Source organism: Arcicella lustrica (assembly GCF_034930985.1).
In the GTDB taxonomy this organism is placed as follows: Bacteria; Bacteroidota; Bacteroidia; order Cytophagales; family Spirosomataceae; genus Arcicella; species Arcicella lustrica.
This window is the reverse complement of sequence record NZ_JAYGIM010000008.1, coordinates 57672-115342: the sequence shown is the minus strand read 5'-3', so window position 1 is coordinate 115342 and position 57671 is coordinate 57672. Positions and strand designations below refer to the sequence as shown.

General features: G+C 34.7%; 44 protein-coding genes (1 of these 44 only partly in view). 28 read left to right on the top strand and 16 right to left on the bottom strand.

Annotation, left to right across the window (positions count from 1 at the left end):
* Positions 1-700 precede the first annotated feature (700 nt).
* The 4 genes from VB798_RS11330 to smpB all read left to right on the top strand — a co-directional run bounded on the left by VB798_RS11330 (position 701) and on the right by smpB (position 5013).
* Positions 701-3142, top strand: coding sequence for a penicillin acylase family protein (locus VB798_RS11330; protein ID WP_323258587.1), 2442 nt, complete (start codon positions 701-703; stop codon positions 3140-3142).
* A 34-nt stretch (positions 3143-3176) separates the two neighbouring features.
* Complete coding sequence (locus VB798_RS11325) at positions 3177-3587, top strand: hypothetical protein (protein ID WP_323258586.1); 411 nt, start codon at positions 3177-3179, stop codon at positions 3585-3587.
* A gap of 246 nt (positions 3588-3833) precedes the next feature.
* Entirely contained in the window at positions 3834-4433 is a 600-nt protein-coding gene (locus tag VB798_RS11320) for an OmpH family outer membrane protein (RefSeq protein ID WP_323258585.1), read from the top strand.
* A gap of 124 nt (positions 4434-4557) precedes the next feature.
* Positions 4558-5013: an SsrA-binding protein SmpB gene (gene smpB / locus VB798_RS11315; protein WP_184137047.1), complete on the top strand. Its 456-nt coding sequence runs from the start codon at positions 4558-4560 to the stop codon at positions 5011-5013.
* 45 nt (positions 5014-5058) lie between these two features.
* Here the strand turns inward: smpB and VB798_RS11310 are convergent, their stop codons facing one another.
* The 3 genes from VB798_RS11310 to VB798_RS11300 form a co-directional block, all read right to left on the bottom strand.
* Complete coding sequence (locus VB798_RS11310) at positions 5059-6822, bottom strand: ABC transporter ATP-binding protein (RefSeq protein WP_323258584.1); 1764 nt, start codon at positions 6820-6822, stop codon at positions 5059-5061.
* Positions 6823-6965: 143 nt separating this feature from the next.
* On the bottom strand, positions 6966-8165 hold the full coding sequence (lhgO, locus tag VB798_RS11305) for an L-2-hydroxyglutarate oxidase (RefSeq protein ID WP_323258583.1): 1200 nt from the start codon (positions 8163-8165) through the stop codon (positions 6966-6968).
* Between the two features lie 118 nt (positions 8166-8283).
* Entirely contained in the window at positions 8284-8832 is a 549-nt protein-coding gene (locus VB798_RS11300; protein WP_323258582.1) for a hypothetical protein, read from the bottom strand.
* 267 nt (positions 8833-9099) lie between these two features.
* Here VB798_RS11300 and VB798_RS11295 point away from each other — a divergent pair, with 267 nt between their 5' ends.
* From VB798_RS11295 to rplI, 4 genes are all read left to right on the top strand, one after another.
* Positions 9100-9942 (top strand): OmpA family protein, encoded by an 843-nt coding sequence (locus VB798_RS11295; RefSeq protein ID WP_323258581.1) that lies wholly within the window; start codon positions 9100-9102, stop codon positions 9940-9942.
* A 121-nt stretch (positions 9943-10063) separates the two neighbouring features.
* Positions 10064-10435 carry a 30S ribosomal protein S6 gene (rpsF, locus tag VB798_RS11290; protein WP_323258580.1) on the top strand — a complete coding sequence of 124 codons (372 nt, stop codon included), beginning with the start codon at positions 10064-10066 and terminating at the stop codon, positions 10433-10435.
* 34 nt (positions 10436-10469) lie between these two features.
* Positions 10470-10721 (top strand): 30S ribosomal protein S18, encoded by a 252-nt coding sequence (gene rpsR, locus VB798_RS11285; protein ID WP_184137058.1) that lies wholly within the window; start codon positions 10470-10472, stop codon positions 10719-10721.
* 107 nt (positions 10722-10828) lie between these two features.
* Positions 10829-11272, top strand: coding sequence for a 50S ribosomal protein L9 (gene rplI, locus VB798_RS11280; RefSeq protein WP_323258579.1), 444 nt, complete (start codon positions 10829-10831; stop codon positions 11270-11272).
* 110 nt (positions 11273-11382) lie between these two features.
* Here the strand turns inward: rplI and VB798_RS11275 are convergent, their stop codons facing one another.
* Entirely contained in the window at positions 11383-13185 is a 1803-nt protein-coding gene (locus VB798_RS11275) for a hypothetical protein (RefSeq protein WP_323258578.1), read from the bottom strand.
* Between the two features lie 297 nt (positions 13186-13482).
* On the opposite strand from VB798_RS11275, the gene VB798_RS11270 reads away from it, so the two are divergent.
* From VB798_RS11270 to VB798_RS11260, 3 genes are all read left to right on the top strand, one after another.
* On the top strand, positions 13483-13662 hold the full coding sequence (locus VB798_RS11270) for a hypothetical protein (protein ID WP_323258577.1): 180 nt from the start codon (positions 13483-13485) through the stop codon (positions 13660-13662).
* 185 nt (positions 13663-13847) lie between these two features.
* A complete protein-coding gene (locus tag VB798_RS11265; protein WP_323258576.1) occupies positions 13848-14090 on the top strand; it encodes a hypothetical protein in 243 nt (80 codons plus the stop codon).
* A 295-nt stretch (positions 14091-14385) separates the two neighbouring features.
* Entirely contained in the window at positions 14386-17691 is a 3306-nt protein-coding gene (locus tag VB798_RS11260; protein ID WP_323258575.1) for a T9SS type A sorting domain-containing protein, read from the top strand.
* A 61-nt stretch (positions 17692-17752) separates the two neighbouring features.
* Here the strand turns inward: VB798_RS11260 and VB798_RS11255 are convergent, their stop codons facing one another.
* A complete protein-coding gene (locus VB798_RS11255; RefSeq protein WP_323258574.1) occupies positions 17753-18220 on the bottom strand; it encodes a peroxiredoxin in 468 nt (155 codons plus the stop codon).
* Between the two features lie 29 nt (positions 18221-18249).
* The gene (bioB, locus tag VB798_RS11250; protein ID WP_323258573.1) at positions 18250-19284 is read right to left on the bottom strand and encodes a biotin synthase BioB; all 1035 of its coding nucleotides are present in this window, start codon (positions 19282-19284) and stop codon (positions 18250-18252) included.
* 363 nt (positions 19285-19647) lie between these two features.
* Here bioB and VB798_RS11245 point away from each other — a divergent pair, with 363 nt between their 5' ends.
* Positions 19648-20787, top strand: coding sequence for a 2-isopropylmalate synthase (locus VB798_RS11245; RefSeq protein WP_323258572.1), 1140 nt, complete (start codon positions 19648-19650; stop codon positions 20785-20787).
* A 103-nt stretch (positions 20788-20890) separates the two neighbouring features.
* On the top strand, positions 20891-21778 hold the full coding sequence (locus tag VB798_RS11240) for a carboxypeptidase-like regulatory domain-containing protein (RefSeq protein ID WP_323258571.1): 888 nt from the start codon (positions 20891-20893) through the stop codon (positions 21776-21778).
* Between the two features lie 41 nt (positions 21779-21819).
* On the opposite strand, the gene VB798_RS11235 is transcribed toward VB798_RS11240, so the two are convergent.
* The 4 genes from VB798_RS11235 to VB798_RS11220 all read right to left on the bottom strand — a co-directional run bounded on the left by VB798_RS11235 (position 21820) and on the right by VB798_RS11220 (position 27147).
* Positions 21820-23106 (bottom strand): aminotransferase class V-fold PLP-dependent enzyme, encoded by a 1287-nt coding sequence (locus VB798_RS11235; RefSeq protein ID WP_323258570.1) that lies wholly within the window; start codon positions 23104-23106, stop codon positions 21820-21822.
* Between the two features lie 127 nt (positions 23107-23233).
* Positions 23234-24610: an efflux RND transporter periplasmic adaptor subunit gene (locus tag VB798_RS11230; protein WP_323258569.1), complete on the bottom strand. Its 1377-nt coding sequence runs from the start codon at positions 24608-24610 to the stop codon at positions 23234-23236.
* Positions 24611-24666: 56 nt separating this feature from the next.
* Positions 24667-26121, bottom strand: a complete 1455-nt coding sequence (locus VB798_RS11225) for a TolC family protein (RefSeq protein ID WP_323258568.1) — start codon at positions 26119-26121, stop codon at positions 24667-24669.
* Between the two features lie 291 nt (positions 26122-26412).
* Positions 26413-27147 carry a M15 family metallopeptidase gene (locus VB798_RS11220; RefSeq protein WP_323258567.1) on the bottom strand — a complete coding sequence of 245 codons (735 nt, stop codon included), beginning with the start codon at positions 27145-27147 and terminating at the stop codon, positions 26413-26415.
* Positions 27148-27310: 163 nt separating this feature from the next.
* Between VB798_RS11220 and VB798_RS11215 the strand changes: the two genes are divergently transcribed.
* The 6 genes from VB798_RS11215 (at position 27311) to VB798_RS11190 (ending at position 35108) form a co-directional block, all read left to right on the top strand.
* Complete coding sequence (locus VB798_RS11215) at positions 27311-28546, top strand: nucleoside recognition domain-containing protein (protein ID WP_323258566.1); 1236 nt, start codon at positions 27311-27313, stop codon at positions 28544-28546.
* Between the two features lie 264 nt (positions 28547-28810).
* Complete coding sequence (locus VB798_RS11210) at positions 28811-30421, top strand: alginate lyase family protein (protein ID WP_323258565.1); 1611 nt, start codon at positions 28811-28813, stop codon at positions 30419-30421.
* Positions 30396-31598 (top strand): glycosyltransferase family 4 protein, encoded by a 1203-nt coding sequence (locus VB798_RS11205; RefSeq protein ID WP_323258564.1) that lies wholly within the window; start codon positions 30396-30398, stop codon positions 31596-31598. The genes VB798_RS11210 and VB798_RS11205 overlap by 26 nt, the downstream gene beginning before the upstream one ends.
* An 88-nt stretch (positions 31599-31686) precedes the next feature.
* Positions 31687-32952, top strand: a complete 1266-nt coding sequence (locus VB798_RS11200) for a nucleotide sugar dehydrogenase (RefSeq protein ID WP_323258748.1) — start codon at positions 31687-31689, stop codon at positions 32950-32952.
* Positions 32953-33144: 192 nt separating this feature from the next.
* The gene (locus VB798_RS11195; RefSeq protein ID WP_323258563.1) at positions 33145-34071 is read left to right on the top strand and encodes an NAD-dependent epimerase/dehydratase family protein; all 927 of its coding nucleotides are present in this window, start codon (positions 33145-33147) and stop codon (positions 34069-34071) included.
* An 11-nt stretch (positions 34072-34082) separates the two neighbouring features.
* Positions 34083-35108: a glycosyltransferase family 4 protein gene (locus VB798_RS11190; RefSeq protein ID WP_323258562.1), complete on the top strand. Its 1026-nt coding sequence runs from the start codon at positions 34083-34085 to the stop codon at positions 35106-35108.
* A 136-nt stretch (positions 35109-35244) separates the two neighbouring features.
* On the opposite strand, the gene VB798_RS11185 is transcribed toward VB798_RS11190, so the two are convergent.
* From VB798_RS11185 to aspS, 3 genes are all read right to left on the bottom strand, one after another.
* Positions 35245-37653, bottom strand: coding sequence for a TonB-dependent receptor (locus VB798_RS11185; protein WP_323258561.1), 2409 nt, complete (start codon positions 37651-37653; stop codon positions 35245-35247).
* 11 nt (positions 37654-37664) lie between these two features.
* The gene (locus VB798_RS11180) at positions 37665-38801 is read right to left on the bottom strand and encodes a DUF4249 family protein (protein ID WP_323258560.1); all 1137 of its coding nucleotides are present in this window, start codon (positions 38799-38801) and stop codon (positions 37665-37667) included.
* Positions 38802-39097: 296 nt separating this feature from the next.
* On the bottom strand, positions 39098-40861 hold the full coding sequence (gene aspS, locus VB798_RS11175) for an aspartate--tRNA ligase (protein WP_323258559.1): 1764 nt from the start codon (positions 40859-40861) through the stop codon (positions 39098-39100).
* Positions 40862-41092: 231 nt separating this feature from the next.
* On the opposite strand from aspS, the gene crtD reads away from it, so the two are divergent.
* The 3 genes from crtD to VB798_RS11160 all read left to right on the top strand — a co-directional run bounded on the left by crtD (position 41093) and on the right by VB798_RS11160 (position 44082).
* The gene (gene crtD / locus VB798_RS11170; RefSeq protein WP_323258558.1) at positions 41093-42571 is read left to right on the top strand and encodes a 1-hydroxycarotenoid 3,4-desaturase CrtD; all 1479 of its coding nucleotides are present in this window, start codon (positions 41093-41095) and stop codon (positions 42569-42571) included.
* Between the two features lie 69 nt (positions 42572-42640).
* Positions 42641-43531, top strand: a complete 891-nt coding sequence (locus tag VB798_RS11165; protein WP_323258557.1) for a hypothetical protein — start codon at positions 42641-42643, stop codon at positions 43529-43531.
* Positions 43532-43602: 71 nt separating this feature from the next.
* On the top strand, positions 43603-44082 hold the full coding sequence (locus VB798_RS11160) for a DUF4293 domain-containing protein (protein WP_323258556.1): 480 nt from the start codon (positions 43603-43605) through the stop codon (positions 44080-44082).
* Positions 44083-44190: 108 nt separating this feature from the next.
* Here VB798_RS11160 and VB798_RS11155 read toward each other — a convergent pair whose 3' ends face one another.
* From VB798_RS11155 to VB798_RS11145, 3 genes are all read right to left on the bottom strand, one after another.
* Positions 44191-45330, bottom strand: a complete 1140-nt coding sequence (locus VB798_RS11155) for a hypothetical protein (protein ID WP_323258555.1) — start codon at positions 45328-45330, stop codon at positions 44191-44193.
* A 310-nt stretch (positions 45331-45640) separates the two neighbouring features.
* The gene (locus VB798_RS11150) at positions 45641-48850 is read right to left on the bottom strand and encodes a T9SS type A sorting domain-containing protein (RefSeq protein WP_323258554.1); all 3210 of its coding nucleotides are present in this window, start codon (positions 48848-48850) and stop codon (positions 45641-45643) included.
* Between the two features lie 401 nt (positions 48851-49251).
* Complete coding sequence (locus VB798_RS11145; protein ID WP_323258553.1) at positions 49252-50220, bottom strand: KpsF/GutQ family sugar-phosphate isomerase; 969 nt, start codon at positions 50218-50220, stop codon at positions 49252-49254.
* Positions 50221-50327: 107 nt separating this feature from the next.
* Between VB798_RS11145 and VB798_RS11140 the strand changes: the two genes are divergently transcribed.
* From VB798_RS11140 to VB798_RS11115, 6 genes are all read left to right on the top strand, one after another.
* Entirely contained in the window at positions 50328-52682 is a 2355-nt protein-coding gene (locus tag VB798_RS11140) for a RecQ family ATP-dependent DNA helicase (RefSeq protein WP_323258552.1), read from the top strand.
* 94 nt (positions 52683-52776) lie between these two features.
* Positions 52777-54057 carry a phosphoribosylamine--glycine ligase gene (purD, locus tag VB798_RS11135; protein ID WP_323258551.1) on the top strand — a complete coding sequence of 427 codons (1281 nt, stop codon included), beginning with the start codon at positions 52777-52779 and terminating at the stop codon, positions 54055-54057.
* A gap of 58 nt (positions 54058-54115) precedes the next feature.
* Positions 54116-55690: a regulatory iron-sulfur-containing complex subunit RicT gene (gene ricT, locus VB798_RS11130; protein ID WP_323258550.1), complete on the top strand. Its 1575-nt coding sequence runs from the start codon at positions 54116-54118 to the stop codon at positions 55688-55690.
* A gap of 70 nt (positions 55691-55760) precedes the next feature.
* Positions 55761-56237, top strand: a complete 477-nt coding sequence (locus tag VB798_RS11125; protein WP_456319147.1) for a gliding motility lipoprotein GldH — start codon at positions 55761-55763, stop codon at positions 56235-56237.
* A gap of 39 nt (positions 56238-56276) precedes the next feature.
* Positions 56277-56909, top strand: a complete 633-nt coding sequence (locus VB798_RS11120) for an LON peptidase substrate-binding domain-containing protein (RefSeq protein ID WP_323258548.1) — start codon at positions 56277-56279, stop codon at positions 56907-56909.
* Positions 56910-56959: 50 nt separating this feature from the next.
* Positions 56960-57671: the 5' portion of a glycosyltransferase family 4 protein gene (locus VB798_RS11115; RefSeq protein WP_323258547.1), read on the top strand. 518 nt of this gene lie beyond the right edge of the window; only the first 712 of its 1230 coding nucleotides appear in the window; its start codon is at positions 56960-56962; its stop codon lies off the right edge, out of view.

Sequence of the window (57671 nt, the reverse complement as noted above, 5' to 3'; positions counted from 1 at the left end):
TTTAATAAGATTAGATGTGTTTCATCAATTATCCATTCTGTTTTGCATGATTTATTAACAAGATAATGCCAAAAAGTTAAGTGTCTGATAATTAGTTGTTTGATTGTATTTTTCTTGAAGAAGTGTTCGGAAATGATACACTTTTTGTTCGGAAATGAACAAGGAATAATGCTTGTTTTTTGAGGTGATAGTAATGTTAAGGAAAAGACAGGGAATAGATTAAGCAATTGTATGGATGCCAAATCCAATAGAAGCCTGATTCATGAAAGAGTGTTTTATTTCACTAATCGAATCATCTCAGTTAAAACCGCAATTTCCCGCAAAAAACAAGCAAAATTTCTACTTGAAATAGGAACATTGATACTTGGAATAGCAAAATTGCCACCTAAAACCGCAATTATCCGAAGTTAAATAGGAAATTTGCTACTTAAAACCGCAATTTCCCGCAAAAAAGTAGGAAAATTGATACTTTAAGTACCAATTTTCCTACTAAAAGGATAAAACTTTCCTCTTTTTTTAGGAAAATTGGGGTAAAAAGAGGAAAGTTTTATCCTTTTAGTGCCTCACTTGATTGTTGAAAAATCATCCAAGATTAATTCTCAATCAAGATTCCTTCCTTTATTTCCTTACGGGGCTATGTTTAATATAAAATTTCTCTAAATTAGTGCAATTATCGTCAAACTAACATTCACTGATTTCAATGAAATATTCTAAAGCCATTGCCTCGCTTGCTTTCACCATTGCTTTATGTTATGCACTTAATAGAGGTTGGGGAACAGCTCCTGCCTTTGGGCGTTTTCTGAGTCCTTTTACGGGTTTTTGGGTAAATGCCGAAAAACCTTTGAGCGATAAACCTGTTGAGGGCTCTTTACAATTAGCAGGTTTGCAAGATGAAGTAACCATTGAATACGATGAACTTGGCATTCCGCATATTTTTGCCAATAATGACCATGATTTATACTTAGCGCAAGGATACGTTACGGCGAAAGATAGACTTTGGCAAATGGAATTTCAAACGCATTATGCAGCAGGTAGGCTGACGGAAATTGTGGGTGAAAAAGCCTTGGAATCAGATAAGTACAACCGTAGAATGGGGGCAGTATATGGTGCAGAGAAATCTTTGGCAGGCATGATGGAGGACCCACAGTCGAAAGTAGCTTTAGAAGCTTACTCAGAAGGAGTGAATGCGTACATCGACCAGCTAAAAGTAAGAACATTACCCGTAGAATATAAATTGTTGGGTTATCAACCAGAGCGTTGGACGCCTATTAAAAGTGCTTTGTTCTTGAAAAATATGTCTTTCGTATTAGCTTCTGGCACAGACGATTTACGCATGACGAATATCTTGAGAAAATATGGCAGAGAAGTAGCCGAAGAACTTTTTCCGAATTATCCTTTTGAAGAAAGTCCGATTATTCCAACAGGAACGCCTCAAGATTTTACGCCACTACCTTTGCCAAAAGCTCCAGCCGACTTTGTAGGAACTGGAAGTATGAAAGCAAGTACCGAACGTGATAAAGGCATTGGTTCAAACAACTGGGCAGTTAGCGGAAGTAAATCTGCTTCTGGTTTACCACTTTTAGCAAACGACCCACATCTTACTTTAAGTCTTCCTTCTATTTGGTATCAAATGCAATTGGTTGGTCCAAATGTCAATGTTTATGGTGCTACCATGCCGGGTACTCCGAATGTAATTAGTGGTTTCAATAAGGACATCGCTTGGGGAGTAACCAATGTAGGGGCTGATATTGTTGACTGGTATGAAGTGAAATTTAAAGATGCCAAAATGAATGAATATTGGCACGACGGACAATGGAAAAAGATTACCAAGCGTCCTGAAAGATATATTATGAAAAACGGAGAGGTTGTATTAGATACCGTTTTATTTACACATCATGGACCAATCGTGTATTTAGATAATGAAAAACCATTCAAGAAAAATATTCCGACGGGTCATGCACTAAGATGGATTGCACATGATAAATCACAAGAATTAACGACATTCTATCAGTTAAATCGTGCTAAAAATTATGATGATTATGTAAAAGCTTTGAGCTTCTACGCTGCTCCAGCACAGAATTTTGTCTTTGCAAGTAACCAAGATGACATTGCACTTTGGGTAAATGGTAAATTTCCATTGAAAGCGAAATTACAAGGAAAGTACATTTTAGATGGAACCGATAAAATGGCAGATTGGCAAGGATTTATTCCGCATGCACACAATCCACATGTGAAAAATCCAGCGAGAGGTTTTGTTAGTTCAGCCAATCAATCATCAACAGACCCTAGTTATCCATATTATATCAATTGGGAATTTGCTGCATCAGAACGTGGCAGACGCATCAATCAGCGTTTGGAAGGTATGAGTAAAATTACAGTAGATAGTTTAAGAGCTTTGCAAAACGATAATTATAATCTTAAAGCGGCTGGCATACTGGGCAAATTAATCAGCTTGGTAAAAGCACCAACAGCCAAACAAGCCAAAGCCATTAAAGTATTACAAACTTGGAATAAGCAAAATGATGTAGCTGAAATAGCACCAACGATTTTTGAAACATGGTCGAATTTATTGTACGAATCTATCTGGCAAGATGAATTTGCTTACGATGAAAATATTCCGATGAAGTATCCATCTTTGGATAAAACTATTCAGTTAATCAAGCAAGAACCAACAGCAAAATGGTTTGATAATGTAAATACTAAAAACAAAGTAGAAACATTGGAAGAATTAGCCGGTACTTCCTTAACCGCTACTTTGGATAGTTTAACCAAATGGCAAAAAGCCGATATGGGCTATACTTGGGCTTGGGCAAATTATAAATCTACCGACATCAAACATTTAATTCCCGGTTTGGATGCTTTCAGTAAAATGAACGTGAATATTGGCGGAGGAACAGGGATTGTCAATGCCACAACCGAACGCACAGGACCATCTTGGAGAATGATTATACAATTAGGAAAAAACAATGCTGTGAAAGGTTATGGTGTCATTCCGGGTGGGCAATCGGGCAATCCGGGCAGTCCGCATTATGATGATATGATTGAAACTTGGCGACAAGGAAAACTCAATGAGTTATTATTCCTGCAAAACAAAAATGAGAAATCGGCAAGAATCAAAAAGACAATCAAGCTAACGAAGTAAGGGCATAATTTTAAAATACAAATCAGACATTAAGATGATAAATAATATTTCAACAAGCGATAAAGAAACTACTTTTTTAGGGAAACTAGTTTCAGCATTTTTTAGTCCACTAACCTCAATTATTATTATGTTGGCTTTTGTGAGTCAATACTTTTTCGATTGGTGGGTAATTGCATTGGCGTCTTTTACAGCCTGTTATTTACAGGCAAAATCTAGCGGAGAAGCCTTCCGAAAGGGAGCAGGAGGCATTGCAATGCTTTGGCTTTTGGTAACTTTATATTATCATATTGCTACAGATGGAATACTTTCTACCAAAATTGCAAGCATTTTACCTTTGAATGGAAACGCTGGTCTTTTAATCGCTATTACGGTTTTGATTGGCGGTTTAGTAGGCGGTTTTGCAGGCATGAGCGGTTACTTGGTAAGAAGTTCGCTCAATAAATAATTGGCACGAAGGCTTTGAAAATGAATGAAAGCACTTAAATTGTAACTTCTTAACAATTAAATAACTTATTGGTAAGTGTGCTTTTTGATATTAACTGTTTGATTTTCAGTGTAATGTTGTGCTGAATGCTTCATTTTCAAATTGCCACAAATTTAGTATATTTGTTAAATTTTTATCTTCCAAATACCCCAACCGAAGACAAACATAATTCAAAAATTATCCCTTGGGGCAGGGGCTTTAACTGAAATGAAAAAATTATCCCTAATCTTGTGCAGTGGCTTATTAGCAATTGGATGTTTCTCGTGTGATAAATCTGCCAACAAGGAAACTGCTACTTCTGGCTCTTCTTCATCAGCCGCTAGTGGCGAAAAGAAAACAGTTTATGTCAATACAGATTCATTATTGGCAAACTATCAATTTTACAAGGATGCTCAAAAAGAATTTGAAAATAAGGGCTACCGCTTACAAGTAGATTTAGGTCAACGTGAAAGATCGCTTCAAGGTGAATTACAAGCAATTCAACAAAGAGCGCAAACAATGACACAAGCAGATTTACAAGCTGCCGACATGATGTTGAAGAAAAAAGGTTCTGAATTACAGCAATACAGCCAACAAAAACAAGCAGCTTTAGCCGAAGAACAAGGCAAAAAAATGCAAGAATTGTATGCTAACATTCGTGAATACATCAAAAAACATAATGCTGAAAACAAGTTTGAATTCGTATTAGGTTATACTTTGAGTGGCGGTGGAATTCTTTTTGCTGACGATAGTGCAGACAGAACTAAAGAAATCGTAGAAGGCTTAAACAAAGAATATGCTGAGAAAAAAGGACCAGAAAAGAAATAATTAAGATTATTCTTTAAAGTTTTTATAATTTTGTCAAAGAAAAAGCCGTACAGATTTACTGTATGGCTTTTTTTAGCAAGAATTCTCCCTACACTTTTTCAAAAACAGATTAAACTATATCAAGATGGCAAAGGAAAGCATTGAAAAAAATATAGAAATTAAAAACAGAAGAGCATCGTTCGAGTACTTTTTTATTGAAAAATTCTCGGCTGGTGTGATGTTGATGGGAACAGAAATTAAGTCGATTCGTCAGGGGAAAGTAAATTTGACGGATGCTTATTGTTTGTTCTTGAATGAGGAATTGTACATCCGACAAATGAATATTTCGAAGTACAATGAAGGAACACATTATAACCACGAGCCATTAAGAGACCGTAAGTTATTATTGACCAAAAAAGAAATTAAGAAATTACAGAATAAATTGAAAGACCAAGGTTTAACCATTGTTCCAACAAGAATGTATATTTCTGACAGAGGTTTTGCGAAGATAGATATTGCTTTGGCAAAAGGTAAAAAACTATATGACAAGCGTGATTCTATCAAAGAAAAAGATGTGAAAAGAAGTATGGAACGTGAATAAAATCAGTGATTTAATACGTTCCATATTAAATCACTGATTCGAGTTTTACTCTAGTTCAATAGAATCTTTTTCACCAACTTGTTGTCTCCACATCGCATAATACAAACCTTTGTTGTCGAGTAATTCAGTATGCGAGCCATTTTCTACAATTCTACCTTTTTCCAATACAAAAATCTTATCGGCGTGCATAATCGTTGAAAGTCTGTGGGCAATCACAATGGTAAGATGTGTGTGTCCTTCCGATACTTCACGAATAGTTTCTGAAATTTCTTCTTCCGTTAATGAATCCAAAGAAGAAGTTGCTTCATCAAATACCAATAAATTTGGGTTACGCAATAAAGCTCTGGCGATACTTAAACGTTGTTTTTCACCGCCTGATACTTTTACGCCACCTTCTCCAATAACACTGTCTAGTCCTTTGTCGGCACGTTCTAACAGCGTATTGCAAGCCGCTTTTTTCAGTACATCCAAACATTGTTCATCTGTTGCAGATGGATTCACGAATAATAAATTTTCACGAATAGTACCCGAAAACAGTTGAGTATCTTGGGTTACAAACCCAATGCGTTCACGTAATTGGTCGAAATCAATTTCATTATAGTTATGTCCATTGAAAAGGATTTTACCTTCTTTCGGGCGATATAAACCTACTAATAATTTCACTAAAGTAGATTTCCCTGAACCTGATGGTCCAACAAATGCAATGGTTTCGCCTTTTTTAGCTTCAAAAGAAATTTTGCGAAGAGCATCTTTACTAGCAGATTGATGACGAAATTTAACGTCTTCAAAAGCCAAAGAATCAATGCTGATAACTGGATATGGATTTATAGGTTTTACTTCTACAGGAATTTTAAAAATATCTTCAAAATTCTGTAATGAAACTTCTGCCTCACGATAAGTATTTACCACATTTCCGATTTCTTGTAAAGGTCCAAAAAGGAAGAAAGAGTAAATATTCAATGAATAAAATTCACCAATGGTGATTTTGTTTTCGTAAATCAAATAGATTAAAACCAACACCATCAAAGCACGAATGAAGTTTACACAAGTACCTTGCACAAAAGACATCGAACGAACATAACGTACTTTTTTGAGTTCGAGGGCTAATATTTTTTGCGTGGTAGCATTGAGTTGGGCAATTTCTTGTTTAGCTAAACCCAGTGATTTTACCAATTCAATATTCCGTAAAGATTCAGTGGTAGAACCTGCCAAGCCTGTTGATTCTTTTACAATTTGAATTTGAATGGTTTTAATTTTTTTACTCAAAACCGAGCTAATCCAAGCAATTAGTGGCCCTGTTACTAAGAATAAAGGCAGAATCATCCAATGTACCGAAAAGGCATAAACTGAGATAAATATCAAAGCAATAACCGATTGGAAAAGAATATTGATTCCGACAGAAATTAGTTTTTCGACATCAACTCTTACTTTTTGCAATTTGCCCAAAGTTTCACCTGAACGCTGATCTTCAAAAGATTCATAAGGTAATTCAAGCGAGTGACTAATGCCATCGGCATAAATTTGCGCTCCTACTCGTTGGGTAACAGTACTGATAAAGTAATCTTGAAAGTTTTTAGCCACTCTACTCACAAAAGCTACTCCGATTGAAGCACCAGAAAGTGGTAAAATGGCATAAAGGAATTCTTGAACGGTGTGATTATCGGAACGATAAACGGTGGCTACATCATCAATGATTTTTCGGAAAATGAAAGGGTCAAGTAATGAAAAAATCTGATTGATGGCAGCTAATAACAATGCTCCCAAAACGGTGGTTTGGTACTTTTTTAGGTAACGGTAAAGTATTTTCATGTGGGTAATTTGCTGAATTAAAGACTACTTATTAACCCAAAGCTCAAAAAATAAGTTCTCAAGAATACAATAGGCTTAAAATGAAACAGCCACAAAACTCATTTAAGAGAATTCTGTGGCTGTTTTTGGTATATTATGTTTATTTAAAATCGCTTCAATGCCATTTCAGAAACAGTTTGTCCGATAGATAAAGACGACGTTGCCGCTGGCGAAGGAGCATTTAAAATATTGATTACTTTTTCATCTTCAATGATTGAGAAATCATCAAGTAAACCACCAGTACGGTCGCAAGCTTGCGCTCTTACACCTGCACCACCTTCAATTAAATCTGATTCTTGAATATCTGGAATTAACTCTTGCAAAGCCTTGGTGAAAGCCGCTTTCGAGAAACTTCTGTACATTTCTCCTAAACCAGTTTCCCAATATTTTGCCGCTACTTTCTGGAAACCACCCCAGGTAAGGGTATCCCACAATTCTTTTGGGTCGATGTCTAATTTTTTATAACCTTCTTTTCTAAATGCTAATACTGCATTTGGTCCAGCCTCAATTCCACCACGCATCATTCTAGTAAAATGTACTCCTAAGAATGGGAAATTTGGGTCAGGAACAGGATAAATCAAGTTTTTTACTAAATAATGTTTTTCAGGACGAATCTTAAAGTACTCTCCACGGAAAGGAACAATGCGCACATCAATCGGTCTGTCTTGTGACATCTGCGCTATTTTATCTGAATACAAACCAGCACAATTGATAACCAATTTGGTTTCATAAGTATTTCTTTCAGTTTTGATGATTGATAAAGAATGTCCTTTGGTTACGCCTGTTACTTTTTCATTAAAGAGTAATTCTGCACCAAGTGTTCTTAATTTATCCGCCATTTTTTGCGAAACTACTTTATAGTCAACAATACCAGTTTGTGGCACCCACATTCCTTCTACACAAGTAACATAAGGTTCATATTCTTTTACTTCGGCAGCTGAAATTTTACGTAAACCTTCCAAACCATTTTGTTGACCACGGATATAAAGATTTTCTAATTGTTGGCGTTGTTCGTGTTTGGTTGCCACTACAACTTTCCCCGTCAATTCGTAAGGAATATTTTCTTGATTACAAAAATCAATGAGTTGATGATAGCCTCTAATACAGTTGGTTGCTTTCAAAGAACCGGGTTTATAATAAAGTCCAGAGTGAATAACACCAGAATTATTACCTGTTTGATGAACGGCTACTTCACGTTCTTTTTCAAGAACCAAAATTTTCATTTCTGGTCGTTGTTCCTTGATTTTTAGAGCGGTAGCAAGCCCAACGATTCCTCCACCGATTACGATAATATCGTGCTGCATAATATATTTTAGGGTTTTCTCATGTAATGTTTCTGTAAAAACAGGCTGTAAAGATACAACAAAAAGACCTGTGACGATTTAAAACATCACAGGTCTTTTCAAGAAGTCTTTTTTTCATTTATATCGGCGATAGCTTATAAGTAGTTACAATTTCTGTAACGGAAGCTGGGGATACTCCTAAAAATGCTAAATTCATCGACCAAGTAGCTTCATCAGTGCTATTTTGTTTTAAAACAGCGTGATATTCAATCACATCCTTATTGAAATTAACCATGTCGTAAAGTTCTACAGGATGGTTTTCAATAGCAAGTTCTAGTTGCTTATCGTTATTGAGCAACTTCCATTTTCCTTTTTGTACAACCAAACCTTGTTGAAGGCTTGTTATAGTACCATCGGGCTTGAAATTGATTTGAATTTTTGAAATGGTATTACTCAAGCCAATACTTTGTTGTCTTGAAAATAACATCTTGTTTTTGGTACCAGCCAGCATATTAATCTCGCTGTATTGCCAAAACCCGTTGACCAACGTTTGCTTAACGCTAGAACTAATAGAAGTGTTTTTTACACTTGAAGGAACAACCTTTTCTAGAGGTGTTATGCTTTCATCGCAACTAGTCATCAGCCCGATACACAGTATCGAGATGATAAAGAATAGTGGTTTTCTCATGAAATTTAATGGCGGTTAAATTCATTACAAATATATTAGTAAAAACGACATTGACAAATGCGCAAAGTCATGTTGAAATTTATACTTACATTAAGAAAGATAAATCCGTGTTTTTCGTTATAAATTTACGATAAGCGTAGTAATTACTTTTTTTAAAGCTGAAATTTTTGTTCAATTTTTTGCTCCTATCTTTTATTTTTATCGAAAATCATCAAATCGTGAGCTAAAAGCGTCTGAACGAATGTACTGTTTAAACGAATTAATCAGATGAAAGCGATTTCTTTTTTGCTCTTGTTGATGAGCTTTACTCGTGTTTTTTCACAAGATGTTCAGTCTGCCAGTAAGTCATATTTTCACCTAAAACTGAAAGTATTAGATGCTGAAAATCATAAAAGTTTAGAAGGTACTTTCTTAAAACTATATACGAAAAATAAGCCTCAAAGGGTTGACTCAAGTATCGTTGAAAATGGCTATGCAATTTTTAAGCTTGAAAAAGGAAATGAATATGAACTTTTAGCCCAATTCGACGAGTACCTGACTCAGCGTGCTAGCTTTAATGCCGCTTGTTATCTACAAAATCCCAGCAAAGCATTTTGTGTTTCGGGAATTGATATTGAGCATATCAGTAAACTTTCTAATCAAAGTAGTTTAATAGAGGCTTCGATGAGTATGAAAAAGATTAATTTGAATGATGTCTTTGGCGTTGAACATATTCATTATGATTTTGATAAATGGGAAATTAGAAAAGATGCTTGGGCGGGATTGAATAATTTAATTCAGTTGCTGAAAGATAATCCAAGTATCAAAGTAGAACTTGGTTCTCATACTGATAGCCGTTCAGATGAAGGTTACAACATGGTTTTATCTCAAAAACGTGCTGACGAAGCCGTTAATTTCATTGTAAATAAAGGTAAAATTGCCCAAGAACGAATTATTGCTAAAGGCTATGGCGAAAGCCAATTACTGAATCATTGTAAGGATGGCGTAAATTGTTCAGAGAAAGAACATGCACTTAATAGACGAACGGAAATCAAAGTTTTAGGCTACCAAACCAATAAAAAACCATCAGTATTACAAAGAGGAACAGCCATTTCTGGAGCAAGGAATTGATAAATTCAGAGATAATTCACTCTATCTTGCTGATTATCAAAAACTTTCTTGGTAACATTTTGTAATTACAAACAGAATGTGTAATTTTGCACTCCAATTTTTAAAACAACATTACATACTTATGGAATTACGTAATTATGAAACGGTATTCATCTTAACTCCCGTTTTGTCTGAACAGCAGACAAAGGATGCCGTTGAAAAGTTCAAAAAAATCCTAACGGATAACAATGCTGAAATCGTAAATGAAGAAGCATGGGGAATACGTAAGCTGGCGTATCCTATTCAAAACAAACAAACTGGTTACTATTACATCGTTGAATTCAAAGCAGAAGGAACGTTAGTAGCTAAATTGGAACTTGAATACAAGCGTGACGAAAAAGTGATTCGTTTCTTGACAACTGTTCTTGATAAGCACGCAGTTGCATATAACGAGCGTAAGCAAAAAGGTTTAGTAGGTAAGAAACCAGTTGCTGCAGAAGCTAAAGCAGAATAAGTAAGACATTCACGAAATTCAACATTTTGAAATCATGACATTAGTAAACGAACCAGTTGACAAAAGCGTAATCCGCAAAAAATATTGCCGTTTCAAAAAATCAGGCATTAAATACATCGACTACAAAAACCCTGACTTTTTATTGAAGTTAGTAAACGAACAAGGAAAAATTCTTCCTCGTCGTCTTACTGGTACTTCTTTAAAATTTCAACGTAAAGTAGCTGTAGCTATCAAACGTGCTAGACACTTGGCTTTAATGCCTTACGTGGCTGACGGATTGAAATAGTTATCATAAATAAGGTTTTAGATAATAGGTTTTAGGTAATAAAAGATAGGTTGAGAGTTTAACTGTCGCCTCGAAGTAAAGCCCTAATATCTTAATAAAATAAAAAAATGGAAATCATCTTAAAGACTGACATCGCAGGTCTCGGTTATAAAAATGACGTAGTTACCGTAAAACCAGGATACGGACGTAACTACTTGATTCCACAAGGTTTCGCAGTTCAAGCGACGGGATCAAACAAAAAAATTCTTGCTGAAAACATCAAGCAAGTAGCTCACAAAGCTGAAAAAGTGAAAATGGATGCAGTTGCTTTGGCAGAAGCTATCGGTGATATTACTTTAGCAATTGCTGCGAAAGTAGGTGAAAGCGGTAAAATCTTCGGTCGTGTTACTACTATCCAAATCTCTGAATCTTTGAAAGAAAAAGGTTTTGATGTAGATAGAAAGAAAATTGCTTTGGATTCTGAAGTTAAATTTGTTGGTGATTTCACTGCAACACTTGACTTACACAAAGAAGTAAAACACAAAGTAAAATTCACAGTTGTAGCTGACTAATTGATAGCTATTATTACCGTTTGATAATTTTTCAGATAAAATAAAGAAAGCATCTCATAATTGGGATGCTTTCTTTATTTTATGCCTATGAGTCCGTTCTACTCAACAGTTTAATTGATGGCTGCTGTACTGGTGATATTTAAGTCGTAGTGTGATTTAGCTAAGATTTTTACTTCGTTGTTATAAAAACTAAAGAGGTAAATGTCATAGCTATCATTCGGTAGGGTTGCGTAATGTATTTTTTCTTCAAAATCATTTTGAATTAAACTGCCCTTTTTTAATATATTTCTGATTAAAGGAGCTTTTTTAATTACAGGAAAAAGAATGCTATACTTATTTGACCTAAATATTACAAAAAGGTTTTCGTCAAGACCATGATATGAAAAGCCAGTAGGATTTCTAATTATAAAAAAAGGAAATTCGAATAGGGCTTTTGGAGATTGATTGTTTTTTTCAAGCGAAGTTTTCGCAAGTATATTCTTTATTAAAGAACTAGTTTCTGGAGTAAATCGACATACACCTTCCTTCAAAGATACTGCTACTACATCGTTTACGAACTTCATATCACCTTTTCTAAGACCATGCAATCCACTTGGGAATTTTATTGGAAGCTTTGAAAGTAATACTGGTTTCATTGTTTCATGGTCATCAAATGTTCTGGTAGAATCATTTCTAAAGAAAAAATACCTTTTATTCAAACTAAAATTTGCACTAAAAACTTGCATTTCCATTCTTTTGTTGGCAAATTTTGTAAGAGAAATGGCATAAGTATAAGCCATAAAAACAAATGAAAAAGCTATTGAAATCCCTACAAATGTTTTTATAAGGACTTTGTTTTTTGAAAAAGTATTGATTTTTGAAAAAAGATATAAATAAGTACAAGCCGTTAATAACAAAGGATAAATCATGTACCTTGATTCCTGTTTGCCATTTCTTAAAAAGAAAGTCAACACGATAATCGCCAAACAAATAGACATTACCCCAAAAAGGAATAGGTTTGTTTTTTTTTCTTTTGTAAAGTAAGTCTTTAATACTTCTATCCCGTAAGATATGTAACATGAAAAAATAAGGAATCCAAAGGTATAATTAAGAATGGTATTTATTTTGAGTTGTGAGGAAATAGGTTCAATTAACAAGCTTGGCATTGCTATAATCGCTATTAATTCTTTTGGATGTTTTAGCCTTTCAAGAATTACACTTTTGCTTGGAGTATAATCTGGTTGTGTATAATTAGCATAGTAAAGAAACATAACTATGATAGATACAATTAGCCAATAAAAAGCATTTTTGTTTGCTCGTTGTAATGAAAATAATACAAAACCGACAGGTGCTAAAATCATGCTAGGGGCACTCGTACTAAGCGATAGGGCAAAAAATACAATACTCAGAATTAGTTTATTTTGTGTAATAAAGTAAATAGCAAGTACCATCAATAATACAACCGTATAATTTTGCAAAGATGCCATTGCCCATAGTGCATTCTCGTACGTCAGTGGTGAAAACAGTAAAATGCTTATTGGCACTAAAGCTAAGTACCCCATGTTAGCAAACTGTTTTACAAGTAATCTTAGCAAAACTAATATTGATGATATTCCTATCAACATGAATACTTTATAGTTCAATGTACCCACAATACTATTGTGTAAAAACATTATTAGCTTTGTATAAGCTATTCTGTGTTCATTATACTGTTGAAAAAAGGAAAGTACTTTTTCACTAAAACTAAGTCTTTCGTGAAGAAGAAGAAAGTTATTCAGTACGATGTCATCATAAAATGGGAAATCAGTAGAAAAAGTAAAAAAGCAATAAAAAAATAAAAGTATTGGACATGAAAATAATAGAATACCGATTACTTTAAGTGGACTTAAAACAGAACTATTCTTTACAGGCAAGTTTTCTTTCAATGAATTCATTAGCTACTAGTTTATTTGGGTAGCCAAAATTAAGTATTATTTTTGTATGTACTGTTATGAATACAAAATTTCTATACTCTAAAATTAATGCTAATGATTAAGTTATTTTTATTCTGTGAATTTTCAAACAAAGTAAATAAATCATCTCAGATTATGGGATACCTTCTTTACCTTTGTAGGATTTTTCTGTGATTAGATTTCGATTCTCAATAATAAAAGCAACGCTTTTTCGACTATCATCGTCATATATCTCACAAACAATTTTATCTTTAAATTCAGTGAATATGTTTAAATAAATTGTTACTGATATTTTTGCTCATCAGCATTCCTACATTGTTGCTTGGTCAAATTACAATTACGTCTCCTGTACTCAGACAAGTATTTCAACGTAATTTGAAAAACGAAGCTATCGTTACTGTAGCAGGTACTTATTCGCAACCAATTGATATAATTCAAGATACGAATGGATTCCAGTGAAAAGTGGTCAGGGAGTTGTTATAAACTAGACAGTGTTAAAAGCTAATCCATTTGTGGCTTATTTAAAGGTTCAATTACTGTAAAAGGCGGCTGGTATTCATTAGAAGTAAGAGGGCTTTTAAGCGGTAAAGTGGTTGGTGCTGTTTCAAAGATTGAAAAAATGGGTGTTGGCGAGGTATTTGTAATTGCCAGGCAATCAAATTTTGCGTTCTGAAAACGAAATACCTGCTTCTGACAATAGAGTAAACAGGTCTAATTTCTTGAAGGATTATAGTGTTAATGGTTATAAACAAGAATTTGACCCACAAGATACAAGTTATATTACTTATACAACTTCTAATTTTTCAATTAAGGAAAAAGTAATGATTAATCCATTTGGCTCATATTATTGGAGAAAAGTTGGAGAGAGCGTATGCAGAAGATCCTAATACGGCAGTATTCGACGATTTTCAAGATATTGATGTTCCTCTCGGTATTTACTAGTAGGCTTTCCTTACGAAAACCTGAATGCCGTTTTAAGTTGTTATGGTATCAATCTTGGTGTTAGAGCTATTCTTTTGTTTAAATGCTTATCCTGTAGGAACTTACATCTTATAATTTCTAAGAACTGGGACTGACCAAATTTTATAGAACAATAAAATGCTTTGAGACTTCTGTGAGATGGGAATTCCTATCAATTTTTCTTATTTATATAAAACCTGATACATTAAAACCAATATTCAGATGATCCTATTTAAAAAGATTTTGTTTTTTTTATTTTTCGCCAGTGTTAATTATACTCTTTTTGCTCAAATTAAGATTACATCTCCTCAAAATAGAGCAGTCTATCAGCGAAATCAAGAAGGTTTCTCTGAAATCACTGTTTCAGGTACATACGAAAAACAAATTGATAAAATAGAAGCAAGATTAATCCCTGTTGAAGCTGGACAAGGTGAAGCTGTTGATTGGACTGTCATAAAATTTTTGCCTCTCAATGGAAATTTTAGTGCTGTCATGAAGGTTAAACAAGGATGGTATAGTTTAGAATTAAGAGGTAGCCTTTATGGAACAGCGATAGGAGGTACTACCCGTCTTGAAAGAGTAGGGGTTGGGGAAGTTTTTGTAATAGCTGGGCAATCTAATGCCCAAGGAATGTCCTATATTGCAGGAATTGGTGCTGAGAGCGACCGAGTAAACTGTTTTTCATCTGCTACAAGTCTTGGAAATAATGTGAATAACTATATCTCTTTATCTCCATTTTCAAAATTAGATGCTGGAAGTAGAATTGCTCCAAGAGGGGTAAATGGTTGGTGTTGGGGAAGATTGGGCGATTTATTAGTGAATAAATTGAACGTTCCTGTAATGTTTTTTAATGCAGCTTTTGAAGGTACTTCAAGTAGTACTTGGGCAATTACAGCCAATGGAAATATCGCACCGAATCCATATATTGGAGGTACTTATGAGAATAGACTTCCATATCAAGACCTTTCAGACGCTTTTCATTATTTTGTAGCACAATTAGGAGTACGTTCTGTTTTATGGTGTCAGGGCGAATCAGATAATTTCTATATCAATCAAAAATTAGTGGTGGATAGTGAAAAATATCGTTCAAATCTTCAAACAGTTATTAATAAATCAAGGTCAGATGCTGGAAAAGATATTACTTGGGTCGTTTCTTTGACTTCTGGAGGTTCTTCAACTCCTTGTAATTTTTGTAGTACACCAATCATCACAGATGCTAATGTCATAAAAGGGCAACAGGCTGTTATTAATCAAGCTAACAATAATGTTTTTCAAGGACCCAATACAGATCTTATTCAAGTTACTGGCAGACAAGATGGAGTACATTTTAACGGTGTTGGTTTAGAACAACTTGCTATTGCTTGGAATAATGCACTGGACAATAACTTTTTTAACAATTCAAAGCCTCAATTACCAAATACTATCGCTGATTTAGCTTTTAGTTGTGGCAATAACCAAGTAAATGTAAGCTTGCCTGATGGTTTCTCAAACTATCAATGGTCAAATAATGGTTCTAATTTTGCTAGTGGAGTATTTTCAACGCAACGCAATGCAACACTTGCTGTAGGTACTGATAAAACGTATTATGCACGTTATCGTGATAATGTGGGAAATGTTATTCAAGTTCCATATATTTCTTTTGTAGGAAGTGCTGTTCCTTCTTCATCAATTTCTGCTAGTGGCGATGTTAGTTTTTGTGATGGAAATAGCGTAGTCTTGAATGCCAATGATGCCTCTATCTATGAATGGAGTAATGGGAGTACATCAAAATCAATAACAGTTTCTAATTCTGGAAGTTTTGCAGTTAGAATTGTCAATCAATTTGGCTGTCAGTCTGGATTTTCAGCACCTGTAGTTACTACAAACAAACCTTTACCCGCTAAACCTGTCATTACAGCAGGTGGTCCAACTACTTTTTGTGCAGATACTGATGTTACTTTAACCTCATCAAACTTACAATCGAACAATTATATTTGGAGTACAGGAAGTAACAGTCAAAATATCAAAGTTAATACTTCTGGAACATATAGCGTAACAACGGTAAGTTCACAAGGTTGTGCTTCTCCAATTTCAGATGGAATTAAAATTGTGGTAAATCCTTTGCCGCCAACACCAAGTATCACTGCTAGTGGCCCAACTACATTTTGTGCAGATACAGATGTTACATTAACTTCTTCTACTTTACAGGCCAATAAATATTTATGGAGTACAGGAAGTACTACGCCGAATGTAACAATTATTAATTCGGGTAATTATACTGTTAAAACCATTAGTACAGAAGGATGTTTTTCTCCTACTTCTCCAGTTGTTCAAATCGTTGTTAAGCCATTACCACCAAAGCCAACTATTACGACGAATGGTCCAACTACATTTTGTGCTGATACGAATGTAGTACTTAATTCTTCGAATCTTCAAGCTGTTAATTATTTATGGAGTACTGGAAGTAGTAGCCAGAATATAAAAATTAATCTTTCAGGAAACTACACAATCAGAACAATCAATAATCAAGGTTGTTATTCGCCAAGCTCTGATGGTATTAGAGTTGTAGTAAACCCTTTGCCACCAACACCAAGTATTTTACCTAATGGACCAACTACTTTTTGTGCTGATACAAATGTTGTTTTAACTTCAACATCTCAAAATGCAGTTAAATACTTATGGAGTACTGGTGCTACAAGTAATGCTATTAAAATCAATACGCAAGGGAATTATATCGTAAGAACAATTGATAATAATAACTGCTACTCAATTAATTCTCCTACAATGAGAATTACGGTAAATCAATTACCTACTACTCCAACAATTGTGACGAGTAAAGACAGTGTTTTCTGTGATGGAGATAATACTATTTTGCAAATGAGTTTAGCTTCTGGAAACAAGCCTACTTGGGTAGCTGCTCAGAATGGAACAGTAACAAACTATGGAATTCAAAATTTGACGGTAACTCAGTCTGGGGCATTTCGTGCTTATCAAACAGATTTAAATAACTGTAAATCTGTTATTTCTCCTAATGTTTATGTGGCAGTCAAGCCGAACCCTCCTAAAGTAGATTCAATTGTTCGTTTAAGCCCTTATTCTGTTGCAGTAAATGCTATCAAAGCAGACCAATATGTTTGGCAAGTAAACGGTGTGGTAAATAATACAATTTCAGGAAGTCCTATTAGGTTTACTGAAGAAGCAAATCTGAGTGTAATTGCTAAAAATGTGTATAAAACACTTTTCTATGGAGATAAATTTTGTTTTTCTCCAGCATCTAAAGAATATATTTTTAGATATTATGACGACCGTGGCGTATCAATTTATCCGAATCCAAGTAATGGGATTTTAAAAATTGAAGCAAGATACGATTGGAATAATACAACTTATGAAGTATATGATTTATTAGGAAGAATGGTAAGAAGAGGCACAATCACTTCTTTGGATACCAGCAGAACCTTAGATCTAACGATGTTGCCAGAAGGCGAGTACATATTGAGATTAAATACACAATCTCTTTTAATTGCTAAAAGGATAATTATTAATCGTTAGTTCGATTATATAAAATATAAAAAAGCTCGATTTCAATTTAGAAATCGAGCTTTTTTATATTTTATAATTTTGCTAAAACTTCTTTTACTGCTTCGAAGTTTGGAACATCTCCAGCACTTTCAAGTACTTCTGCATATTGAATGCTTCCGTTTCCATCAATTACAAATGCTGAACGTTTTGAAACACCTTTCATGCCTAAAACAAAGTTTTCATAAATGCTTTCGTAAGCTGTTGATACTTCTTTGTTGAAATCAGACAATAAATCAAAAGGAAGACTTTGTTCTGCTTTGAATTTACCTAAAGTGAAAATTGAGTCAACAGAAATACCGATAATCTCAGCATTTAGCTTTGAATAAGTAGCGATATTATCTCTCATTTCACATAATTCAGCAGTACAAACACTTGTAAATGCTAAAGGGAAAAACAGAATAACAACGTTTTTACCTTTGTAAACTGAAAGACTAATTTCTTTTTTTTCGGTATTGAATAAAGTAAAACTTGGAGCTAAATCACCAATTTGTAAAGCCATTTTATCTATAATTTAGATGTGAATAATGATTATAATACTGTTACTTCTTCAATTCCCAAAGCTTTACCTGCGGTTGGCGTTACTTGAAATTCAACAGCTGATTTTTTGCTATCTTTAAAAGCCTCACGTGGTTTGATACTCAAGATTTGAAATAACTCTTGGTCATTTTTCACCGCTGGATTTGGCGTCGTCAACAATACATCTCCTGAGAAGATTGAGTTAGCACCCGCCATGAAACAAAGTGTTTGTCCTTCGTAAGTCATATCCAAACGTCCAGCAGAAAGTCTTACCATTGATTTTGGCATCAAAATTCTTGCAGTAGCGATTGTTCTAACCATATCCCAAATAGAAGCTGGTTCTTGGTCACCAAGTGGCGTACCTTTGATGGGTACAAGGTTATTGATTGGCACAGAATCTGGATGCTGAGGCATATTTGCCAAGGTTTTCAACATTCCGATGCGGTCACCATCAGATTCTCCTAAACCAATAATTCCTCCCGAACAAACTGAAATTTTCGCTTTACGAACATTATCAATCGTATTCAAACGATCAGCGAAAGTACGAGTAGAAATTACGTCTTCGTAATGCTCTTCACTCGTATCAACGTTATGGTTATATGCGTATAAACCAGCTTCTTTTAATTTTTCAGCTTGCGATTCCGTCAACATTCCTAAAGTACAGCAAACTTCTAAACCCATAGAATTTACGCCCTGTACCATTCCTAATACTTTGTCAAAATCTTTGTTGTCACGTACTTCACGCCAAGCGGCACCCATACAAAAACGTGAACTTCCTGCATCTTTTGCTCTTTGTGCTGCTGATAATACTTCGTCAAGTTCCATCAATTTTTGAACTTTTACATCGGTATGATAGCGAGCAGCCTGTGAACAATAAGAACAATCTTCTGGACAGCCACCTGTTTTGATTGAAAGTAAAGTACTGATTTGTACCTCTTGTGGATCATTGAATTGGCGATGTACAGTGGCTGCACGATACACTAATTCCATGAATGGGAGGTTATAAATTTCTTCGATTTCTTCTCTAGTCCAATTATTTTTTATCATGGTATCATCTTGGCGATTTTTATTCGCTTTATGTTAATTAATCAAAATTAAACATGGATTTCGGGTTTGACAAATTGAGAAGCCTTTTTGTGGTTTGAAATTTATCGAAAAATTGGATTTTTTACGGATTTCGTTTGAAGGTTATCTTTTAGATTATTTTTTTAAAGAAATAATTAATACACTGAAAATGGAAATATTTAGTTTTAAATTCTTTTAATTGTATGTTGTTTAGAATTTAATTCCATAATAGGCTGATTATTTACTTTTTTTAGAATTTAATTCTATAAGGACGAATTTGTAAAATTTGTTTTTTCTACAATCAGGTGTTATTTTTGAATAAGAATCCTTCAAAAAACAAGAATCATGAGTCAGAAAATTTTAATATTCGATACAACCCTTCGTGATGGCGAACAAGTGCCAGGTTGTCAATTAAATACCGAAGAAAAATTGCAAGTTGCTGAACAACTGGAATTACTTGGGGTAGATATTATCGAAGCTGGTTTTCCGATTTCTTCTCCTGGCGATTTTCGTTCAGTTGAAGAGATTGCTAAATTAGTTAAAAACGCTACTGTTTGTGGACTGACTCGTGCCAAAAAAGAAGACATTGATGCGGCTGCCGCAGCATTGAAACACGCAAAATATCCAAGAATTCACACAGGTATTGGTTCATCTGATACGCACATTAAATATAAATTCAACTCTACTCGTGAAGAAATTCTTGAGAAAGGTGTTTGGGCGGTTAAATATGCAAAATCTTATGTAGAAGATGTTGAATTCTTCGCAGAAGATGCTGGTCGTGCAGATTTAGTTTTCTTGGCACAATTAACTGAAGCTGTGATTGATGCTGGTGCAACAGTGGTAAACTTGCCAGATACAACAGGTTATTTGTTACCTCAACAAATGTTCCAACGTATCAACTATTTGTTTGAAAACGTTCCGAATATTCACAAAGCGGTAATTTCAATGCACAACCACAACGATTTAGGTTTGGCAACTGCTAATACCATTGCTGGTATTCAAGCTGGTGCAAGACAAGTTGAAGTAACTATCAACGGAATCGGTGAACGTGCTGGAAATACTTCTTTAGAAGAAGTAGCAATGATTTTGAATACGCACAAAGATTTAGGTTACCACACAGGAATCAATTCTAAACACTTGTATCCATTCTCGCAGTTTGTTTCTAATTTGATGGGAATGCCAGTACAAGCGAATAAAGCAATTGTTGGTGCAAATGCTTTTGCACACTCTTCAGGTATTCACCAAGATGGTTTCTTGAAACATACTCAGAATTATGAAATTATGAATCCAGAAGATGTTGGTGTTCCTTCATCAGCGATTGTATTGACTTCTCGTTCTGGACGTGCTGCCTTGCGTCACCGTTTGCAATTATTAGGTTTTGAATTCGAAAAACCAGATTTAGATAAACTTTATACTCGTTTCTTGTTGATGGCTGATGCTCGTAAACAATTGAATGATGAAGATTTGAAAGAATTGGTTGGATAAATATATTCTTTAATCATGTAAAAAGGCTTCCTTGAATATCAGGGAAGCCTTTTAGTTTAATACCTATTGCTCTATTTCCTAACAATAATATTGATTGTGAAAAATGAAAACATTTGTATTTATTTCCGTATTGTGTATATCCTTTTCCGTTAAAGCATCTTTTGCCCAATATCGTATCAAAGGGATAATTAAAGACTCAATAACGAAAGAGGCTTTAGCTTTTGCTACTGTTCAATTACAGATTGAAAAAAATGGTGTTTATACAGATGAAAAGGGATATTTTGAGATAAGCTCAAAACACAGAATAGATACTTTAATAGTAAGTTATTTGTCTTATCAAGAGAAAAAGATAGCCGTTTCACAACTAAATGAAATAGATGAAAATACAATCTTTCTATCGAATACTGCTACCAATTTGTCGGAAGTAATTGTAACGTCTAAGAAAAGTAAAAAGGGAAATATAATGTTGGGTCATTATGATTTTCCTACAACATTTAACTGGGGTTCTGGACCTGCGGATATTTTTTTGAATTATTATAGGAATCTAACACAAGCATCTCCAATAATAAAAAAATTATATTTTGATTTTGGGAAAACCTTAAAAATAACCCATAAATCATTGATAAGAATTAGAGTTATGCAAAGGGATTCCTCTGCTGGAAAACCCACTAGAGATATTATTCAGGATAATATGGTTGTAGAGGTAAAACCATTTTCTTCAAAATTAATTTACGACATAGAAAAATATCAGATTACATTCCCGAAAAACGGTATTTTCATTGGTTTTGAAGTAATAGGAATTTATCGAAAACATGAATTAATTACGTTTAATCCGGGCAATAATTCTGTGTGGGTTTCCTCTACCGAGGATAAAAATAGAGACAAAATTGGAGAAGCATGGACATACTCTCCTTTCGATAGAAAATGGTTTACAAATTACAAAAGAGGTCATAATAGAATGTTTAAATTTGGGATGGAAATAGCAGATTGAATTTTCTGTTGTCAATGATTAATCAACAACAGAAAATATAATTATTTAGATGCCAAATACTTAATTCCATCCAAAAGCCTATCCAAATCTTGTAAACTTGTATAAACATGTGGAGTAACTCTTACGCCATCTAATTTTTCCCATTTTACAGGCGAAGTATGAATTTTATATTTTGCGAATAATTCTGCTTCAACTTTTCCAGCTTCCATACCTTCGATACTAAAATGTGCTAAAGCACCCGAATATTCAGGTTTGATAGGCGTATTGAGTTTAAATTTTGGTATTTTACTTGCCTCTTTTGCCCAATAACTTTTCAAGAAATGTAAACGTGCTTCTTTTCTGGCATTACCGATGGCTAATTGAAAATTAAGTGCTTGTCCAATGGCTTGTTCAATCATAAATGGACGAGTACCTAGGTTTTCAAATTTTCGAATATTGTCTGAATTTGGTTTATCATTAGGAATCAATGGAAAAACTTTACTGATTTTCTCTTTTTTCACCCAAAGCATTCCTGAACCGATTGGTGCCGAAAGCCATTTGTGTAAACTTGTTCCGAAGTAATCTCCACCCAAATCAGGAATTTTATATTCAAGATGAGCAAATGAATGCGCTCCATCAATTACTACTTCAATCCCACGTTTATGCGCTTCATCAGCGATGCGTTTTGCGGGTAAAATTTGTCCGTTCCAATTAACAATATGTGTTATATGAACAACTTTTGTTCGTGGAGTCATTTGTTCTACATATTTCTGTACAATCAAATCATTATCTTCCAATGGTAAATCTATGTTCACATAATTGATTTTTAATCCTTCTCTAAGCTCTCTTTGTCGCCAAGCGTGAAGCATATTTGGGTAGTCATATTTACTCATGACGATTTCATCGCCACGAGTTAAAGGCAAACCCAGAATCACAGTATCCAATGCCTCTGTAGCATTGCGGTTGATTGCGATTTCTTCGGGAGAAACACCAGAAAATTTAGCTAAGTTTTCACGCAGTGGTTCACGACCTTGGTCAAGAATTCGCCACATAAAATAGCTTGGAGCTTCATTGGCAAATTTTCCGTATCGTTCCACCGCATTTTGAACCACTGTTGGTGCCGGACTAACACCGCCATTATTCAAATTGATGATTTGTGGAGAAACGGTATAAGCCTGTTGAATTTGATACCAATAGTCTTCATCGGAAGCCATTAGTAGTTCAGATTTTTCTGGAGAGAAACTACTAATAGATTGTAAGTCATTGGATGATAAACCTTTAAAAGTTGGAAGTAAGGAGGCGCCAGCAAGCGCAGAAACTTGATTGATGAAATGTCGTCTTGTTGTCATATTTAGTTTGTTTTACATAAATATACAAAAGAATCTTCAACGAAGCGAAACCAAAGTCCACAAAAAAGCCAGTCAAAACATTCCTGACTGGCTTTTTCATAAACCCTAAACCAAACTATTATAATGACTATTTTTTGTCTTTTTTAACTTCTTTTTTGTTGACCAATTCACCGTCTTTTAATTTTTTTGAAACGGTTAAATATGGACCAGAAATAATTGTTTCGCCATCTGTTAAACCTGAAAGGATTTCAATATTTTCAAAATCAGAGATACCTGTTTTTACTTCTTTCATTTTTGCTTTGTTGTCTTTACCCAATACAAAAACTACTTCTTTTACTTTCTCTTTCTTAATAACTTTTTCCTCTTCCTTGTTCTCTTCTGGAGCACCTTCTTTTTTCTCATCTCCTTCTTTAGCATTCGGGTCACGAGTGGTTACAGAAGCCAATGGAACTGATAAAACTCCATTTTTACGGTCGGTGATAATTTCAACAGATGCCGTCATTCCTGGTTTTAATGGATAAGAATGTTTGCCTACAATTAAATCTTCGTAAGATTTACGTAACACTCTAATTTTTACTTCAAATTCTGTTACTGCATCGGTAGAAACTGTCGTAGCCGAAGTACCACCCAAACCATTTGCTGAACTCGCAATTTCATAAACTACTCCTTTGAATTTTCTGCCAGAAGCACTGTATGAGTCAACGTCGATAATAACGGTGTCATTCATTGAAACACGTGTAATATCGTTTTCGTTCACATTTACACGTACTTCCATTTTATTTAAATTGGCAATTCTAAGTAATTCTGTACCAGCCATTTGTGATGTGCCCACTACACGTTCGCCCAATTCAACATTCAACTTTGAAATCGTACCACTTTGTGGCGCATAAATGGTCGTTTTTGTTAAGTTGGCTCTCGCTTCTTTCAAAGCCGCCTCCGAACTTTTTACATTGAAAGATGCTGCCAAAACACTTGCTTTGGTCGATTCTACATCTTGTTTTGCAACCAAGTATTGTGAATTGAATTGGTCAAAATCTGCATCTGAAATCACTTTATCATCGTGTAATTTCTTGTTGCGATCATAATCAATTTTTGCTTTCAACAAACGTGACTCTGCTTGAGATTGCATTGCTTTTGATTGCTCAACTGATGCTTTCGATGAATTTACTTGTGCCTCTGCCCGAGCCAATAAAGATTCATAGTTATCAGGACGAATTTTCAAAAGTAACTGACCAGCTATTACAGAGTCACCTTCGCTTACGTACAATCCTACAATTTCTCCCGAAACATCTGGTGAAAGTTTTACTTCAATTTCAGGCTGAATTTTTCCTGAAGCGGATACTCTTTCGATAATATCTGCTTTTTTAGCTTTGGAGAATTCTACTTCTGTTGATGGTTCTTTGCCAATCAGACCTTGTTGTTTTGCAACAAATAATGCAATGCCTAATGCTACGATGATTCCACCTAATATCCACCAGATTTTATTTGAAGATTTCTTTGCCATAATGTTGGTTAAATTGTGTGACTGTTAGTGAGAGATTAAAATCACTTCATCACAAGTTAAAAGGTAAGTGGTTTATTTTGATAATAATCTAAGATTTTTGTTCTAAAAATAAAGTCATATTTCGCCTGAATTTGGTTTCCACGAGCTTTATCAAGATTGGTTTTTTGTAAACTATAATTCACAAAATCAATAGCACCTGCACCAAATCTGCTTTCGGCTGCTCTGAACGATTCTTCTAAAGCGGTTACTTGTACTGTAAGGGCATCAAAACGTTTGGCGGCATTATTCATATTGGTATAAGCTTGTTCGATATTCTGGCGTAATGTTTGGCGAGCTTGAAGGGCGGTCAAGTCGGCATTACTTTTTTGTATTTTAGCTTGTGCTACTCTGTTTTTATTTAAGAAACGGCTAAAAATTGGAATGGTAGCATTAAAACCAAAACCGTAGTTGGCGGTATTTTTTAGTTGTTGGAAATAAGCTACTGTTCCATCTTCAACAAATCTTGCTTGAGTTACAACTAAAGGATAGTCAACTCCGCTTACATTTACAGTTCCTAAATTAGAACTTGTTGTACCATCTTGGCGGTATAATTTTTGAGCGTTAGACTGATTCGCACCTAAATTTGCTCCTGCAGAAACAGTAGGTAAAAAACCTGCTCTTGCAATTTCAATACCTTTCATTGCTCCTTGTATTCTTAAATCAGCGGCTTTGATAGTTGGCTGATTTTTCTCGGCAATTTCAAATATTTTAGTAGCAGTTGCATCGTATCCTTGCGAAGTAGCAGGAACTGGTAATGAAACTCTTTCTACGGCTACATCAGTAATATTTTTATCATTCAATAATTGAATTAATGAAAGTTTAGCTAAATCTAAAGTACTTTGGTTGTTGATAACCGTTGTTTCTTCTGTTGCTAATTGTGCTTTTAAATCTAACAGATTAGATTGTGGTAAAGAACCTGCCTGAACCAATTTATCAGTACGTTGAATTTGTAAAGCAGTAATTTGAGTTTGACTTTGAGAAATAACAAGAATATCTTGAGCATTCAAGATATTGAGGTAAGCTAAGACTACTTGCAAAGAGACGTTTTCTCTCATAGCTTGTAAATCTAATTCGGTAGCTTTCAACAATAAATCGTTTTGAAGAATTGTATTTCTCAATAGAAAACCATTGAAAATCGTTACGTTAGCATTAACACTCAAACTATTGTAATTGATATTTTTTTCAATATAAGTGTTAGTGAAAGGGTCAAGGCTTCGACCAAAATTGAAAGATTCATTAATTGAACCATTGGCATTCGGCAAGCGATTATCTTTTGATTGTTTCAATTGCAAATTGCTCAACAATAGCTGGTTTTCACTTTGCTTGACTGAAATATTGTTTTTCAAGGCAATATTTACGGCTTCTTGCAACGATAACTTTGTTTCATTCCCGCTTGCTTGAATAGCGTTCTGAGCTTTTCCTTGAAAAGTCAATAAAGTAATGCCTGTTAGGATTAGTAATGAGAATTTCATAATTCTTATAATTTATGGTTCAATGTTACGAATGATTTTTGGGGCTTTAAAAATTTTTAGGATAAACGGCTATGATGCTATGATAAAAGGGAAATTGATAATATTCCATAGAATTTGCATCTCATTAAGCTTATGCCTAAAATGTTCTGTTCTTAAAATCATCAAGTAATATGCCATCGATTATAAATGATTGTTTTACAAGTATTTATAAATGTTTGTAAACTAAAAAAGTGTCCGAAAACGAACACTTTTTGCTAAAATCGAACGGTTGATTGTATTTTTATCAAAGCTTTATTCAATAATCTGGTAAATCTGTTTTGCTTCTCTTCTCGAAACAGCATTAAAATGCCACCATTCGTAGTCAATAGGCATAAAACCAACGGCTTCCATGACGTTTCTCAACAAAATTCTATTGGCTACTTGTTGTTTGGTCAGTTTTTTTTGTGCGAGAAAAAAATCTTCTTTTACTGGATAAGCCAATTCTCCGAAATAATCATATTTTGTTCCCATGTCTAAAGCTTTTCCATCGGCTGTAGCAATGGTTAAATCTACCGCACTTCCATAGTTGTGAATAGAACCTTCGGCTGGATTTGCCACATATTTTGCACGTTCTTTAGGCGGATATTGGCTCAGAGTATTCCAAAGTACTTTTTGAATACTTAATGGACGACCGCCGTCATACACCAAAAGTCTGTAATTGGGATTTTTTTGTTGGAGCAAAGCATTCGCTTTTTTTAGCATTTGCGCTGGACGTTTCTGCATAAAACAATTGGTAATACAGCCATAAACGTCTTTCCCAACAAAATTATCAGTCGTTGAATATTTCAGTTCTACCAAAATAGAAGAATCAATTTCTTTAACATTGACTAATCCTTGTTGAATCATCTTCTTTTCGTATTCACAAGTGGGTACAGATTGTGGCTTTGAAGATTTCTTTTTTTCTTCATTTTCAAAGTTTTCATGTTTGGCTACAAAACTAGAAGTAGCTAGTGAAAAAAGTAAGAGACTAAAAATATGTTTTCTCATATTGTTGATGTTCATTGGAGAATAAAATATAAATTTAAGGGTGAATTTCTTTGAATAATGTAAATAAAGCCATTTTTCGCTTTTAATACTGCTATTTTCTAAATGTTAGAGCAATTCGCCAATCGATTCAAATTTTAAATTGAGATTATCAAACCAATCAAACATGGCCTTAAATTACCTCTGGATTGCCTTTTTTATTGTCGCTTTTGTCGTTGCATTAATCAAACTCATTTTTACGGGTGATACCGAAATTTTTAAATTAATCATTGATGGAATGTTTGATTCTTCCGAAGTAGCGGTGATGAAAATTGCTTTGCCTTTGGCTGGAGTAATGACTTTTTTCATGGGTTTGTTGAATGTTGGTGAACGTGCAGGAGCAATCAATTTTTTGGCTCGTTTGGTAGGTCCTTTTTTCAATCGTTTATTTCCTGAAATTCCTAAAAATCACCCAGCAAATGGACAAATGATTATGAATTTTTCTGCCAATATGTTGGGTTTGGACAATGCGGCAACACCTTTCGGACTGAAAGCGATGCAAAGTTTACAAGAACTGAATCCGAGTAAAGATGTTGCCTCTAATGCACAAATTATGTTTATGGTTTTGCACAGTGCTGGTCCCGTTTTGATTCCTCTTAGTATTATGGCTCAACGTTCGATTTATGGTGCGGCAGATCCTTCTGATATTTTTATTCCTTGTTTAATTGCGACTTATGTGGCTACGGTTACGGGCTTACTTTTTGTAGCGATTCGCCAGAGAATCAATTTGTTTGACAAAGTAATACTTTCTTGGTTAGGTGGCATTTCGCTATTCATCGGTTTGGTACTTTGGTATTTTTCAAGTATTCCGAAAGAACAAATTGAAGTAGTTTCAAAAATAGCTTCAAATGTGATTTTATTTACGTTTATTATTTCATTTTTATTGGGTGCTTTGCGTAAAAAAGTAGATGTTTTTAGTGCTTTTATCGAAGGAGCAAAAGGAGGTTTTGAGACTTCTGTGAAAATTATTCCTTACTTGGTAGCCATGTTGGTGGCGATTGGTGCTTTGCGAAATTCAGGTGCTTTAACTTGGGTTGTTGACGGAATGAAATTTGCTTTTTCTTTAACGGGAATAAACACCGATTTCACGGACGCTTTGCCAACGGCTTTGATGCACCCTTTGAGCGGTGGAGGCTCAAGAGCAATGATGATTGATACTATGAAAACCTTCGGTGCAGATTCTTTTGCGGGACGCTTGTCATGTGTTTTTCAAGGTTCTTCGGATACCATTTTTTATGTTTTAGCCTTGTACTTTGGCTCAGTGAATATCAGAAATACACGCTACACACTTTGGGCAGGTTTAACGGCCGATTTAGTCAGTGTGATTACTGCCATTTGGGTGAGTTATATTTTCTTTCATTAGGCTGTTGTTGGCTTTCAGAAGTCGGCTATCGGATGTTGGATTTGTGTTGCTTTAAGGTTTAGAAACGCCAATTTTGATTGAACAACAAGCGAAAAAATGATAAAACTGATTTTAAAACTAAACGAGTAGCGGCAATCCCTTGCGGTTGCCTCTCTCGAAACGGCAACCGCAAGGGATTGCCGCTACTTCAGTTATTGATTACCAACAGCATCTTGCGTCTAAAATCTTGTATCTTGTTTCTTATGTCCTAAAATCTTCAAATCTATGAAAACAAAACTCTACTTCTACACAATTCTACATTTACGTCCGAAGCAAATATTCTATCAATTGTATTATCAAGTAAAGCGTTTGGGCAGAAAAATACTTCGCTGGCAATATCCCAAAACGATTGAAGTGAAAAGTTTTAGTTTACATTTACAAGCTTCAATTCCTGCTAAAAAGACTTATTTCCCAACCAAAAATCGTTTCGTTTTTCTGAATCAATCCAAGTATTTTAAAGAAGCCATCGACTGGAATGATGAAAAATCTTTCGGAAAATTATGGACATATCAGCTAAATTATTTTGATTTTCTGCATCAAAAAGACCTATCCAAAGAAGAAGGTTTGGCTTGGATAAATACTTTTATCAATACTTCGAACCTCAGTACAGGTTTAGAACCTTATCCAATTTCTTTGAGAGGCATCAATTGGATAAAATTTTTAACTTATCATCAAATTCAAGAACCAGAAATAGATGCCGTTTTGAGGGCTCATTACTGTATTTTAAGCAAGAATCTGGAGTATCACATTTTAGGAAATCATTTATTGGAAAATGCTTTTTCCTTGCTTTTCGCTGCTTATTATTTTAGAGATAAACACTTTCTGAAAATTGCCACCAAGCTTTTGGAAGAAGAATTAAAAGAACAGATTTTAACCGATGGCGGACATTTTGAATTATCGCCCATGTATCACCAAATCGTACTTTTTCGTTTGCTCGACTGTTTGAATTTGGTGAAAAATAATCCTGATTTTGGTGAGTATTCTGTAAAAGAATTGTTGAAGACTTACGCTCAAAAAATGGTAGATTTTCTGAATGAAATTACTTTTGAAAATGGCGATATTCCTTTGGTAAATGATTCCGCTCAAAATTTTGCACCCAATACTGCTGAACTTTTAGCGTATGCCAAAAGTTTGGGCTTATCGCCCAAACCTACTAAAATTAAAGAAAGCGGTTATCGAAAATTTCAGAAAGCTACTTATGAATTGTTTGTCGATGTAGCTGAAATTTCTCCCAAGTATTTATCTGCACACGCTCATTCCGATACTTTTAATTTCATCTTGTACATTCGTGGAAAGCCTTTTATTGTGGATACTGGTACTTCTACTTATCAGTTTGCTGAAAGGCGACAGCAAGAACGTTCAACTTCTGCACATAATACGGTACAAGTTGGAGATTTTGAACAATCGGAAATTTGGAGTATTTTTAGAGTAGCGAGGCGAGCGAAACCAAAGATTTTATCAGAATCAGAAAATCATATTTCGGCTTCGCACAATGGCTATCGGCGTTTGGGAATTGTTCATCAAAGAGATTTTTGGATAGAAGAACAGCAAATTACCATTCATGATACAATACTTGGAAATGAGAATTTTCCAGCAAAAACATTTTTACACTTTTACCCCAACATCGAAATTAAGCTTACTGAAAATATAATTTCAACCGATTTCGCCACTATTACTTTTTCTAAAAACTTTGAAATTACGCTTGCAGATTACTTATTAGCCGAAGAATTTAATTTACTCAAGCCAGCCAAATTAGCGATTATACACTTTCAAAATGAATTAACTACAACAATTAAATTCCATGAAGCTTATGAAAATCCTCGTCCTAAGTTTTAATTTTCAGCCAGATTTATGTGCAGGTTCTTTCCGGAGTACAGCTTTGGTAAAAGCACTTCAAACTAAAATTGCTTCAACAGATTCTATTGAAGTACTCACTACAACGCCAAATCGCTATCACAGTTTCAGCAATCAAGCCCCAGTTTTCGAGCAAAAGGATAATTTAATCATTCGCAGAATTCCTTTGCCACCCCATAAAAACAGTATTTTCGGGCAAATTTTTGCCTTTACATTTTATGCAAAATCGGTACTTAAATATACCCGAAAATATGATTATACTTTGATTTACGCTTCTTCGTCTCGACTTTTCACGGCTTTACTCGGAGCGATAATTGCTCGCCGAAAACCCACTTTACTTTTTCTTGACATCAGAGATATTTTTTCGGAAGCGGTTTTAGAAGCGTTTCAAAATCCTGTTCTCAAGTTTTTAATGAAAATATTTCTTGTGCCAATCTTGAAAATGATTGAAAAATTTAGCGTCAATACCGCTCAACATCTCAATCTTGTTTCAGAAGCTTTTACTGATAATTTTAAGTACTTCAAAGGAAATGTTAGTTATTTTACGAATGGAATTGATGAAGTATTTTTAAAACATAACTTTCAGCTTACTATTCAAAATCAGCCACAAATTATTACTTATGCAGGCAATGTTGGCAATGGACAAGGTTTGGAGAAAATAATTCCAGCAGCAGCGAAAGCTTTAGAAGGGAAGTACATTTTTAATATCATCGGTGATGGCAATACCCAAAAATTGTTGGAAGAAAAATTAAGTCTTCTGAATGTAAATAATGTCAATTTGTTTAAGCCAGTCAGTCAGGAAATGTTGATTAACTTTTATCAGAAAAGCGATTTTTTGTTTTTGCACCTGAACGACGCTAAAGCCTTTGAAAAAGTATTGCCATCAAAGATTTTTGAATACGGAGCAAGTAACAAAACGATTATTGCAGGTGTAAATGGTTTTGCGAAAAATTTTATTGAAAAGAATGTAGCAAACGTGATACTTTTTAAACCTTGCGACGCAGAAAATTTGCTTGAAAAATTAGAAAATCACCATTTGTCAACCATAAATCGAAGTGATTTTATCGAAAAATTTAGCCGAAAAACACTGATGGACGAAATGGCAAAAATCATTTTAGCAATGATTCATTCGCCTAACATTGAAAAAAATGTAGTATAAGCTTACCTTTATGTTTTAATTCAAAAAAATCATTAATTTTTCATTTAGAATTAATGAAACGACGATAGCATTTTTAAAATTGAAGCTCATTTTGGATATACAATCAACAAAAATCGCAATTATTGGCCTTGGTTATGTAGGCTTACCTTTAGCAGTAGAATTTGGGAAAAAGTACCAAGTTTTGGGTTTCGATATTAATCAAACAAGAGTAAACGAGTTAAATGCTGGTCACGACCGCACGCATGAAGTAGCATCTTCGCAATTGAAAGCTTCTGAAAAACTTACTTTTTCGGCTTCACCTGAAATGTTGAGTACTTGCAATGTGTTTATCGTCACGGTGCCAACGCCGATTGATAAATACAAAAAGCCAGACTTAATTCCTTTGCTTTCGGCAAGTAAAACAGTCGGAAAAGTATTGAAGAAAAACGACATCGTGATTTATGAATCAACAGTTTATCCGGGTTGTACAGAAGAAGATTGCGTACCCGTTTTGGAAAGAGAAAGTGGATTAAAATTCAATGAAGATTTCTTCTGTGGTTATTCGCCAGAGCGTATCAATCCAGGCGATAAAATCAATACTTTAACTAAAATCAGAAAAGTAACTTCTGGTTCAACAGAAGAAATAGCTGAGTTTGTTGATCAACTTTATGGTTCAATCATCGAAGCAGGAACTTACAAAGCCTCGTCGTTGAAAGTTGCGGAAGCCAGCAAAGCGATTGAAAATGCTCAACGTGATGTAAATATTTCGTTCGTCAATGAATTGTCATTGATTTTTGACAAAATGGGCATTGATACTTCCGAAGTATTAGAAGCCGCTGGTACAAAATGGAATTTTTTGAAATTTAAACCCGGTTTAGTAGGCGGACACTGTATCGGCGTTGACCCTTATTATTTACTCCATAAATCTGAAAGCTTGGGCTATTATCCACAAGTAATTCTTTCGGGAAGACGAGTAAACGATAATATGGGCATTTTTGTAGGCGGAAAACTCATTAAATTATTGATTAAAAAAGGACATAAAATCGAAGGGAGTAAAGTATTGATTTTAGGAATCACTTTCAAAGAGAATTGCCCTGACATTCGTAATTCAAGAGTAATTGATGTCTATCAAGAATTACAAGAATTTGGAGTACAAATTGACGTACACGACCCGTGGGCTGACAAAAAAGAAGTACATGAAGAGTACGGCATTTCATTGTTGGATTCAATTACCGAAAAATACGATGGGATTTTATTAGCGGTTTCGCACGATGAGTACAAAAACTTAGATTTAGAACAACTGAAAAACCCAGATGCTGTAGTTTATGACATTAAATCTTTATGGCAAAAAGATTTAGTGGATGCAAGGCTATAAAAATTTTTGTTTTTCAGTTTACCGTTCAATTAGGCACAAAAAAAGAGATAAGCAATTTGCTTGTCTCTTTTTTTGTGCCTAATTGTTAGATAGTTATAAAAAAAATATGCCTATTTTTTGAAATCGTTTTTATTTTTTTACTACTTTAGAATATTGATAAACCTACGTTTTACTGCCTAATCTACCCTTAGCATGAGAAAGATTCTTATCACAGGAGGAGCAGGTTTTATACCAAGCTCTTTGGCCGACAGGCTTTTGCAAGATGAGCAAAATTTTATAATTGCTCTCGACAATTTTTCTACTGGGAATGAGCGAAATCTTCCCCAAAAACCGCCTTCCAATTACCAATTTCTGAAATGCGATGTCAATGATTATGGAAGTCTTTCAGAGATAATGAATCAATTTGATTTTGATTATATTTTCCATTATGCCGCCATTGTTGGTGTTCAAAGAACACTTGAAAACCCTTCGAGTGTTTTAGGTGATATTGAAGGAACTAAGAATATTCTGAGTTTAGCGAAAGACAAAAATGTAAAGCGTATTTTTTTCGCTTCTTCTTCGGAAGTATATGGAGAATCTAAAGAGTATCCCCAACATGAAGAATTAACGCCTTTGAATGGGAAATTACCTTATGCGGCAGTCAAGAAAGTTGGAGAAACGATTATTGAGTCTTTCAAATTTACTTTTGATTTAGATTATACCATTTTCAGATTTTTCAATACTTATGGTGCTAAACAGAATCATGATTTTGTGGTTTCAAGGTTTTTGAATTTAGCCTTGAAAAATGAACCGATTACAATTTATGGAGATGGCTCTCAGACCCGAACGTTTTGCTATATCGACGATAATATTGAAGTAACGCATAAAATATTCAACGAAAATCTGGCATTAAATCAAGTAATTAACCTCGGTTCTGAAATTGAAATCAGTATTTTATCCTTGGCAGAAAAGATTATTACGCTTACTGGCTCACATTCATCCATTGTGCATTTGCCTGCGCTGGAAAAAGGCGATATGGCTAGAAGAAAACCTGATAATACTAAAATGAAACAAATTTTAGGAAGAGAATTAATCTCTTTGGAAGAAGGTCTCAAACGTATTATAAATCCATACCTCTAAAATTTATCTCTATGAACACTAGCTACGAACCATTGATTGTATTAGGAGTCTTTTTCCTGATTTTTTCATTAGTATTGAATAATACTTTGTTGAAATATCTTACATTTCAAGCCCCTCAAAAATCAAAACTTCAAATACGCTGGAATATTTCCAAGAAACCAACGCTTGGTGGAATATCATTTTACCTTGTGTTTTTGATTGCATTCTTATACTCAAGCCATCCGACGATTTCACTTTTACTTCCGCTGAGTATTGCCTTTGGTTTTGGATTGATTGATGATTATTTTGTTCTTTCTCCCTTTTTTAAATTACTTGGACAATCTTCTGTGGCTTTATTAATTGGCAATGAACATACTATTCATTTGGTTGAAAGCAATATTGTAAATACTGTTTTTACTTTTTTCTGGATAATTGGTTTGATGAATGCCATTAATATGCTTGATAATATGGATGGTATTTTGGCTTCAACGGTTTTGATAATATTGTGGATTGCTTTAATCATACGACCTGAAGAATCGAGTTTAGAGCTAAATTTTTACATAGCTTGTATCATGGGGGGATTGATTAGTTTTTTATTTTTCAATTGGCAACCTGCTAAAATGTACATGGGCGATTCAGGAAGCCAGTTTTTAGGAGCATTTTTGGCTTGGATTAGTATTCAGTACTTTTGGAATTTTAGAGAAACGGGAGTAGAAGGTTTTCAGGGAAAACAATTTTTAATACCAATTTTGTCTTTTATTATTCCTTTGATTGATACTTCAACTGTTATTTTTTTTAGAATGCAACAAGGCATTTCTCCATTCGTTGGCGGAAAAGACCATCTCACTCACCATTTGGTTTATGCTGGTTTTTCAGAACTACAAACCGTTGTGCTGTTAAGTATGATTTCTTTACTTTCAGGAATGATTATCTTTTTTATTGAAGATATTGTCGGAACGAATCAATGGAGAAATGTGTGTTCGATAATTGTGATAATTTATATCTTGTTGGTTTGGTTACTTTTGCAGATAATGTATGAAAAAGGCAACAAGTCTTGAAAGAAGCTGTTTATTCTTGCTTCACGCTAAAACGTAGATTTTTTCCTTATTAGGAAGTATTATTTGACAATATTTTCAAGGTTTAAATAGCTTTTTTAAGCATCATTACATTTGTTGATTGTTTAATGAAGTACTTCTATATAAATTTAAAATTGTACGTCAATGAAGGAATTGCAGAGCCAAAAATAGTTAATTGATAGGCTCTTAGCCCATTTTCACTCCTTAAATATACAGAGTAAGCATTCGCTCTAGCATAAATATTATAAACCGTAAAAGTCCAAGACCCTTCCCAATATTTTTTGTTTAAAGTTGGATTGTGGATAGTCCATGAAAAGTCTAAGCGATGATAATCTTTGATTCTATCATTATTTCTATCTCTGTAAAAAGGATATTTTACGTCATTGTACATCACAAAACCGTCGGGAACAGTAAAAGGTCGCCCAGTATTATAGACAAAAGTAAATCCAAATTCGTGATGCTTTCCTTGGGCAACACTAATGGTAGCATTAAGGCTATGAGGTCTATCAAAATTTGTTGCATACCACTTTCCATTATTGATTTGCTCTTCAAATCGGTCGCCTACTTTTATTTGATTTAAAGCTCTTGAATAGGTATAATTTATCCAACCAGTAGCTGCTCCCTTTTTCTTACTCAACATCAACTCAATACCGTAAGCATTGCCCTTTCCTTGTAATGTTTGGGTTTCAATATAAGGCTGGAATAAGAAATCAGCCCCAGGTTTAAAATCTATGATATTTTCGGTAGTACGCTGATAAGCCTCTAAAGAAAATTCGTAAACATTATCCTTAGAATTTTTAAAGTAGCCCACAGAGAACAATTGACTTACTTGAGGTTTAATATATTTATTACTGGTTGCCCAGCGTGAAGTAGGCAAGGGTGTTGTTGTATTGGACACTACTTGTAAATATTGTCTCATTAAACTATATCCAAACTTAATAGAACTCACTTCATTAAGTGAATACTTCAAAGCAAGTCGTGGTTCAAAACCTCCGTATTTAGCTGAAGATTGTCCTGATTGGTAAACCGTTGAATCAATTACACTAAAATCAGATTTTGGTAGTGATGGGTCATAATATCTGACGGTAGAAGGTCCCATTGTCCAGTATTGTGAATAGCGAAGCCCGAAAGATAAGTTGAATCGTTTACTCAGTGTATACTCATCTTCTACATAAATACCAGATTCTATACTTTTTTCTGCTGGAGCAGATTTGAAGTTAACACTTTTTGAAGTTCCGGGATTTAAAGTACCTGGATTAATATCGTATAAAATAGTACTGATACCCATTTCTATTTTATGTTCTTCTGTATTGTAACTTAAACTAGATTTTATCTGATTATAGCGAATTCCAGATGCTATAGACACTTTATTATTGCTATTGAGTTCTGGCAATAAAGTTTGAGGTTGGTAATGAGTATAAACCGCAACAGTCTGAAGATTTAGTTTTGAATTGAAAGCATGAAACCATTTAAGGGAAGAATTAACAGTACGGTAATCATATTGTGTTGATGTTGCATTAACGTTGCCAATTGTGCCTAACAAATCGGTTTGAAAAAAATCTTTACTCAAGTATCCTGATAATGATAAAGTATTTTTAGTATTAATTTTATAATAGATTTTTGTAGCAAGGTCATAAAAATTTGCCTTAATGTTCTCCAATCTAGGAGGACCTAATTTAAATAGAAAATCATTGAAGGAGGCTCTTCCCGAAACCATAATGCCCAATTTGTCTTTTATCAAAGGTTGTTCTATCGTCAATCTGTTAGAAACCAGACTAATTCCTCCAGTCATTTTAAATTTTTCTAAAGAGGGATTAATCATATAAATATCAACCACCGATGATGCCCTTCCACCAAATCTGGCAGGAATACCTCCTTTGTATAAATCCAGCCCAGTAATTGCGTCTGGTGGGAAAATCGAGAACAAACCAAAAAGGTGAGTCGGATTGAAAATAGGCGTATCGTCTAGAAGAATAAGATTTTGGTCGGTTGTTCCTCCTCTAATATTAACGCCATTGGCAGCTTCTCCAACAGAAGTAACTCCCGGAAGCATTTGCAAACCACGAAGAACATCAGTTTCTCCCATCATTGCAGGGATTCTCTTAATCATCTTCATACTCAACGGATTTACTCCTAATAATGGTCTGACTACATTACTATTTCCTCCTTGACTATTCACAACTACTTCATCTAATTCCCGTGCTACATTAACTAATTTGACATTCAAGTTGATGTTTTTGTTGTTTACAAATAACTTTAGATTAAAAGTCCTATATCCTAAATGACTTACTGAAAGTGCATAAGTGCCTTTGCGTAGGAATAAAGTGTGTATTCCTGTACTGTCTGAAGAGGAATAGACTTTTTGAAAGTCAACCCTTACAACAGCATCTTTCAAAAGACTATTATCACTTGAGTCTCTCACTATTACTTTAATCGTTACAAAATGCTGTTTGTCAGCTCCTTGTGAAAAGCTGCTGAAGTGTAATAAAAATAGTATTGAGATTAATAGTAAAATGATAGTTTTCATCAATTTGGAGGTTATTGCCAGCCTTCAGGTTTAAAAGGAGTACGTGTTGCACTTTTTTTGCAAGTGGCTAAGGGAGCCATTGGACTTGGATCTCGCACAATTACATGTCCTAAAATATCAGTTCGCTCTCCTGTAGCAGTTGCCCTATCTACCCAATGACGTTTTTTTTCAATATTAACAACGTTAAAAAAACCTATCACTTTTTCATCAGGATTGGTGATATTACTAATATTGCCTACGATTGCTGTAGGAGGAGTATCAGCAAGACCGCCACTGGTTTGTGTCTGCGATTCAAGATTCTTATAAAAACTATAAGCATCAGGAGAAATAGACATCTGTTGGATTTCCACTAAACAGCCATTAGCATAATAATATGGTATTTGTGCTACACGGCGACCAGTTACTAAGCGACCATCTGATGCCAAATCTGATGATACATTTATTTTTTTACCTTTTATAATGGCATAACAAGTGTTTCTACAGTTATAGTCATAATACACTACTCCTGTAGCTGGAACACAGCTTTCTGTATAAAAATTATAAACACCGTAGTTACAGGTAGCACATACTTCAAGTTTTTCAAAGTGGATATAACGCCATAAGTAATAATTTTTTTGGGAAGGAGGGTCTTGAAAATCTATAAAAACATCGTTGGCAGAGACAAACTTTTTGCCGTCTTCTGATAGCTGACTTTGAGGATTAAAACTATCATGAACACTTAGGATTGGTGTGGTAATAGATACTTGCTGTGGAGTTGATTGATAAGTTTGTGACCCTTTTTCAGCATCATATATCGTGAAATTTAGCGTGTATTTTTCAGATGGGTCAATTACGAAATTTATGGGAGGCACAAAAATCCCTGCTCCAGTTTCTGTCAATGCTATCTTTTGTTTGGAATTAAGTAAAAAAAAGTAAACATCAAAAGTAGTGGCATGCTCTGTACGAATGTTTCCGTTCTTATAAATAGAGTGCTTAAATTTGATAGTATCTGGGTTTTCGGTGTCATTGGTAAGCATTCCCTCTACAACCAGTATTTTATTTTCTTGATTAAAAGAAACTGTATATGGATCAATGCAAGCATATAACCCGAATAGCATTACAGAGAAAATAAAGAAATAACCAATTGGTATTAAGAAATTCTTATTCATGTATTTGTCCAGAGAAATAAATTTGAAGAGAATAATTTATAAATGATGGTTAATAGAGCGTATATTTTTTATCAGAGTATGATATACAAAATGGTTATATGAATTTAATCTTATTTTATATATTACGAGTAAAAAATATAATAATTTTTATAAAATAAAGGTAAGTTATTCTGAATCACTGTGAAATGGAAGTTAAGTGTAAAACCATCTGTAAAACAAGGACAAAAAAAACAGTAGCAAACCTGAGCTTACTACTGTTAGGAATAATTTTATAACAACTTGTGGATATGTGAATACTAAACCACAGTACGGATTTTTAATTCATCCATTTGTTTTTGGTCGATTGTTGAAGGTGAATCAATCATGATATCACGTCCCGAATTGTTTTTCGGGAAGGCGATGAAATCACGGATTGAATCTGAACCACCGAATAATGAACAAAGACGGTCGAAACCGAATGCTAAACCACCATGTGGAGGAGCTCCGTATTCAAAAGCATCCATCAAGAAACCAAATTGGTGTTTTGCTTCTTCGTCAGAGAATCCAAGTACTTCAAACATTTTTGCTTGTAGTTCCTTTTGGAAAATACGAATTGAACCACCGCCTACTTCAACACCGTTGATAACTAAGTCGTAAGCGTTTGCACGAATTTTTCCTAATTCTCCTGTTTCCAAATATTTCAAATCTTCTGGTTTCGGACTTGTGAATGGGTGGTGCATCGCAAACCAACGGTTTTCCTCTTCGCCGTACTCCAATAAAGGGAAGTCGATAACCCAGTGTGCAGCATATTTTTTAGGGTCACGCAAACCTAAATGATTACCCATTTCAAGGCGTAATTCGTTCAATTGTTTACGTACTTTATCGCCATTTCCAGAAAGAATCAAGATTAAATCTCCTTTTTCTGCTCCGAAGGCTTCAGCCCATTTCTTCAAATCTTCTTCTGAATAGAATTTATCTACTGAAGATTTTAAAGTACCGTCGGCATAGTAACGAAGGTAAATTAAACCTTTTGCCCCAATTTGTGGACGTTTCACAAAATCAGTTAATTCGTCCACTTGCTTACGAGTATATTCTGCACAACCTTTTGCATTGATACCCACTACGGTATCGGCTGAATCGAAAACTACAAAGTTTTTACCCGAAGTCAAGTCAATTTCTTCGCTTTTCAATTCTACAAACTTCATATCAAAACGAATATCTGGTTTGTCTGAACCATAATATTTCATGGCGTGTGCGTAAGTCATACGTGATACTTCGCCCAATTCCATATTTTTTACGTTCAAGAATAAATGACGAATCAAACCTTCAAACATATTCAATACGTCTTCTTGTTCGATAAACGACATTTCGCAGTCAATCTGCGTAAATTCAGGCTGACGGTCAGCACGTAAATCTTCGTCACGGAAACATTTTACAATTTGATAGTAACGGTCGAAACCCGAAACCATCAATAATTGCTTGAATGTTTGTGGAGATTGTGGTAAAGCGTAAAATTCGCCCGGATTCATTCTTGAAGGCACAACAAAATCTCTTGCTCCTTCTGGTGTCGATTTAATCAACACTGGCGTTTCTACTTCTATAAAATCTTGTCTGTCGAGATAATCTCTTGTAAAGCGAGCTACTTGGTGACGCAACTGTAAGTTGGCTCTTACAGGATTACGACGCAAGTCTAAGTAACGATACTTCATACGAATATCATCGCCACCATCGGTATCGTCTTCAATCAAAAACGGAGGTAATTTGGCTGGGTTCAATACTTCCAAAGAAGTAACTTTTACTTCAACATCTCCAGTAGGAATTTTATCATTTTTAGAAAGACGTTCTACGACTAATCCAGTAGCCGAAATAACAAACTCACGACCGAAAGTACGAGCTAAATCCAACACTTCTTTAGGCGTTTTGCCTTCTTCAAGCATCAACTGCGTAATTCCGTAGCGGTCACGGAGGTCAATCCAAATCATGCCACCTTTGTCACGTGTTTTTTGTACCCATCCGCAGAGGGTAACGGTTTGGTTTACATTAGTGAGGCGGAGTTCGCCATTATTGTGTGTTCTGAGCATAAAGAATTATATCCTGCCACAGGCTTTTGTTGCGAAAATCAATAGGAATTTTCCAATTCCAGAAAGGCAGAAACTTGTGGTAAGTTTTTATTTTTTGCAAAATTACAGAAATTAGACGTTTTGAAAACTATTTGACTGGTTTAAAGATTGCTAATTATATAAAGATTAATAAAACTGATTGAAGAAAATAAATATTTATAAGTACGATTTGGAAAATCGTGGTACTGATTTATGAAAAAAGTAGCAATCATCGGTGCAGGTATCGGAGGAATTTCAACAGCCATTCGCTTGGCTCATAAAGGCTTTGAAGTATCAGTTTTTGAGGCAAATTCCTACGCTGGAGGCAAATTAAGCAGTTTTGACTTGAATGGTTATCGTTTTGATGCTGGGCCTTCGCTGTTTACTTTGCCCAATTTAGTAGTAGAACTTTTTGAATTAGTGGGCAAAAATCCCAAAGAATATTTCGAGTACACAAAGTTGCCAGATATTTGTCATTATTTTTGGGAAGATGCTACAAAACTCACCGCTTGGGCTGAAAATGAACGCTTTGCCAAAGAAGTAGAAGACGTTACGGGCGAGCCAGCTCAGAAAATTCTTGACTTTTTGAAAGACAGTGCTTTTAAATATGAAGTACTCGACGGACTGTTTTTACAAGATTCTTTGCATAAACTTTCTACTTGGACATCCGCCAAAGCCCTAAAAGGATATTTGAATTTACCCAAACTTGGTATTTTCGGAACGATGAACGATGCCAACGAAAAGCTATTTAAAAACCCAAAAATCGTTCAACTCTTCAATCGTTACGCTACTTATAATGGTTCAGACCCTTACCAAACGCCTGCCACTTTGAATATCATTCCGCATTTGGAGTATAATATCGGTGCATTTTTTCCGAAAAAAGGCATGGTTTCTATTACCAATTCTTTGGTGAAATTGGCGGAAGATTTGGGCGTACAGTTTTTCTATGAAAGTAAAGTAGAGGAAATTTTGGTAGAAAAAGACAAAGTTTCGGGGATTCGTTATAGTAATATTTCGGAGAAAAATATCAGCAAAGCTTATGATGTGGTAGTTTCCAACATGGACGTAACACCTACTTATCGGAAATTGATGCCCAATCAAAAACATCCAGACCGTTTGCTGAATCAACCTAAAAGTAGTTCAGGCGTGATTTTTTATTGGGGAATTAAAAAGCAATTTGCTGAACTGGGTTTGCATAATATTTTCTTTAGTGATGATTATCAGCAAGAATTTAACACGATGTTTCAAGAAAAAACCATTTGCCAAGACCCAACAGTGTATATTAACATTACTTCAAAACTAAAACCAGACGATGCACCCGAAGGCTGTGAAAACTGGTTTGTACTCATCAACGCACCAGCGAACGAAGGACAAAATTGGGATAAAATCATTGCGGATACTCGCCAAAATGTGATTCAGAAAGTATCAAGAATTTTAGGTGAAAATATTGGTGATTTGATTGAATGCGAAGAAATCCTCGACCCACGCACGATTGAATCAAAAACTTCGTCGGCACAAGGAGCTTTGTATGGCAATTCGTCGAATAATCGTTACGCCGCCTTTTTGCGTCATGCCAATTTCTCGTCTAAAATTAAAAACTTATACTTCGTAGGCGGAAGCGTACATCCGGGAGGAGGAATCCCTTTGGCGATTTCTTCGGCAAAAATTGCCTGTAAATATATTGAGATTTAAATAATAAGACGAAACCTTAGGGGTTTTTAGGCGATGGCTTGTCTAGCTAAAAAACTAAATATTACAACGATGAAACAACTAATCGCTCTACTGATTTTAGTGAATGTTTGTGGGAAAGTTTCGGCTCAAAATGTATTTACAAAAGTACCGACTTTAGCGCATACGCATGAAGTGGATATTTTCTTCTTGCATGAATTGCCCATCAAAGAACCTTATTTCAAAACACAAATGATTGAAACCGATGGGAATGATTATAACGATGCCATCATTCAAATCAAGCAAAAAGCTCAATTGGTTGGTGCAGATGCAGTGATTATCATGAATTACGACAGAGGACATTTGATAGGAATAGGAGCGAAGTATAAGAAAAATATGGCAACCTTAGATTCTACAGTGGCTTTTTTAAAGACTATCCGCATCATTCCAATCAACAATAATAAAGGCAGTGGCGATGTACAATTTGATATTGATGGTAGCTTAAAACCTAATCAAAGTAGAGAATTAGTTACTTATTTTGAAGACAATATCTTGAATTACGATTTTGATTTTTTGATAAAAGATAAATCATCTCGTTGGCAAGAAAGTCCAGACATTTTTAATCGAATAGAAAGGCGCAAATTAAAGAGTAATGAAGGAGTGACTGTCAAAAAAATACACTTGAATTATGCTTCTGATTCCGATAAAATTCCACAGTTTTTAGAAGTAGATGATATTAATAATAGCTCAGCTTCGTCTTCGATGTGGCATACCGAAAAGCTTTTTCCCATTTATAACAGTACTGGAAAATTGACGGAACTTAAAGTGTATTGGAAAAATGCGTTGGTACGTCGCCAACAATTATTTTACGATGCCAAAAACCGTTTAATCATGTCAGATTGGGTGAAATTTGAAAATCAAAGGCCTGTTCCTTTCCTTAGAGTCGAATATGAATATTATAAAAATGCGGATTTGAAATTGTAATCTTGCGTACTTTCGTAAAGTTTTAGAACTTTGCCTTATTAAATTTAAAATTTTACGAATTACATACAAAGATGCTTCAAAGAATTCAAACCTTATTATTACTTGTTGTTGCAGTGGCAATGGCAGCAGTAACAGCTTCATTACCTATTTGGGAAAAAAGTAGTGCTACTTTAAATGAAAAAGTACGTCTTACAGCTTTTAGTCTTGAGCATTTAAAAGGAGATACTATTGTAAGTAATGACAGTACAGCTGTTATTGGTATTTTAGGAATTATCGTTGTTTGTATTGCAATTTTTTCAATTACACAATACAAAAAAAGAGTTTTACAAATGACCTTGGGCTTAATTAACTCAGTATTGATTGCAATAAGTTTAGGTATTTGTTTTTATCAAGTATTCAAAGTAGGCGTACCCATGTTTGAACCAGAAGTGCAAGGGAATTATGGTGCAGGATTTGCCGCCGCAGTTGTAGCGATGTTAGCCAATATGATTGCAAACCGTTTTATCCGTAGAGATGAAATGCTAGTAAAATCTTCAGACAGAATGAGATAGTGCTATTGACTTTCGAAATTAGGCATTAAAAAAGGCTTACAAAGAAATAAATCTTTTGTAAGCCTTTTTCTTTTCTGCAGTCAGCTTTTTGGTAATATATTTCAATAATTAATATTTTATCTTAAATAAGTCTTTGTATAGTTTTGTGAAAATACGATTGAAGAGTTTTGTGTCATAAAATGGAATGAATTTCCAATAACCTTTATAATTCACAGCCCAACGTAGGAAACCTTTCAGGTCTTTATATTTCATACAACGCCTAATATCTCTGTCAAAAATAGCGATTTCAGTTCTTGCGTTAAGGGGTGTTGTTTCTGAAAAATCACCAATGATTTTCCCACTTATAATTTGCCTTACACCATCTGCTATATCTTTTCCTGTAAATTTAGAATAAGGCATCCAAGAGTTAGAACGTAAATCTGTTTCTATTAAATAAAATAGATTTCTTCCTTTGTGATAAATATACTGAATACTCCCAAAGCCACTTATCCCGAAAGACTCCCCCAGTTTTTTTAATTCTTTTGCTAAAGCAGCATCTTGATAATAAGTTCTACGAGTGGTAAATGAAAACTTTCCACCCATATAAGATAAAATAGTAGCACAATTGTAACTTACTAATTGCCCTTCATAAAAAAGAGCTTCAACACCGATGTCATCGCCTTCAATAAATTCTTGTAGAACAAGATTTTTTTTATTTAATACTTTATCCAAACAAGGTTGGAAATCATTAATATTTGCACAATGCTGAATTCCTAAGCCAGAAAAACTAAAATCTTCCTTTAATAAAATTGGGAAATGAAGGTTTTTAGCAATATCATCCAAGCTAATGTCTTCAGTATAATTGATAAACCTTGGAGTCGTAATGTTATATCTTGAACAAGCTCTAGACATGCCAATTTTTGAAGATAGAACCTCTCTATTTTCAATTTTAGTGATAGGTAAAAGCTTTTCAAAAAGGAATGGGTCGTCTCCAATAAAGTTATTCATCAACTTTAAGGTGAATTCATCAAGGAGCAGAATCCAGTTATATTTATCTGGATTTTTTTTTACATAATCGGCTAATTCATATTTAAAGCTCTCTTCTTCTTCAGAGGCTTGAATCCAATTATCATGAAACTTATTACTTTTGAGCCAAGATTTTTCTGAACAAAAAATATCTACAGTGCAACCAGCTCTTTTGAAAATAGAAGGAATCTCCGCCGTTGAGTCGAAAAAATGTCCAACAGAAACAAGTAGTACTTTATACATAAATAATAAATATAGTTTTGGTTGATTTAAGGTTTATTTATAGTTAATATAATAGTTGTGTAGTTTTTCAGGGTGAATAAATGATTATATATTATATTATTGAAGCTCATAGCAAAAGTATCAGCTATGAGCTTCAATGTTTCTAACCAAATTTCAAGAAAATGATTCTATAATTATCGGTACTCAGTGAGCCTGTTATCAAGCAGGATTTTTGTGATACTAGATAGATTTTAATGTTCCAAATTTGTTGACTCAATTTGTGCTATAATATAATAGGTTTTAAAAGAGTTTTACGGTAAATAAGTTATGATTATTTAATGATTGCTACCTTGTGATTTTCTACTTTTCCATCTTTTAATTTAATAGAAAGTATATAATTTCCAGAAGGAATACTTTTAATGTTAATTCCATTTGTAGTAACAGAATTGGTTTCAAGTATTATGTTACCTCTCATACTTCGCAATTTTACATTACTAATGTTATTCAAATTCTTTGTTAAAATGTATATAAAATCATGCGTTGGATTGGGATAAACTATAGTTGAAGTTTCATTTTCCTCGGTCTTATCTGTATCTGTCACTATACCGTCTTTAGAAGTAGAATCACTATTTTGTACAGTACAAAGTGAGTCGATTTGACTAGTATCAACTACTGTTCGTCCTGGAATAACAAATATTGGCGTTTCTGATACAGCTATCCTAAAAGAACAAGTGCTATCAGTTGTGATAACACTATCCATTTTTTCATTTCCTGCTTTAGGATAGTATATCTTAATATCTAAAATATTTTCCAAGTTTAATGTATAATTTCCTGTTCTACCTACTTCATCAGGAATCATCATGGCATAAGCCGATTTGCCGTTTAGCTCATATCTATCAACTAGTGGGTCTTGTGATATTGTTTCTTTGTAAATATAATCTCCAATTAGATTTTTAGTTTGATATATATAATCAGCAATTGGTCTGCGTTGTATTAATGAATCTAATAAACCAGATGATGAAAATTGCTGAGGATTTGATAGTTTGGAATCATATAGCATATAAAAGAAACTTCTTTCTAACCCTAAACGATTATACATTAGTGCCGAGCGTAAACCCCAATCACCTTGTGTCATTTCAACAGATTTGTTACCAATTGGAATTGCTTTTAACGGACTACCTTGGTTTAAATCGAAACCTAACTCAGTAATCCATACGGGCATGTCGTAAGCTTGATCATGTGCTAATTGTACAAATTCTTTGGCAATATTTAAAGCTGCTGAAACTTCAGGAGCGGCAGCTCTTGAAGAAGAGCCACTTTGTGATGAATTTGCATTATCTGAGTATAAGTGATAATTGATAATATCCCAACATAAATCAACTTTTCCATCAGCCTTAAAACCTCTAAATTCCTTACACCAATCAATCATTCCTCTTACATAGTCTGGGTCAGCTGAAGCCAAACCAGCCATTACAACTTTGATGTTTGGGTCAGCATTTTTGGCACCAATACCAACACCCATTGTATTTTTATGACCATCATAAAATGCAGATAGATTTGCAGCATATTCACGAGCAGTCTGATAGCCTTTTCTACCTTTCCACCATTTATCTCTTTCGTTACCACATTCAATATACTTAACGAGATTCATTCCAATTTTTAATTCATTGGGACTATCCCCTGTCCATCGTGGTTGATCAAAAACACTGAGTAATGTAGTATCAACATTTGCGTTACTTCCATATCTAGCAACATATTGGAAAGCCATCTGAGCTTGGTCTCTGTAGGCATTTGGGTCAGAATAAGCGTATCCATATCTAGCAGGGATAATTTCACTATCGTGATAGGTAGAATCAGGATAAGTATTATAAAACCATTCTGGAACACCCTGTAAACATGGAAGGACTTCTATCCCTGCTATCTTACAGCGTTCATAAATGGCATCATAGTTCCATCCTCCATTAAAACATGGATTATAAGTATAGACGTTTTTAAAGTGCTCTACCTTTTCCCAATCCATATATTGGCGAAAACCAGTAAAAGGTTTAAAAGCTTGAGCTTTATTTTCATCAATCACAGAAGCATCTCTAGTCTTTAAAAAATCCCATTCGAATGAATTGATACCAAAAGCATCTTTCATTTTTATGTTTTTAAGTGGTGGGTTTGTTTGGGCTACTGTACTTGCTGTATAAGTACCATATAATTCCATTTCTCTAGGATATCCATCATAACAATTGATGAGTAAATACCTGAAGTTAGCTGTAGGAGGATTTGAAAGTACAAAATTATTGGCATCTAATGGGTTGGGACCAACCCATTGATTATAAGCTTCTCCTGTAAATGTTGCAATTAAAACTCTTTCCCATTGAGCTGTAATTCCATATAGCTTAAACGGAGTATTTGTCATCTTACCATTACCATCGTAAAATTTAACACTTTGAATATTAATTGTTTCGCCTTCTAGTAATGGATAATATGAATCGTAATTACTTAACATTTTACTCCATCCTGTAAAAACCTCACTTTCTATATTTCCATCAAATAAAGCATCTAATCCATTTTCTACATGGTTTAGTTGGTACCATCTTTTAGGAGTAATTGGAATTTTAGTACCCACTATTGTAGAGCCCGGTGGTGTATTTGGATTTGTTGTTGGGCTTGAAACAATGGCTTTGGCTACTCCGTTAACTGGATTTCCAAAAATATTAATTTTTTGGGGAATATTATTTCCATATTTATGAATAATAATTGCATCAGCTATAATTGGACTTGTTAAATTTAAGTCAACGAATGAATTATATGATGAGCCGTCAAATAAACCTAAATATGTTTTTGTAGTATCATTTAAAGCATAAATTGATACTGGCTTATCAGTAAAAATGCCCGTGTGGTCAAAAAATGAAAGTTTTGATATAATACTTTTAAATTCAAGCGTCAATTTTATATCAACCCATGAATTGTTAGCTCCCGAAGTACTTTCTACCAAAACATCTAAACTATCCGAAAACCATGGAGTATAATCTTGCCCTGTGTTTTCACTAGGCGTAATTGCGAAAAATCTTAGTCTGTTTAAATGATTACTATTGGGAGTTGTATGACCAAATACCTTGATTTTCTGAGGGATGTTATTGCCATATTTTCTCACAACAATCGCATCAGCAATCGTTGGGCTTGCTAAGTTTAAATCAACAAAAGAATTGTAAGATGTACCATTAAATAATCCTAAGAAAGTGAGTGTAGTATCTTTTAAAGCATAAATATAAGCTGGATTATTAGTGAAAATACCTGTGTAGTCATAAAATGAAAGCTTGGAAATGGTACTTCTATGTTCAAATGTTAATCTAACGTCCACCCACCTATCATTATCACCCCAAACACTTTCAACTAGCGTATCTAAATTATCAGTAAGCCAAGGAGAATAGTTTTGTCCAGTACTTTCACTTGGATTAATTGAGATGATTTTGACTCTATTAATGTTTTGTGCTAATCCAGAATAGATAGTACAGATTAATACCAAACAAAGGAATAGAGTTTTTTTCATTTTGATATAATTTTATAAAGCGTAAAAATATAAATTTTTCTATGTTGGTTCAAATATACTGTATTTGTCATTTATCACTTTTATTGTACTTGAGAATTAACATTTATTTATTCGGCAAAATGTTGAGTGCAGAAAAAGGCTAATTATTCTAATTAAATAAGTCAGATTGAAATGATATTTGGAATACTATTTTATCCTTATTGATAGCAGCGAGCTTACCCAACATATAATTTATTTATAGTTGGCTACAATAAATTTGGAAGAGGAATTTGTGAGATTGGTATTGAGATCCAGTATCCTCTAGCCAATACAATTCGAAGTTCGGCTTTAAAGAGGATACAAGATTTAAAAATGATGAGAAAATACTGTTGAAGCTTTTGAATTACTTAATATTTGTTGCTCTAAACCAAGCCCTCTTTCAATAAATCATGAATGTGTACAAAACCTAATGGTTTGCCGTCTTCTACCACAACTAACTGAGTAATGCTTTTTTCTTGCATTAATTGTAATGCTTCTACAGCAAAAGCATCGGGATGTATTGATTTGGGTGAAACCGTCATAATGTCTTTAGCGGTTAGTCCTGTCAAGTTATCATGAACGTTTAGCATCCTTCGTACGTCACCATCAGTGATAATGCCTGTCACTTGGTTATTTTGATTCACTACTGCTGTGGCTCCTAATCGCTTAGAACTGATTTCTAAAAAGGCATCTTTAATACTTGCGTTTTCAAAAACTAGAGGCAATTCGTGATTTGGATAAATATCTGATACTTTTAAATACAATTTTTTCCCTAAAGCTCCACCCGGATGATACTTGGCAAAATCTTGACTATTGAAGCCTCTACATTCTAACAAACACACAGCAAGGGCATCGCCCAATGCCAAAGCGACGGTGGTACTTGTAGTTGGAGCAAGGTTTAGAATATCCGCTTCTTTTTCGGCTAGTGCGTGCAAAATAAAATCCGCATTTTTACCTAGATAAGAACTTGTATTTGAAACCATTGCGATTAATTTTACACCAGTACGCTTAATAAGAGGTACTAAAATCTTAATTTCGGGCGTATCGCCTGATTTTGAAATGCACATTACGGTGTCGTCCGCTTGAATCATTCCTAGGTCGCCGTGGATAGCATCGGCAGCGTGCATGAACAAAGCGGGAGTTCCTGTTGAATTAAGAGTAGCCACAATTTTCTGTGCGATAATTGCAGATTTGCCAATGCCAGTAATCACAAAGCGCCCTTTGGCGTTAAGTAGGTGATTTACACATGATTCAAAGGAAGAATCAATTGTTGATACGATTTTCAGGATTGCATTTGCTTCTTCCTGTAAAACTTTTTTTGCAGTTGATTGGATATTTTTTACTAATTTCAATGTTAGAAACAGTTTTTCAAGACTGATTTTGTGTTAAATTTATTACAAAGATAAAGGATTATTAACCACCATATTAATCAAAAAACCTTTTATAAGTTTCAAAAACAATGAGTGTCACACAAGAAACCACCGACTTTTTAAAAGAGAAACTCAAAGAGACTTTTGGATTTTCCCAGTTCCGTGGTGAACAAGAAGATATTATAAAAAATACTCTCTCTGGCGAGAATACTTTTGTAATCATGCCAACGGGTGCAGGGAAATCATTATGTTATCAAATGCCTGCCATTGCGATGGAAGGTACTGCTATTGTTATTTCGCCTTTGATTGCCCTGATGAAAAATCAGGTTGACCAAATGAACGCTTTTGGAATCAATGCTCAATTCTTGAATTCATCATTGAACCGTGCTGAAATGACGAAAGTTAAAAATGCGGTTATCAGCGGAGAGGTAAAATTATTATATATCGCTCCTGAATCTTTAACTAAAGAAGATAACTTAGCCTTTTTAAAACAAGCAAAAATCTCTTTTGTAGCTATCGACGAAGCGCATTGTATCTCTGAATGGGGGCATGACTTCCGTCCAGAATATCGCCGTATCCGTTCAATCGTTGAGAGTATCAACATTAAATTGCCTATTATTGCCCTTACAGCAACGGCTACTCCAAAAGTTCAACAGGACATCCAGAAGAACTTAAATATGGACGATGCTCGTTTGTTTAAATCTTCTTTCAATCGTAAAAACCTTTATTACGAAATCCGTGCGAAGCGTGATGATGTTGATAAACAAATTATCAAATACATCAAGGCTAATCATGGAAAATCAGGAATTATCTATTGTTTAAGCCGTAAGAAAGTAGAAGAAATCGCTAATTTATTAAATGTAAATGGTGTGAGAGCTTTGCCTTATCATGCTGGGTTAGATGGCGATGTTCGTATGGCTAATCAAGAGGCTTTCTTGAACGAAGAAACAGATGTAATGGTAGCAACTATCGCTTTCGGAATGGGAATCGATAAACCAGATGTTCGTTTTGTGATTCACTATGATGCGCCAAAGTCATTAGAAGGTTATTACCAAGAAACGGGTAGAGCTGGGCGTGATGGTTTGGATGGTACTTGTATCATGTTTTATGCAAAAGAAGATATCAATAAATTAGATAAATTCAATAAAGATAAAACTATTACTGAGCGTGATACTGCCCGTATGCTTTTGCACGAAATGGTGCATTATGCTAATTTGGGTACTTGCCGCCGTCGCCAATTATTAAATTACTTCGGGGAACACGTTGATAAAGACTGTGGTTTCTGTGATAACTGTAACAAACCAACGCCAAAATATAAAGTAGAAGAAGCCGTAGTATTGGCTTTGAAAACTGTTGAGTTAACTGGCGAACGTTTTGATGCACAACATATTGCCGATATTTTGATGGGTTATAAAAGCCAATATGTTGGTAGTTATGAACACAACAAAATTGAAACTTTTGGAAAAGCGAAATCATTGTTCAAACTCAATGCAGATGAGGATGAAGATGATGACGACGAAGATGATGACGAAGTAGAATTTTCTGATGAGGAAGATGAGGATGGCAATCCGATTCCGAAACAAAAGAAAGCTAAACCTGCTGCGAAATCTAAGAGTAGAAAAAATGCAGAACCTGAACCGATTGAACAATGCGTTTCGATGGTACGTCAGATTGCGGTTTTAGGTTTCTTAGAAAAAGACGTCGAGAATTATGGAGTCTTGAAAGTTTCTGAAAAAGGAAAAGAGTACTTGAAAGACCCTTATCCATTAACACTTTCAAAAGACCACGATTACGAAAACGAGAAAATAGAAGAAGACGAAGAAAAAGAAGCCGCTTCAGGTAGCGGGTCTTATGATGTAGCCTTGTTCGAATTGTTGAAAAACCTTCGTAAAAAGCTTGCGAAAGAGAAAAACTTACCACCTTATGTAATCTTCCAAGATCCATCTTTGGAAGAAATGGCAACTACTTATCCAACTACGAAAGATGAGATGGCTCAAATCAACGGTGTTGGTATGGGTAAAGTAGTGAAATTTGGTCGTCAGTTTATAGATTTAATTAAGAAGTACGTTGAAGATAACGAGATTGAAACCGCTACGGAAGTAGTGGTGAAATCGGCAGTAAATAAATCAAAAATCAAAATTCATATCATCCAACAAGTAGATAGAAAAGTAGATTTAGACATTATTGCTGATCAGAAAGAACTTTCGATGGCAGAATTGATTGAAGAAATCGAACATATTTGTTATTCTGGAACAAAACTAAATCTTGATTATTATATTAATCAAGTAGTTGAGCCCGATAAACAAGAAGAAATTTTCGAATACTTCATGGAAGCAGAGTCAGACAATATTGCTCTTGCCATGGACGAATGTAATATTGATGATATTACAGAAGAGGAATTAAGATTAATGAGAATTAAATTTTTAAGTGAAGTAGGCAACTAATGCAAGGAAATTAATCCTTGAAAATTAATAAAATTGCTTAATGAAGTTTTCCAATGATTCACTGAATCATTGGAAAACCAGAAAATAACAATCAATGAATACACTAATTTTAGGCTCTGGCGGACGTGAACACGCTTTTGCTTGGAGAATAACCCAGAGTACACTTTGTGATAAATTGTTTGTAGCACCAGGTAATGCTGGTACTGCTCAGATTGCTACAAACTTACCTATTTCATATAATGATTTTGAGAAAATAGCCGAGGCTGTTTTAGAAAATGATATTGAGTTAGTGATAGTTGGGCCTGAAGAGCCTTTAGTAAAAGGAGTAAGAGATTATTTTCAATCGAGAGAAGAATTGAAACACATTCTAATGGTTGGTCCAGATGCACATGGAGCGATGTTGGAAGGGTCAAAAGATTTCTCGAAAAACTTTATGGTAAAGTACGGAGTTCCAACGGCGAAATCTGAGACTTTTACTAAAGATACGCTTGAAGATGGTTTAAAATATTTAGAAGCTCAGAAGTTACCTATCGTTTTAAAAGCAGATGGACTAGCGGCTGGAAAAGGAGTAATTATTGCACTTTCATTAGACGAAGCTAAAGAATCATTAACAGAAATGTTAGTCGATGCCAAATTTGGCGATGCTAGTAGCAAAGTAGTCATTGAAGAGTTTTTAACAGGAATTGAGCTTTCAGTTTTTGTATTGACCGATGGCGATTCTTACAAAATTTTACCTGAAGCCAAAGATTACAAACGTATTGGCGAAGGCGATACTGGTTTAAATACTGGTGGAATGGGTGCTGTTTCGCCTGTTCCATTTGCTACGGCAAAATTCATGGATGCGGTAGAAAACCAAGTAATCAAACCAACAATGGCTGGTTTGAAAGCCGAAGGAATAAAATACAATGGTTTTATCTTTATTGGTTTGATGAATCACGAAGGAGAACCTTATGTGATTGAATACAATGCTCGTATGGGCGACCCTGAAACAGAAGTAGTTTTACCAAGAATTGAGTCTGATTTCTTAGCCTTGATGATTGCTACGGCTAAAAATAAACTTCATGAAGCCGATTTCACCGTGAGCAAACAACATGCTGTAACAACGGTTGTTGTAGCTGGCGGTTATCCTGGCGACTACAGAAAAGGTGATGTAATTGTAGGCTATGATTCAGTAAAAGATGCTACAATTTTTCATGCAGGAACTAAGCCAGAAAATGGTTTGGTACTTACGAATGGTGGTAGAGTAATGGCATTAACTGGAATGTCGAATACTTTAGAAAAAGCCATTCAAAAATCTCAAAAAGCTGCCCAAGATGTGCTTTTTGATGGAAAATATTATCGAAAAGATATTGGGTTAGATGTGTTGAGGTATTAATTATACTTAGTTAATAAACACATAAAGTAGAATGATTTTTTCATTCTCTCCTTAAATTATGGGATGTAAATCTTGCTCCTCAGGAAGCTGCGGAACTAAAAATAAAAGCGATGGTGCTGTAGGAGGTTGTCAAAACAACGGCGCTTGCGGTACTGGAGGTTGCAATAAAATGAACGTATTCGACTGGCTGTCGAATATGGACATTCCTACTTTTAGTAAATTCAATGTTGTAGAAGTAAAATTTAAAGGTGGTAGAAAAGAATACTTTCGTAATACAAACCAAATTGAACTTTACGCTGGCGATCCTGTAATTGTTGATGTTCCGAGTGGACATCATCTTGGCTTTGTGTCTTTACAAGGCGAATTGGTTCGTTTACAAATGTTGAAAAAAGGGCTGAAAGATAATGAAGAAATAAAAGTTATCTATCGAAAAGCCAATGAAAAAGACCTTGAAAAACATGATCAAGCCGTTGCTCGTGATTATCCGACAATGTACCGTACTCGTGAAATTATCAAGGACTTAAAACTGAACATGAAGCTCTCGGATGTTGAGTTTCAATCAGATAATACGAAAGCCATTTTTTATTACTCTTCGGACGACCGTGTGGATTTTAGAGAGTTAATCAAAATGCTGGCTGGAGAATTTAAAGTAAGGGTTGAAATGAAACAAATTTCTCTTCGCCAAGAAGCTGCCAGAGTAGGCGGAATCGGTGTATGTGGAAGAGAATTATGTTGCTCTACTTGGTTGACCGACTTCAAAAATGTTACTACTTCGGCCGCTCGTTATCAAAATCTTTCCTTAAATCCTGTAAAACTTTCTGGTCAATGTGGGCGATTAAAATGTTGCTTGAACTATGAATTAGAAACTTATATGGATGCTTTGAAGGATATTCCAACGATTGAGAAATCGCTTCAAACCATTAAAGGAGAAGCTTTTTTGCAGAAAACGGATATTTTCAAAAGAGTTATGTGGTTTGGCTACAGAGGCGAAGAAAGTAACTGGATTCCTGTAACGGTTGATAGAGTAAAGGAAATTATGACCTTGAATGAAAAGGGCATAAAACCACAGACTATCGATGGTGCTGAATCTGCCAAAATTGAAATGGAAATCGAAAAAGGTACTGGTCCATTGAATGCCGATTTGGATAAAATGGATAGAAAGTACGGCGGAAATGGTGGCAAGAAAAACTTTGATAAGAAAAAAGGAGATCGTCCAGATTTTAAATCAGAGAAAAGAGATACTCCTCGTCCTGAACGTGAACGCAGAGATTTCAAACAAGAAAAAAGAGGAGAAGTAAAGCCTGAGCAACGTCCTGTAAAAGTTGAAGATAAAGTACAGGCAGAAAAACCTGTTCATCAACCAAAACAACAAGGTCAGAAACCGCAAGAGCAAAAGCCAGCGCATCCTAAGAATAACCAAAGACCGCATCATCAGAAAGGTCCGAAACCACAACAACAGCCGAACCAAGCAGCTAATGTAGCGGACGCTCAGGAAAAGCCAGCAGCGCAAGCGCAACAGCCAAAAGCGAACAATAATAATCAGGGAAATAGAAAGCCCAACCATCAAAAACAGAATCGTCCGCCACAAAATCGGAACAATAACCGTAACAATGACGATAACAAAGCAGTCTAGCGATATGTGGAGCAAAAAATATCTAGTTAATAAAGTCATTGCAGAATTGTTCAGCAAGTCTAAAAACTTACTGAATGTTCAAATAATGGCTTTGTTAACTATTTGTTTGTTCACGCTTTCATCTTGTGATACCAACACAATTTTAAAAGATAATTACGACATTCCAGATGCCAAGTGGTTTATCAAGGATGCACCGACTTTTACTTTTGAAGTAAAAGATGCTAAATCGACTTACAATGTGTTTTATACCATTCGTAATAATCGCTCGTATCCATATTACAATTTGTACTTAACACATTATTTAAGTACAGATGCTGGAAAAGTAATTCATCAGAAATTGGATGAAGTAATTTTATTCGACCAAACTTCTGGGCGACCTTTAGGCGAAGGACTGGGTGATATTTACGACCATAAAGTACTTGTCTTTAAAGATTTTCGATTCCCTAAGAATGGAAAATATAAAATCCAGATTCGCCAGTACATGCGACAAGACCCACTTTTAGATATAGTAAGTGCAGGCTTTTCGATTGAAAAAGTGATTCATTAATTTTTAAATCGATAAGTAATCGTAAAGAGAAACTTAGCCATGCAAAAATTTCTTCCTTTATTTCCGCTCAATTTGGTAGTTTATCCGATGGAGGCGCTCAATCTTCACATTTTCGAACCACGCTATCGTGAATTAATCAATGAATGTTTAGAGAAGGGAACAACCTTCGGGATTCCTACTTTTATGGATGGAAAATTACCGGGATTTGGAACAGAAGTAAAAATCATCGCTTTGTCAAAACGCTTTGATGATGGACGAATGGACATTAAAACCGAAGGTGTTAGAACATTCAGAATCATAGATTTTCAGAATCCAGTTCCTCAAAAAATGTATGCAGGTGGCGTGCTAGAAATGTTGCCAGAAGCAGAAATTCGCCCAACAGTAATGCTTGGTTTATTGGAAAGAGTAAAGGTTTTATACCGCCTTTTAGAAGAAGAAAATACTTTTGATATGAATAAAGCTCAACCTTATTCGTATCAGATTGCCCATAAAATTGGCTTGACTTTAGAAGAAGAATATCAGTTGCTAAAAATGCCAACTGAAGCCGAGCGACAAGGCTTTTTAATTCAACATTTAGAGAGAGTAATTTCTGTTTTGCAAGAAGTAGAAAAAACAAAAGAAAGAATCAGAATGAATGGACATTTCAAGAATTTGGATCCATTGAATTTCTAAGAAACTAAATTCTATAATCTATTCACGATTAATTTTTAAAAATTACAAAAATGAAGATTGCTGTTTGGCATAATTTACATAGTGGTGGAGGTAGTAGAGCCTTGCAGTATCACATTTTGGGTTTAATAGAGCGTGGACATCAAGTAGAGGTTTGGGCAGTAAATCCTGATGCAAACGGCTTTATGAAATTGCCAGCGAGTGTAAAACTTCATGCTGTTCCAGCAGTTCATTCTAAAGCTAATCCTAGTTTTAAAGAAAAAATCTCCTTACTTTTTTTCGAGAAAGAAGCCAATATGTTGGCGATGGAAGCACATTGTCAGCAATGTGCAGATGAAATTCATGCCGGGAATTTTGATGTATTATTTGCCAATAGTTGTTCGTATTACGCTGTTCCTTTTATTGGAAGATTTGTGAAAATTCCAAAAGTTTTGTACTTGGGCGAACCTATGCGTTTTTTGTACGAAGCCATGCCAAAGCAAGTTTGGGAAGCGCCAAATAGAACGCAAAGTAAATTTAGTCTTGAGTATTGGACGCACACTTTTGCCAGTGCTTGGCGTTTGAACAGATTCCGTACTTTTGTGCGTGAAGAATGGAAAAACTATCAAGCTTTTGATAAAGTATTAGTCAATTCATATTTTTCTGCCGAGAGTTGCCAAAGAGTATATGCTTTGCCTTCTGAGGTTTGTTACTTGGGTGTTGATACTACATTGTTTCATCCTTCAAATGAAAAGACAAATCAGGAGCAATATGTGGTAGGTTTAG

Coding starts and splice junctions, on each gene's coding strand:
- VB798_RS11330 (WP_323258587.1), top strand. CDS start 701: ATGAAATATTCTAAAGCCATTGCCTCGCTTGCTTTCACCATTGCTTTA.
- VB798_RS11325 (WP_323258586.1), top strand. CDS start 3,177: ATGATAAATAATATTTCAACAAGCGATAAAGAAACTACTTTTTTAGGG.
- VB798_RS11320 (WP_323258585.1), top strand. CDS start 3,834: ATGAAAAAATTATCCCTAATCTTGTGCAGTGGCTTATTAGCAATTGGA.
- smpB (WP_184137047.1), top strand. CDS start 4,558: ATGGCAAAGGAAAGCATTGAAAAAAATATAGAAATTAAAAACAGAAGA.
- VB798_RS11310 (WP_323258584.1), bottom strand. CDS start 6,822: ATGAAAATACTTTACCGTTACCTAAAAAAGTACCAAACCACCGTTTTG.
- lhgO (WP_323258583.1), bottom strand. CDS start 8,165: ATGCAGCACGATATTATCGTAATCGGTGGAGGAATCGTTGGGCTTGCT.
- VB798_RS11300 (WP_323258582.1), bottom strand. CDS start 8,832: ATGAGAAAACCACTATTCTTTATCATCTCGATACTGTGTATCGGGCTG.
- VB798_RS11295 (WP_323258581.1), top strand. CDS start 9,100: ATGAAAGCGATTTCTTTTTTGCTCTTGTTGATGAGCTTTACTCGTGTT.
- rpsF (WP_323258580.1), top strand. CDS start 10,064: ATGGAATTACGTAATTATGAAACGGTATTCATCTTAACTCCCGTTTTG.
- rpsR (WP_184137058.1), top strand. CDS start 10,470: ATGACATTAGTAAACGAACCAGTTGACAAAAGCGTAATCCGCAAAAAA.
- rplI (WP_323258579.1), top strand. CDS start 10,829: ATGGAAATCATCTTAAAGACTGACATCGCAGGTCTCGGTTATAAAAAT.
- VB798_RS11275 (WP_323258578.1), bottom strand. CDS start 13,185: ATGAATTCATTGAAAGAAAACTTGCCTGTAAAGAATAGTTCTGTTTTA.
- VB798_RS11260 (WP_323258575.1), top strand. CDS start 14,386: ATGATCCTATTTAAAAAGATTTTGTTTTTTTTATTTTTCGCCAGTGTT.
- VB798_RS11255 (WP_323258574.1), bottom strand. CDS start 18,220: ATGGCTTTACAAATTGGTGATTTAGCTCCAAGTTTTACTTTATTCAAT.
- bioB (WP_323258573.1), bottom strand. CDS start 19,284: ATGATAAAAAATAATTGGACTAGAGAAGAAATCGAAGAAATTTATAAC.
- VB798_RS11245 (WP_323258572.1), top strand. CDS start 19,648: ATGAGTCAGAAAATTTTAATATTCGATACAACCCTTCGTGATGGCGAA.
- VB798_RS11240 (WP_323258571.1), top strand. CDS start 20,891: ATGAAAACATTTGTATTTATTTCCGTATTGTGTATATCCTTTTCCGTT.
- VB798_RS11235 (WP_323258570.1), bottom strand. CDS start 23,106: ATGACAACAAGACGACATTTCATCAATCAAGTTTCTGCGCTTGCTGGC.
- VB798_RS11230 (WP_323258569.1), bottom strand. CDS start 24,610: ATGGCAAAGAAATCTTCAAATAAAATCTGGTGGATATTAGGTGGAATC.
- VB798_RS11225 (WP_323258568.1), bottom strand. CDS start 26,121: ATGAAATTCTCATTACTAATCCTAACAGGCATTACTTTATTGACTTTT.
- VB798_RS11220 (WP_323258567.1), bottom strand. CDS start 27,147: ATGAGAAAACATATTTTTAGTCTCTTACTTTTTTCACTAGCTACTTCT.
- VB798_RS11215 (WP_323258566.1), top strand. CDS start 27,311: ATGGCCTTAAATTACCTCTGGATTGCCTTTTTTATTGTCGCTTTTGTC.
- VB798_RS11210 (WP_323258565.1), top strand. CDS start 28,811: ATGAAAACAAAACTCTACTTCTACACAATTCTACATTTACGTCCGAAG.
- VB798_RS11205 (WP_323258564.1), top strand. CDS start 30,396: ATGAAAATCCTCGTCCTAAGTTTTAATTTTCAGCCAGATTTATGTGCA.
- VB798_RS11195 (WP_323258563.1), top strand. CDS start 33,145: ATGAGAAAGATTCTTATCACAGGAGGAGCAGGTTTTATACCAAGCTCT.
- VB798_RS11190 (WP_323258562.1), top strand. CDS start 34,083: ATGAACACTAGCTACGAACCATTGATTGTATTAGGAGTCTTTTTCCTG.
- VB798_RS11185 (WP_323258561.1), bottom strand. CDS start 37,653: ATGAAAACTATCATTTTACTATTAATCTCAATACTATTTTTATTACAC.
- VB798_RS11180 (WP_323258560.1), bottom strand. CDS start 38,801: ATGAATAAGAATTTCTTAATACCAATTGGTTATTTCTTTATTTTCTCT.
- aspS (WP_323258559.1), bottom strand. CDS start 40,861: ATGCTCAGAACACACAATAATGGCGAACTCCGCCTCACTAATGTAAAC.
- crtD (WP_323258558.1), top strand. CDS start 41,093: ATGAAAAAAGTAGCAATCATCGGTGCAGGTATCGGAGGAATTTCAACA.
- VB798_RS11165 (WP_323258557.1), top strand. CDS start 42,641: ATGAAACAACTAATCGCTCTACTGATTTTAGTGAATGTTTGTGGGAAA.
- VB798_RS11160 (WP_323258556.1), top strand. CDS start 43,603: ATGCTTCAAAGAATTCAAACCTTATTATTACTTGTTGTTGCAGTGGCA.
- VB798_RS11155 (WP_323258555.1), bottom strand. CDS start 45,330: ATGTATAAAGTACTACTTGTTTCTGTTGGACATTTTTTCGACTCAACG.
- VB798_RS11150 (WP_323258554.1), bottom strand. CDS start 48,850: ATGAAAAAAACTCTATTCCTTTGTTTGGTATTAATCTGTACTATCTAT.
- VB798_RS11140 (WP_323258552.1), top strand. CDS start 50,328: ATGAGTGTCACACAAGAAACCACCGACTTTTTAAAAGAGAAACTCAAA.
- purD (WP_323258551.1), top strand. CDS start 52,777: ATGAATACACTAATTTTAGGCTCTGGCGGACGTGAACACGCTTTTGCT.
- ricT (WP_323258550.1), top strand. CDS start 54,116: ATGGGATGTAAATCTTGCTCCTCAGGAAGCTGCGGAACTAAAAATAAA.
- VB798_RS11120 (WP_323258548.1), top strand. CDS start 56,277: ATGCAAAAATTTCTTCCTTTATTTCCGCTCAATTTGGTAGTTTATCCG.